Here is a 45517-nt window from a genome sequence, read left to right as displayed (position 1 = left end):
CATCATGCCGATGAGACGCTCGGTCGTCTTGAGATCGGTGACGAAGCTGCGCAGATCGCGGTTGTTGACGCCGATCAGCGTCGAGCGTCCGACCTCGAGCACCATCGCCAGCTCCTGCTCGTCATGCACCTCGACCAGCACATCCATGCCGAGACTGCGAGCCAGCTTGTCGTAGCTCTCCAACTGCTGCGCGGTCAGGATCGCCGCGATCAGCAGGATCGCATCGGCGCCCATCGTCCGCGCCTCGTAGATCTGGCGCTCATCGATGATGAAGTCCTTGCGCAGCAGCGGTACCCGCACCGCCTCACTGACTGCGGTGAGATAATCCGGCGAGCCCTGGAAAAACTCGACATCGGTCAGCACCGAGATACAGTCCGCCCCTGCCGCCTCATAGGTCCGAGCCAGCGCAACCGGCTCGAAGTCTGCCCGGATCAAGCCCTTGGACGGCGAAGCCTTCTTCACCTCGGCGATCAGTCCGAGCGAGCGCTGCCGCCCCGTTGTCAGCGCCCGTTCGAAGCCTCGGCACGGCTCCATCGCCGCGACCCGCCGTTCAACCTCGCTCAGCACGAACTGCTCGCTGAGCGTATCCACTTCACGCCGCTTGGCGGCTACGATCGTATCAAGAAACATGCGCGCACTCTCCTGTCATCTGTATCAATTGCTCCAGCTTAGCGGCTGCGCTGCCGTTGTCCAGCATCCGCATCGCGAGATGAATGCCCTCCTGCAAGGTGCCTGCGACGCCGCCTACATAGATGCAGGCGCCGGCGTTGGCCGCTACGATCGCCCGATAGGCGCCCTGCTCCTGACCGCTCAGCACCTGGCGGATCAAGGCCGCATTGGTCTGCGCGTCGCCGCCGAGCACCTCGCCCAGTGGATAACTGCGCAAGCCCAACTCCTCCGGCGTAATATCGTAGGTGCGCAGCTGTCCATCCTTCAGCTCGGAGATCTGAGTCGGCGCCGAGATACTGATCTCGTCCAGCCCGTCATGGCTGCTGACGACCATCGCACGCTGCAGGCCGAGTCGACCGAGCACGCCGGCTACCGTCTCGGTCCGCGAGCGATCGTAGATGCCGAGCAACTGGCGGTCGGCCCCTGCCGGATTGGTGAGCGGGCCGAGCATATTGAAGATCGTCCGCACCCCCAGCTCCCGGCGCGGCACAGCCGCATGCCGCATCGACGGGTGGAACAGTTGGGCGAACATAAAGCAGATGCCAATCTGCTCCAGACAAGCCCCCGCCTGCTCGGCGGTCAGCGCGATGTTAACGCCCAGCGCCTCCAGCACGTCGGCGCTGCCAGCCTTGCCGGACATCGCGCGGTTGCCGTGCTTGGCGACACGCACGCCCGCAGCCGAAGCGATGATCGCCGAGGCAGTCGAGATATTGAACTTATGGATGCCCGAGCCTCCTGTCCCGCAGGTGTCGAGCAAGCCGGTCTGCTCCGTCTGTACCCGGTTGGAGCGGCTGCGCATCACCTCGGCGAAGCCAGTGATCTCGTCGATCGTCTCGCCCTTCATTCGCAGCGCGGTGACGACCCCGGCGATCTGGGCCGGCGTCGCCTCGCCGCTCATGATGATGTCCATCGTCGCCGCCGCCTCGGTGCGCGTCAGATCCTTGCCTTCGATCAGTCGCGACAGCGCCAGCTGCATCGTCATCGTTTGCGTCGTCATCGCCATTCCCCCTTAAGCTTGAATATAGTAATCGGAATTGACCGCAATCGCGGCTGCGTTGCGCGCGTGAGCCGGGAACATTGCTTCCGCCGCCCGGATCGCCTTCAGCATCGCCTTTGCCTTGTTGACCGTTTCCTCGTATTCCTTCTCAGGTACGGAGTCCCAGACGATGCCGGCTCCCGCCTGGACATAAGCCTTGCCATGCTTGAAGATGATCGTCCGGATCGTGATGCATGTATTGAGACTGCCGCCGAAGCCGAGATAGCCGATCGCCCCGGCGTACGCGCCGCGCGCTTCGTTCTCCAGCTCTGCGATGATTTCCATCGCCCGCAGCTTCGGCGCGCCCGACACGGTGCCCGCCGGCATACAGGAGACGAAGGCGTCGAAGAAATCCTTGTCCTCGCGCAGCTTGCCCGACACATTGGAGACGATATGCATGACATGCGAGTAGCGCTCGATCTCCATGTAGGCGTCGCAGTGGACCGAGCCGAACTCGGCGACGCGGCCGATATCGTTGCGCCCCAGATCGACCAGCATCAGATGCTCGGCACGCTCCTTCTCGTCGGCGAGCAGCTCCCGCTCGAGCGCCTGATCCTCCTCGTCGGTCTTGCCGCGCGGCCGGGTGCCGGCGATCGGGCGCGTCTCGACGCGGCCGCCGTCGACCTTGACCAGCGCCTCGGGCGAGGTGCCGACGATGATCTCTTCGTCCATCTTCAGATAATACATGTACGGCGACGGGTTCATCGTCCGCAGCACGCGATACACATGCAGCGGGTCGACGGCGGTCTCGATGCTGAACCGTTGCGACAGCACGACCTGGAAGATGTCGCCGGCGCGAATATATTCCTTGGCCTGCTCGACGTTGCCGATGAACTGCTCCTTCGTCACATTGGACTGGACCTCGCCGAGATCGGGATCGGAGAGCAGCTCCCCGCCCGCCAGCATCGGCACGGCCAGCGGCTGCTGCAGCCGCGAGATTGCCGCATCGATGCGGGAGAGCGTCGCTTCATACGCTTCGGTAATCTCGGCATCCGTCGCCCCCTCGGGGATATGGACATTGCCAATGACCTGGATCTGCTGCTTGAAGTGGTCGAAGACGACGATCTGGTCGCAGAACATAAATTGCAGATCGTTCATCTGCAAGTCGTCGATCCGATGCGCCGGCAGCTTCTCGTAATATTGCAACAGGTCGTACCCGAAAAATCCGATGGCGCCGCCGGTGAAGGAAGGCAAGCCCGCCATCTGCGGGCTGCGGTAGCCGCGCAGTCGGGCCTTCAGCAGCTCCAGCGGCCGCTCCTTGCTGGACTGCTTGCCGTGTCTGTCCTCGATCGTCATCTCGCCGTTTTTGCCAGAGATCAGCATGAACGGGTCGGTGCCGATGTATGAGTAGCGCGCCCACTTCACGCCGCCCTCCACACTCTCGAGCAGGAATGCATGGCGCTCCTGGCTGAAGTGCTGGAACAGCCGGATCGGCGTCTCCGTGTCGGCCAGCGCATGCCGGGCGATCGGGATCAGATTATATTGTCTGGCCAAAGCGATGACATGCTGCAATTCGGTGGTCATGGGTTATCCCTTCCTTCATCTAAGTGTCCTGATACGCGAGCGGCTTCACCCGACAAGCACATAAAAAAGCTCCTGCGGACGGCAGGAGCTGTGATTGATTAGACCTGAACATCGAATGCAAAAGGAATGCCGGCATACAGGAACAAACCCCCAGGGCGCAACAAACTACGCCTCTCCCTGGCTCTCCCGCGTCTGCATCTCATCGCATACTCTTCTCAACTCAGCTCGTCTCTCACTAGGCTCTGCTCATCTCATGGTACCCTAACTATTCACTCGTCTCTTGCTTTGCTAAACTACTGTTCACTATACAACACCAAGCCGAGTTCGTCAATTCTTCGCTGCCAGATCCGGACGCAGCGCGCGCGCGCCACCAAGGTAAATATGACGGATTTCGTCCTGCCCCTTCTCCGTGTTGACCAGCACCATCAGACGAATGCAACGCTGCAGGCTGCCTTTGACTGGCACCTCCAGGGAACACATCAACGGCACCAGATCCCAACCAGGCAGTCGACGGATCGCTACGGCAGGAAAAGCGGCATCCAGATCTTGTGTAACGGTGACGAAAATGCTTCCCACCTGATCCGGCGTCAGTTGATTCTCCTTGATGATCTCGTCCAGCATTTGCGCCGTGGCATCGAGAATCTGTTGTTCGTCGTTCAGCTCTACGGTAATCGCTCCGCGAATTCCCCGCACATTCATCCTACTCGGCCTCCTTCTTTAACTGCTCCACAATCGCCCGCACGAGACTGGCGTCCACGCTGCGGTTGATCTCAACCTTGCCGATCGCTGTAGGCACGATGAACACCATCCGTCCTCCGGCGAATTTCTTGTCGAACATCATCGCTTCCATGATGGCATCCACATCATAATGCTCCGGCAGCCGCACCGGCAGGCCGCACCGCTGCAGGACGCGTTTGGTAACGGTATATACCTCCTCCGGCGCGCCCAGCTCGACGCCGAGCCTGGCCGAGCCGACCATGCCGATCGCGATCGCTTCGCCATGCAGCAGCTCGCCGTACTGGCCGACCGCCTCCAGCGCATGTCCAATCGTATGGCCGAGATTCAGGATCGCCCGCAGGCTGCTCTCGCGTTCATCCTCGGAGACGACCGATGCCTTGACGCTGCAGCCCTTGTAGAGCGCGTATCCGAGCGCCTCCGCATCGAGCGCCAGCAGCTTGTCCGCATTCGCATCGATCCAGTCGACGAACTCGACGTCCCAGATCAGACCATGCTTGACGACCTCAGACAAGCCCGAGCGCACATCGCGCGGCGGCAGTGACTGCAGCGTGCTCAGATCGTACAGCACCAGCTCCGGCTGGTGGAAAGCGCCGATGACGTTTTTGGCGAGGCGATGGTTGACGGCGACCTTGCCGCCGACACTGCTGTCATGTGCGAGGATCGTCGTCGGCACCTGGACGAAGCGGACGCCCCGCATATAAGCTGCCGCCACATACCCTGCCAGATCGCCGACGACGCCGCCGCCGAGCGCGACGACTGTCGACTTGCGATCGAGTCCGGACTGCAGCGCCTTCGTCATGATCTGCTCGAACATATCCAGCGACTTGGACGATTCGCCGGACGGGACGACGAACGATACGACCTCGTAGCCCGCTTGCGTCAGCTGTGCCGTGAGCGGTTCCAGATAATGCGGCGCAACCTGCGTGTCAGAGACGATGAGCAACGGCGATGACTTGACGATGCCGTGCTTGGCGAACAGCTCGCCCGCCTGCCCCAGCAAGCCTTCGCCGATATAGATCGGGTAGCTGCGGTCGCCTAGATCAACTGTAAGCTCCCTCATCATTAGTAGCTCCTCACTTGAGCGAGGTACGCGTCTACGTTGGCGCGGATCTCCTCGATCGAGTCGCCGCCGAACTTCTCCAGGAAGGCCCGTGCGACCTCCCAGGCGACGACATGCTCCATGACGACGCTGGCGGCCGGTACGGCGCAGCTGTCCGAGCGTTCCACCTGAGCGGTGAATGCTTCCTTGGTGTCGATGTCGACGCTGCGGAGCGGCTTGTAGAGCGTCGGGATCGGCTTCATGACGCCGCGCACGACGATCTGCTCGCCGGTCGTCATGCCGCCCTCGAAGCCGCCTGCGCGGTTAGAGGCGCGATGATAGCCGCGCTCCTCGGTGTAGAGGATCTCGTCATGCACCTTGGAGCCTCGCATCGCTGCCGCCTCGAAGCCGATGCCGATCTCGCAGCCCTTAAACGCATTGATCGAAACGACCGCCTGGGCGATCCGTCCGTCGAGCTTGCGGTCCCATTGGACATGGCTGCCCAGACCGACCGGCACACCCTCGATGATGCATTCGACGATGCCGCCGATCGAGTCGCCCTCGGCCTTCACCTGGTCAATATGCGCCATCATCTTCTCTTCGGTCGCCTTGTCGACGACGCGCACCGGCGACTCCTCCGTCTGGTCGATCAGCTCATCGACCGACAGCTGGTTGGGCGGCGCTTCGATCTCGCCGATCCGGATGACCTGCCCCGCCACCTTGATGCCAAATGCGGCCAGCAGCTGCCGGGCCATCGCGCCTACGGCGACGCGCGCGGCCGTCTCGCGAGCGCTCGAGCGCTCGAGGACGTTGCGCAGGTCCTTCAGATTGTACTTGAGTCCGCCGTTCAGGTCGGCATGACCCGGGCGCGGCCGGTGGACGCGGCGCTTCTCCTCGTCGCCGCCTTCGATCGGCTCGATGTTCATGACCTTAGTCCAGTGCTTCCAATCGTTGTTGGCGACGACGAGCGCGACCGGCGCGCCAGTCGTCCGACCGTGACGCACGCCCCCAACGATCTCCGCCGTATCCTTCTCGATCTGCATGCGACGTCCGCGGCCATGGCCCTTCTGCCGACGCTGCAGCTGATTGTTCAATTCTTCGAAATCAATGGTCAGGTTGCTCGGCAACCCCTCGATAATCGCGGTCAACTGAGGGCCATGGGTCTCCCCCGCTGTCAAATAACGCAAGCTCACTCTCGGTTCCTCCTCGAAGTTACTCGGCATATCAATTTATGATTTGGAAAAAAACGCGCAGCGAAAAGGGCGTTTCCCCGCCCTCTCAACATCTTTGCTAATTATAGTATAGCGCTGCAGGTTTGACAAGAAATAGCGACGATCCACAGACGTTCAGCCGTTCCCCGCAAAATGCGCCAATACCACCCTGCCGAAAACAAATAAAAATCCTCTCCCGGCTTGCAGCAGCAAACCGGAAGAGGATCATTAGTCAATACCGAGCAGGTTCCAGCAAGCCATCGCGCTATCCCGTAATCGAGTGGCGAACGACTCGCAATGTCGGCTCGGCGGCCAGCCGCGGATCGTCGAGGATCCCAAGTAGATGCGGGTTGTCTACGCCGAGGATCTGGGCGCATTCCTGGATCGTCATCATGCCGCACCGATAGGCGGCGACAACTTTGCGCTTGTCCATGTGATTCCCTCCAAGATTGGTCGATGGCTCTAGTATTGGAGAATAAGGGCATCCTTTATTCATGAACGGCGCTTGCGATAAAAAAACGTCTCCACAGTCTCCAGATCATACTGCGACGGCGAGAAAATCTGCTCCGTACTGCCTACGAACAACAGCCCGCCCGGTCGCAAAGCAGCCGAAAACTTGCGATAGAGCAGTTGCTTGGCTTCCTCTGTGAAATAAATCATCACATTGCGGCACACAATCAGGTCGAACGGACCCTCGAAACGGTCATGCAACAAATTGTGCTGTTTGAATTTAACGGCTTTCTTGAGCGAATCCCGCACGGTATACACCCCATCGTTGACGGTGAAGTACGTTTTGAGATAAGCCGGCGGCACATCGCGCACCGAGCGGTCCAAGTAGTTGCCATGATCGGCCTTTTCGAGCACCTTGTGATCCAGATCAGTCGCCAGGATCGAGGATCGGTCCTGCACGCCCAGATGATCCAGGATCATCGCCAGTGTATAAGGCTCCTCGCCTGTGGAGCAGGCCGCGCTCCAGATGCGCATCCGGGGCGAATCCTTCAGCAGCTCTGGCAAAAAACGCTGCTCCAGCGCCTGCCACCGATTGGGGTTGCGCCAAAACTCAGAGACGTTGATCGTCATCCGGTCCAAAAACTCGTTCATCAGCTGTGAATCCTTTTGTAACGCATCCATATACGTCTGGAAGCTGGTAAAGCCGTGCTTGGCGCGGAGTGTCGTCAATCTGCGCTTCATCTGCGCTTCCTTGTATTGCGACAGATCGATCGCTGTTTTGTCCTTGATCCGCTTGATGAACAAAGCGAAGTCCTGATCCTCCACCGTATGCTCCCCCTTGTGTGGCTTTGGATGATGCGCTCTTCGTTAGATCCAGCGCTGAATCGTATGTTCGTAATCGACCAGCTCTTCCGGTGAGAAATAAAGGGCAATTTCGCGAGCCGCACTCTCGACCGAATCGGAGCCGTGGATCAGATTAAAATTGGTATGTACAGCATAGTCGGAGCGGATCGTCCCCGGCGCGGCCTGCAGCGCATCGGTCTTGCCGATCAACGCCCGCGTCAGCGCGATGACGCCGTCGCCCCGCCAGACCATCGCGAATACGGGGCCGGAGGTAATAAAGTCGATGAGCGGATCGTAATACGGTCTGCCCACATGCTCCGCGTAATGCGCCTCGGCCAACCGTCGGTCCAGCTGCATAAACTTGGCTGCCGACAGCTGAAGCCCTTTTTTCTCGAATCTGCCGACGATCTCGCCGATCAGTCCCCGCTGGACCCCGTCCGGTTTAATCATCAGAAAGGTTTGTTCCATTGCATGCGCCTCCTCATAAATAAATCTGATTGCTATTAAAAGTTACGCTTGGCGACAAACCGGGCAATATCCGTCAGATGCTGCTTGGCGCTGATGCCCGGCAGTCCGTCAAGCGCAGCGATCGCCTTGTCGATATACCGGTCGGCCAACTGCTCTGACCGGGTAATGCCGCGGCTGCCGCGAATCAAACGGATCGTCCGTGTAATGTCGGCGGCTGGCCCCAGCTCTCGAATCGTCGCGATCTCCTCGCGAAGCTCGTCGGCAATATCGGGGTCCTGCAGCGCGAGCAGCACCGGCAGCGTAATGTTGCCCTGAGTAATGTCCGAACCCGGCGGTTTGCCGATCTGCTTCTCCGTCCCGCAAATATCGAGCACGTCGTCGCGGATCTGAAAGGCCATGCCGACATTATAGCCAAACCGATACAGTCGCAGCGCGTGCTCGCGGTCGCTGTCTGCCGCGATCGCCCCGAGCTGACAGCTGACGGCGATCAGCAGCGCTGTCTTACGGCGGATCCGCTTCAGATAATGACGCACCGACTGCGATACATTGAAAAAATCGCGAATCTGCTCCATCTCGCCGATCGTCATCTGCAGGACGGCTGCGGAAAGCACGCGATGGATCTCCGGCTGGTTTAGCTCAGTCACCATGACGAGCGCTTTGCCGTAAATATAGTCCCCCGTATACATCGCTATCCGATTGTCCCATTTTGACTTGACCGTGAGCTTGCCGCGCCGCGTCTCGGCATTGTCGATGACATCATCATGGACGAGCGAGGCCATATGGATCAGCTCGAGCGGCACAGCGACCCGCTTCAGCCGATCCAGCCGGTAGTCGCCGAATTTGCCCGACAACAGCACGAACGCCGGACGGAGTCGTTTGCCGCCAGCCTTCAACAGATGCAGCGAGGCGTCGCTCAGCAACCGATGATTGGAACTGACGACAAGCTCCAGCTCGCGTTCGATGACTTGCAGGTCCGTTTTCAGTTTTGCATACAGTTCCAGTAGTTTCATTCGTTCACCCGTGCGACAAAGTTTGGTCGTTCCAGTATTCCATCCGTACATCCCGCTCCAGCAGCCCCAGCTTCCTCGCATAACCGAAGTATAGCGACATTCCCGCCAACTGGCGAGGGCCGAGGTCATAATTCAGCTCTTGGAAATAACGCCGCCAATACGACGGCTCTCCGCCAAGCTCGCGACAAGCCTTGGTCACCAGTTCCTCCGGCTCGCGCAAGCTCAGCCGCTTGCTCTCCAGCAACGCTGCATGGACCTCGTCCAGCAAGTCCGGCTGGCTCAACGCCAGCTCCCGACGGGCGGCGACGACCGCGAAGGTCATACCGTGTCCCGTCCAGCTGCGCCAGAGCGAGCCCAGGTCGATCACCTCGCAGCCGTTCTGTCGCCAGGAAGCCTTGATCGCGGTATCGCCGATCAACAGCGCGGCATCGGCCTGCTCCAGCATGTCGTCCAGGGAGGGCGCCGTCGTCAGGTATCGGGGAGTCGCGCCGTAATACTCCTGCATGAGGATGCGCAGCAGGTTGACCGAGGTGGCCGACGTATCGGTCATTGCGATCGTGCCGCGCAGCACCTCCTCAAGCGGCCGCTTCAAGAATAGCAGGATCGAGTTGACGCGGTCCTCCGCACTTACAGACAGACCCGGCAACAAGATATAGTCTTCGCTATTCTGAGCATAGGCAAACGAGGAGATCGCTGCGACATCCAGCTCGCGCTCGCGCAGCGCAGCGTTAAGGCGCGAGGGAACCTGCGTGGAAAGACGCACCCTGCCGCCGAGACGTTCCTCGCGAAAGTGAAAAAAAATCGGCCAGGCGTTGGCGTAGTCAATCCGTCCGAGGGTTATCTGAGGACTGTCCTTCATGCTGCTCTTCCCCCCATCTTCTGTACAGATTGTGAGCCAGCGGCAAATTGTCCATCACCTTGCCCACGAGGAAATCAATCATCTCCTCCATCGACTGCGGCTTGTAATAAAAAGCCGGCATCGCCGGAATTAACCTCGCGCCCAGCCTCGCCAGCGTCAGCATATTCTCCAGATGAATCGCGTGCAGCGGCGTCTCGCGAGGCACGAGCAGCAGCTTGCGGCCTTCCTTGAGCATGACGTCGGCAGCCCGCGTCAGCAGATTAGTCGAGGCACCATGGGCGATCGCCGACAGCGAGCCCATCGAGCACGGGATGATGACCATCCCTTCGGTACGGAATGATCCGCTGGCGATCGGCGCTCCGATATCGCGATTGTCATGATAATGAAGTCGGTCGCTATATTCGGCGAACCGCCCCGCCAGCGTCTCCCGACGTCTGGCGACATCCCAGTCAAGTTCCTCCTTGAAGACCCGCCATCCCGAATCGGTGATAACCAGATGCAGCTCTACGCCAGTTGCGAGCAGCTCCTCGCACAGCCGCAGGCCGTAGATAGCCCCGCTGGCGCCGGTGATGCCGACGATCCATCGCGGGGCGCGAGCAGTCTGTTGCTCTACCATGTATGCAACACCACCAGATCGAGCAGTGTGAAGAAGAAGACGACCATGCTCAGCGTACCATTCATTGTAAAAAATGCGGTATCCAGCCGGGTCAGATCATCCGGCTTGACCAGACGATGCTGGTAGAACAGGATGAACAGCGCGACCAGCAAGCCGATCAGATAGCTCAGGCCGAGATCCGTCAGCCAGTAGAGCGCGATGAATCCGACGCCGGTGCAGAAGTGGAACACTCTGGCCATGGCAAGCGCCCGAGACAGACCAAAGCGGGCCGGGATCGAGTGCAGCCGTTCTTTGCGATCAAACTCGAAGTCCTGACACGCATAGATGATATCGAAGCCTGCGGTCCATAGCGCGACCGACACATACAGGATCATCGCGGTCCAGTCCACGGCTCCGGTGACGGCGACCCAGCCGCCGAGCGGCGCCAGCGCGATCGTCAGACCAAGCACGACATGGCACAGCCAGGTGAAGCGCTTGGTGTACGAATAGATCACGAGCATGAACACCGCGAGCGGCAGCAGGATGACAGCCAGCGTGTTCAGCTGGAACGACGCGTAAAAGAGCAAGGCAAACGATGCGATGATAAACAGCAGCACCTCGCCAGACTTCAGCAGACCGGCAGGCAGCGCCCGGCCTTCGGTGCGCGGGTTGCGCAGGTCGATCGCCTTGTCGATTAGCCGGTTCAGGCCCATCGCCGCGCTGCGGGCTCCGATCATTGCCAGGACGATCCAGCCAATCTCGGCCCAGGAAGGCAAGCGGTCCTGCATTGAGACCGCGCCGAGGATCGCGCCCACAAAGGCAAACGGCAAGGCGAAAATCGTATGCTCGAACTTGATCATTTCAAGAAAAATACGTGTTTTGCGAATCATTGCTTATCCGATCCCTTCGTGCCGATATGAAGCGCAGCTACGCCACCGACAAAAGGGTAAGCTTGCACATTTTCAAGTCCAACCTCGCGGTAGATCTCAGCCAGCCGCTCCATATCCGGGAAGCTGACCAGCGACTCCGGCAGCCATTTGTACTCCTCGTGTCGCTTGGCTACCAGCTTGCCGATGAGCGGCATGATCTGGCGGAAATAAAAATAATAGACGCCCTTGAACGGCTGTCGACTTGGCTTGGACATCTCCAGGCAGACGACCTTGCCGCCAGGCTTGACGACCCGTCTCATCTCGCTAAGCACCGTCACCAGATCGGGGACGTTGCGCAGGCCAAAGCCGATCGTCGCGTAGTCGAAATGATCGTCCGGGAATGGCAAAGCCATCGCATTGCCCTGGACGAGGGATATCTGGGCAGAGAGCCCCAGCTCGTCCACCTTGCTCTTGCCGACGTCGAGCATCGCCTGGCTGAAGTCGAGTCCGACGATGCCCCCTTTGCCGCTCGTGCGAGCCAGATCAATCGTCCAGTCGCATGTCCCACAGCACAGATCAATGGCGGTGTCGCCAGGCTTCATAGCCATCTTGCGCATCGTAAACTTGCGCCAGGACTTATGCCTGCCGAAGCTGATCAGGTCGTTCATTCTGTCATATTTGGGCGCGATGCGCTCGAATACCGAGTGCACATGCTGCTCTTTGGCGCGCGGGTCCATCTATGTCACCTCGTCTCGTTGAATGCGGGGGCCGGCAGGACAAGCGTCGCCAACAGGAGCTCGCCGATGCGGCGGAGCTCGTCAGCAAGCCTCTCGTCCGGCAGACGGTCGGCCTCGTCGTGCAACAGCGCCACGGCGCGTCTCAGCTCGTCGCACAGTCTCTCATACGCCGAAGCGCGATACGCCGGATGCAGCTCTACAGACTCGCCTCGACCATCGGCGCGCTGCTCCTCCAGCAGCATCCAGTAGCCCAGGCCCCAATGAAAGCCGACCTCGTCATGCAGTCTGTCCAGCTCGGCAGCGAGCAGCTCTGCCCGGCTTACGATCTCGACCAGCTCCTGCCAGCGCGTCGCGGTCTCGCCGCTCACCAGGTCCGCAAACGCCAGCAGCAGCGCCGAACGCTGAGCCACGCCATACCCGATATAACGCTCGCTATCCATCTGCGCTCGCTGCATATCTACGTAGTGATCCATCTTCAGTCGGTTGATCTCGCATACCGCTTCGCTGAGCTTGTGAATCCTCTCACGTTGTCCGGCTTGCGCCAGCAGATGATAAAATCGCCCGCTGAAGTAATCGCCTCCCAGCACCTTCATCTGGCGAGAGCGCATCTCGGCCTCGGAGCCGGCATCGCGGTCCGTATCGATCCAGTCATGCGTGTCCAGCCCCAGCTGCAGCAACCCGACGACGAGCGCATAGAGCTCGCTGTGCTCGGACTCCAGAGCCAGAGCAGCATACAACAATCGCGTGCGCGCCTCTGAGAAGGGGGGGAGACCGGTGTAACGATGTATCATGTCATAGGCTATATATTTGGTGGCAAGCTCAGGTATTCTGTAAGGTATCATCGGTCAAGCCTCCGAACAGCAGTCATCCTCATTAGCGAGGTTGTCAAGCCAATATCTAAATTATTATAGCACATTACAAATTCAGAAGTATATCAAAAGTGTGCCCTCGCGAAGCGAGGCCCACTCTGCGCATCGGCTAATCGACCAATGGACCGAAACGACGCTCCCACTCCGGCGTAACCCGCAGACGAAACAGCTCTCGCCACTGCGGCTGCAGCATATCGCCCTGCGACAGGTTAGCGAGATAACGCGCCAGCTCGCTATCTGTGCGGCGAACGTCAGCGGCGAGCAGCAGCGCCGGGCGCTTGCCATCGGCGCCAGTCTGCACGCTGCCCGAAGCGGTCTCTACGAAACGTACGCGCACGCGCTCGACATTATCGAGCTGTACCATCGCCAGCTTCAACAAGGCCAGCAGGTCGGCGTTCAAATCGTCTGCCGCGGCCTGTCGCGGCACAGCATAGTCTACCGCGAGCTCAGCATGGCTCCAGACGACCCGCTTCAGTCCGTTGCGCCACGACTCCGAGCCGAGCACATCGACCACATTGTCGAAGTCGAGCGACGTTGCTTGGCTAGGCAGGAATACTTGCGCCTCCTGCGGCTGGCTTGATCCTACGGCGTTTGATTCCGGCAAGGAAGCCAGCAGATAGGTCGCCGTTAAAGCGAGAGCAACCGAGAGCAGTAACGTTTTCCATATTCGCATGCCGCGCCTCCTACGGGTCATAATCGCAGGAACCGGCGTTTGGTGCAACGGTCAGGCCCCATACTACATTGTATAACAAAAAAAGCAGGCTATGCCTGCTTAGTTATCGGTATCGACCGAGCCGTACTTGGTCATCACCGTAGCCTTGCCTCTGATCTTGATGGCCGACGTGTGATCCGTAAATTGAGCGATCAGCACCTCGCCGCGATCAAGCTTCTCGGTGTGGTGAAACTTGGTATCCAATCCACGCGTCAGACCGATCACCTGCACGCCTTGCTCCTTAGCCTTCACAACAATGTAATCGCCGTTCGTTGTATCCATCGCTTGACCCTCCCTGTATCGAAAGAAAAACGGCCTTCCCGCCGGAAACCGGTCAGTGAAGGCAGTCCGTAAGTTATGTAACTGGTCGGAGTAACAGGATTTGAACCTGCGACCTCACCCACCCCAAGGGTGCGCGCTACCAGGCTGCGCCATACCCCGATAAAGGTTGTTAAAAAAGTGCGCTTTTGATCACGAAGCAACTCGGAGAAGTGTACTCGACGTCGAATCTTGAATGCATGATGAACTTCCGGTGCTCACGTAGTCTCAACTACGCTCCGCTCCTCATTTCCTCCTGCCTCCAACCTTCTCGGTGCTGAAAACCGCCCTTTTTTAACCCGTATTTAAATAGGTTGTTAAAAAAGTGCGCTTTTGATCACTTCATCGATGCAAAGTCGAGTCTACCGAAAATAAAGGAAAAAGTCAATAGATCGCATGAAGGATTTGTAAATGAGACTGAAGCAAAAACGTCCGAACAGAATCATTCGGACGTCGGTCATCGTCTTAGTTCGAAACGAGATCCTTCAGGGATTTGCCTGGCTTGAACGCTGGCATCTTGCTCGCAGCGATCTCGATCTCTTCGCCGGTCTGTGGGTTGCGGCCTTTGCGGGCGGAACGCTCACGAACCTCGAAGTTGCCAAAGCCTACCAATTGAACCTTGTCTCCGCTTTGCAGCGCATCAGAGATAGCATCAAAAACAGCGTCTACTGCTTTTGTCGCATCTTTCTTGGAAAGTTCAGTTGCTTCAGCCACTTTAGCAATCAAGTCTGTTTTGTTCAATGTATTCACCTCCTCTGAATCTTTCTGTCGCTCCAATATCATTCTGTTTAACCGAATCAATTGTTTTTATACCTTGATTCACAACAAATTTATAGTAATACAGGCGTTTCGGAATTTCAAGTAGATTAAGAAGTTTTCACACAAATACCCCTTGGCGTGGTGCCAGAGGCGTCTTTTTCAACGCAAAAAGCCCATGCTCTCCCGGTTATGGGCAAGCATGGACTTAATGGAACTAGAGGATAATCGCGATCAACCCGCCCGAGCCTTCGTTGATAATCCGTCCGAGCGTCTCCTGCAGCTTGTAGCGCGCATTGTCCGGCATCATCGCGATCTTGCCTTGGATGCCTTCGCGAACAATCGAGTGGAGCGAGCGGCCGAAAATATCGGACTCCCAGATTTTAATCGGGTCGTTCTCGAAATCTTGCATCAAGTAGCGCACCAGCTCTTCGCTCTGCTTTTCGGTGCCGATGATCGGCGCGAACTCCGACTCGACGTCGACGCGGATCATATGGATTGAAGGGGCTGTCGCCTTGAGCCTGACGCCGAAGCGCGAGCCTTGGCGGATCAGCTCCGGATCGTCGAGCGCCATCTCCGCCAGCGTCGGCGCGGCGATGCCGTAGCCCGTCGTCTTGACCATCTCCAGCGCTTCCGCAAAGCGGTCGTACTCGCGCTTGGCGTGAGCGAACTCCTGCATCAGCTGGAGCAGATGATCCTTGCCGCGTATCTCAACGCCGACGACCTCCATGAGGATCTGATCATAGAGCTCATCCGGCGCGTACAGGTCGATCTCGGCGACGCCTTGCCCCATATTCATGCCGCTCAAGCCGGCGTGATCGATAAATTCATATTCCATGAACTGCTCGACGACGCGATCTACATCGCGCAGACGGCGGATATCCTTCACCGTGTCCCGTACAGAGTTTTCGTAGTTGCTGCGCACCCAATGGTTTTCCTGGAGAACCATAACCCAGCTCGGCAGGTTGACGTTAACTTCGTGTACCGGGAACTCATAGAGCACTTCGCGCAGCACGGACATCACTTCGTCCTCGCCCATCGTCGCGACGCTCATCGTCATCACCGGAATATCATATTTGGTCTGGAGCTCGTTGCGGAGCTGCAGCGCTTCTTCGCTGCGAGGCTTGGTCGAGTTGACGATCAGGACGAACGGCTTGCCGACCTCCTTCAGCTCGTTGATGACGCGCTCCTCGGCCTCTACGTAAGAGTTTCTGGCGATCTCTGCGATCGAGCCGTCTGTCGTGATGACGACGCCCAGCGTGGAGTGCTCCTGGATGACCTTGCGCGTGCCGATCTCTGCGGCCTCCTGGAACGGGATCGGCTCTTCGAACCACGGCGTCGAGATCATCCGCGGACCATTCTCATCCTCGTAGCCCTTCGCGCCTTCCACGGCATAGCCGACGCAGTCGACGAGACGGACATTGACCTCGAGTCCCTCTGTGACATGGATCTGGACCGCCTGATTGGGCACAAACTTCGGCTCCGTTGTCATGATGGTTTTGCCGGCTGCGCTTTGCGGCAACTCGTCGACGGCGCGGACGCGATCGGACTCGCTTGTAATATTAGGCAGTACCACCGTTTCCATAAACCGCTTGATGAAGGTCGATTTGCCTGTGCGGACCGCACCGACGACACCGAGGTAAATATCCCCACCAGTTCGCTCGGCAATGTCTTTGAAAATGTCCACTTTCTCCACTGAATATCCCCTCCCAATGAAATTTCCGAGTACAAGGTGCTGCGACTTTGGCTCATGCGCTAGTTGGTGGCGATCATCGCCAGGCTCGCCGCCGGGGTTACTTGCGGTGCATTGGCAAGCAACGTAACTCGTACATCAATTTGGACTAGTAACATCATATGTGCCAGTACGAGTTTTATGCCGATTCGTTTACGAGAATCTTCGGACAAGAACGTGCTCGCACCTTCCAAGATTCGTTATATGAGTCGAGACCATCTCGTATGCCTACCCTGGAGCGTGAACGCCAAAAAACCTTTCTCTCTGCTCGAAAGCAGAAGAAAGGTTAGGAGAGCCAATGGTCCCGCGCAAGCTCGCTCCGCCACAGACGGCCGGGTCAGGCGCCATTAGACGCTCAGGGCGCCGCCACCACTACAGCCTGCACGTCGCCGTCGACGAGATGGTAAACCGGGCCTTTCACCGGCACATAATCGGAGTTAGCCGCAAGCAACGGTCTCAGATCGGCGCCGCTCTCCGGCTCAAGCGCTTTCTCACGGATCAGCCGAGCGAGATCAGCGCCATAATCGGCGTAGACGTTCCCTTGCTCGTCAAGCATCGCTGTAATAAAGCTGCCGGAGAACACGCTGCGAAGCTGCGGCTCCTTGATCGTCAGCTGACTATAGTCGATCCGATAGAAGCCCGGGTAGGCCAGCTCGCCCAGCGGCAGCTCGCCGCCTGTGGTCGTCTTTTCGCGGATCGCCTGCTCGATCTCGTTGATCCGCTGGAACAGAACGAGATCCATCAGCTTCACCGACGGCTCCGTCGTCTCGTTGATGATCATAAAGTAGTAATGGCCGCCCTTCTCGAACGAGATCGACGGAATATCGCCGATATAGCCGAGCTCCTGCAGCTTCTTCATGTCGATCCGGTATTTTTCGTACGTCGGCGTCTGCGCATCGCTGTTCATAATCGGCAACAGACCTGTGCGCGTCTGGTATTCCTCAATGACCCCTTGCATATTGCGCACTGCCTCGCGGACGGAGCCCTGGTTTTGCGCGAGGTTGTCCTTGGGGTAGAGACAGCCACCCAGCAGCGCCGCCATCGCCGTCAGGACGACGACAAGCCCCCACCGTTTCGTCATTTTCATCATATGCCTCCTTGCTACCACAATTCATCCTCCTGCTGCGCCTCTGCCAGCCGACGACGAATCGCCGCCTTGAGAGGGTCTTCGGGCACTTCGACGACCGTCTCGCCGACGACGCGAGCCTGACAGGCGAGCCTGGCCCCCTCTGCCAGCAAGCCGCCCAGCTTGCGACGCTCCGCCTCGGCAGCAGGACTCAGGCCGTCGGCAGACGGGCTGCGATCGGTTACCTTGCACATAAGACACCCCGCCTTCCCGCCACAGCGCGAACGGATCGCGATACCCGCGCGCCGCGCCGCATCCATCACCGTCGTCCCGGGCGCGACGCTGATCGTCTTGTTGTCAGGCAGGAACGTTATCTCCGCCTTCATCGCTGACCGTCCTGACTCTCGCCTGCGACCCAGCGCGTCATCCGCTGCGTCAGCTCGGGGGAGAGCCGGTTGCGGGCGATGATCGTCCGCAGCAATCGCTCGTGTCTCTCGCGGTCCGAAGAGGCAGCGATCGCAGCCGCGATCAGCGCCGTCCGGTCGTCGCGGCCCCGCAGCGCATTGAAGAGCAGTTCATGCACGAGCGGCACGAGGGCGATCCGCCCGCCGTCGACCTGCTCGTACTCGGCCTCAGGCAGCAGCACCTCGCGCGTCTCCGTGTGATAGATGCCCGATGCATGAGTAATGGTAAATCCGCCGACCAATTCAATCTGCAGCGAACCCATCCGATAATGACTGAGCACCGAATCGTACAGCTCGGTCCGACTCTGCTCGGGATGATCAATGGCATAAGGCGCCAGCACCCGATGCAGCCGCGCCGCATCCGGCTCATCGGCATACAGATCGAGGTCGCTGGGAGGACGGGGCAGCGAGAGGCCCCGCAGCATCAGCCCGGCGCTGCCGCCGACCAGCCAAGCCGCCTCAGCGGTTCGGGCCAGTCGGGCGATCACCGCCAGGCTCTCGGTAACGCTTGCTTCTTCCGTACGCATAACGGACACATCCTTACAAGGGGCGCTTCCCCCTTAAAAATACGTTTTATTGACAGCGCGAATCGTACCGGCGCCAGACTTGACGATCGCCTGACAGCCTAGACGATAGCCCTCTTCCATCTCGTCGTCATCCAACCTGTCCCACTCGGCATCGGTAATCTCCTCCAGATGCTCCATCCCCTCGAGGACCAGACATCGACAGCGGGCGCATGTGCCGCGCGTGCACGAAAAGCCCCAATCGACCTTATGCTTGAGCGCCAGGTCGAGCAGCGACAGCCCGGCCTCCGCTTCGACTTTGGCCTCGATGGTGCGTCCCTTTAATTCGATCATATGCGGCCAACCCTCCTCCCAATGTTGTCGATGAACCAACCAGACAAACTATATGATGGAGATAAAACTATATATCATGCCAAGCAGCAAGAGCACAAAGGCGACGATCGACAAAATGAGCCGAACAACTCCCTTGGTCTTGGTCCGCGCAACCGTAATAAGCAGCGCAGCCACTGCCATCAAGCCGATGCCGATAAAAGATACCCACATCTTTGTCATTGGATCCATTGCTTCCATTGCTTCCATTGCGTCACTTCTCCTGCCATCGCTATAATCTCAACTATTATAGCATCAGAACAAAAAAAGGACAAAAGCTGCGGTCGCCGCTTGTCACAAAAAAACGGCTTCCATCGCTTTTGTCCACGCAGTTGTCACTTTTTCAGCATCATTTTAACCAGCGATTCCATATTATTCATGTTGCCGGTTTTTTTGACGACGCCGACGATGTCGTTGATCGTCTCCTCCGACACCGGCACCTTGGCCATCGCCGACACTTGCTTGATCAGCTTGCGCAGCTCGGCTTCGCTCTTCATCGTGTCCGCTGTCACTCCGCTGGCCAGCTTTTTCACCGCTTGCTCGCTGATCGGCTTGCCGGTTTTTTTGCTGACCGCCTGCAAGACGTCCTTGGATATCCCTTTGGGCAGATGTTTAGGCATAATTCCTCCTCATCATGGTTGGGCATCTGACAGGCAAGACGCCCGCATCGGCGCGCGCCTGTATCTGCTTCATACTATGACGGGAGGACGGGATTGGTGTAGGCTCGAGCCGGTTACTTGTCCATCTCCTGCGTGCGGCCGCGCGCCATCAGATGCTCGACGGCCAGACGAGGCGATTTGCCCTCGAACAGTACAGCGTACAGCTGCTCTGTAATCGGCATCTGGACATTATGGCGGGCCGCCAGCGCATGCGCAGCCGAGGTTGTGCGGATCCCTTCGACGACCATACCCATGCGGGCCAACACCTCATCGACGCTCAGACCTTGCGCCAGCAAAGACCCTGCGCGCCAGTTGCGGCTATGCTGGCTCGTACAGGTGACGATCAGGTCGCCGACGCCGGCGAGTCCCGCGAAGGTGAGCATGTTGGCGCCCATCGCTTCGCCGAGCCGGCCGATCTCCGCGAGTCCTCTTGTGATGAGCGCCGCCTTCGCATTGTCGCCGAAGCCGAGACCATCGGACAGTCCCGCGCCGAGCGCGATGATGTTCTTGATCGCACCGGCCACCTCGACGCCGACGACATCCGTGTTCGTATAGACGCGGAAGTATTGGTTAATAAAGTAGTCCTGCGCCTGCTCGGCTGCCGCTTGGTCTGCCGCCGCGACTACCACCGTCGTCGGCTGCTTGCGCACGACCTCCTCGGCATGGCTTGGCCCGGAGAGCACGACGAGTCGCTCGGAGGCGACAGGCAACTCCTCGGCCAGCACGCTCGACATCCGCTTCAGTGTATCGACCTCGAAGCCCTTGATCGCATGAATGACCAGCGTCTGCGAGCTCAGATAAGGAGCCGCAGCTCGCGCAACCTCGCGAAGCGCAGACGAAGGCGCGACGAACAGAACAGCGTCCGCGCCCGTGACAGCGTCGCCGAGCTTGGTCATCGCCTTGATCGTATCTGGAAGCCGCACATCCGGCAGATACCTCGCATTGACATGCGTGCGGTTGATCTCCTCGGCTTGCACGGCATTTCGGGTCCATAGCCGGACTTCGTGTCCGTTATCCGCCAGCACGGCAGCCAGGGCCGTTCCCCAACTCCCGGCTACCAGCACAGCTACCTTATGTTTTGCCATGCGGGACTCCTTTCTTGGCGCCCAGCTTGTTCTCCGTTCCCTGGAGCAGATTGGCCAGGTTTTTGCGATGTCGCAGCACCGCCAGCAGCGCAACCGCCAAGCCAGCCCAGAATGACGGCATCTCGGACTGGAGCACCAGGACGAAGACAGGCGTCAACAACGCAAATACAAGCGACCCCAAAGAAACATAACGCGTCAGAGCAATCGTCAAGATCGCCAAGACGCCAGCGAGCAGGGCCGGCACGAATGCCAATGTCGCCATGACGCCAACCGTCGTAGCGATGCCCTTGCCACCCTTAAAGCGGAACCAGATCGGCCAGTTGTGACCGAGCACTGCTGCGAGACCGCACAGCGCCGCGGTCCACTCAGAGCCTTCGGCGCCCAGCCAACGGCCGATCAGCACGGCTCCGATGCCCTTGGCCGCATCGAGCAGGAGCACCGCCACAGCCGGCCCCTTGCCTAGTACCCGCAGCGTGTTGGTGGCGCCGGCGTTGCCGCTGCCATACTGACGGATATCGATACCCTTGACCCACTTGGCGATGACGATGCTGAATGCAATCGATCCCAACAAATAACTGATTACGATCCCCAATACGGCTTCCAAGATCATTCTCCCCTAATCTTCTTCGGACTTCCGACGGGTAAACATCCGGACCGGTGTCCCTTCAAAATTAAACGCGGCGCGGATTTTGTTCTCCAAGTACCGTTGGTAGGAGAAATGCATCAGCTCCGGATCATTGGCAAAAATAACAATCGTCGGCGGTTTGACCGCAACCTGCGTGACATAGTTGACTTTCAGTCGCTTGCCCTTGTCGCTTGGCGGCGGGTTCATGGCGACGGCGTCAGCGACGACATCGTTGAGCAGATGCGTCTGAATACGCAGCGCGTGCTGCTCAGAGACATAGTTGACGACAGGCAATAGCTTGTGCAAACGCTGTTTTGTTTTGGCGGAGAGAAACACGATTGGCGCATACGCCATGAACAGGAAGTGATCGCGAATGGTCTGGGTGAACTGCTGCATCGTCTTATCGTCCTTCTCGACGGTATCCCACTTGTTCACGACGAAAATACAAGCCTTACCCGCCTCATGCGCATAGCCGGCGATATGCTTGTCCTGGTCGATAATGCCTTCTTCGCCATTTATCAGGATCAGGACGACATCCGTCCGTTCGATCGCCTTGAGCGCACGCATGACACTATACTTCTCGGTCGTCTCGTACACCTTGCCGCGCTTGCGCATGCCCGCCGTATCGATCAGCACATAACGCTGACCGTCGCGCTCGAAAGGCGTATCGATCGCATCACGCGTCGTACCGGCGATGTTGCTCACGATGACGCGCTCTTCGCCGAGCAATGCGTTGACGAGCGAGGACTTGCCAACGTTGGGCCGTCCGATCAGCGCGACGCGGATAATATCCTCATCGTACTCGTCTTCCTGCGGCTCCGGCAGCTTGCCGACGGTCGCCTCGAGCAGATCGCCGATGCCGAGGCCATGCGATCCGGAGACTGCGATCGGATCGCCGAAGCCAAGGCTGTAAAATTCGTAAATATCATCCATGCGATTTAAATTATCCACTTTATTGACAGCTACTACGACAGGCTTGCGGGAACGAAACAGTATCTGCGACACTTCCTCGTCCGCATGGGTCAAACCGGTTTTGGCATCTACCATGAAGATGATCGCGTCGGCTTCCTCGATGGCTAGCTCAGCCTGCATCCGCACCGACTTCATGATCTCGTCTTCGCCATCGATCTCGATTCCGCCTGTATCGATGATGCTAAACGGCTTGCCGCTCCAATCGCTCGTACCGTATAGACGGTCGCGCGTAATACCTGGTTTGTCCTCGACGATGGCCAGCCGGTCGCCTATAATCCGGTTGAAGATCGTCGACTTGCCTACGTTTGGCCGCCCGACAATTGCGATTACGGGTCTTGCCATTCAAGTCCACTCCTTACGAACTGCTAAATTCTCACGTATCCCATCATAGCAAAAAACGGCTGGCTTGGCTAACATTGATTTACCGCTCCACAAGAATATACGTGCCGTTCTTCAGATCGTGGGCGCTCGCATCCAATATTTTCTCCAACAAAAATGCCGTCTGCTGCAGTTGCTCGGCGGTGTCGACGACAAAAACCGGTGCCCCGCCGCCCCGGTGCTCGCTCGCCATCGTCACAACTGCTCGTATCTGGGCCATCCTACCCCGCTCCTTCCCCTGTGTTGACGCTTGCCTCCGTAGGCATCCGGACAGCGGACTCCAGCACCGGCACACCGCGAGCGACCGCGACAGCCTTCTCGGGATCATTCTCCTGCGGCAGCAGGAAGACCGCGAGCCGTCCATCCTCCATATCAAGCTTGGCCAGCGGCACGAGCGCAGGCTCGCCCTCATCGCGAAAAACGCCGAGAATCGTCGACATGTCGTATATAATCGCCTGGCGCTGGCCCAGATTCGCGAGCGTCGCCTTGCTGTTGGCATCCCTCGGATCGAAGAGAACCCCCATTCCGCGACGGCGGATCAGCTCTTGATCAGCGATCAGGCCAACGTTCATGATATAAATATTGTCCACGTACAGGTCTGGCCCCTCCAGCCGGATGTCGGCTACGCGCACGGTAGCGATCCGATCGATCGTCTTGCCGGAACGCAGCTTATGGACGATAATGAGCGTGATCGCTCCCGCCAGCACGCCCCAATACCAGGCGGTCAGGATGGCGAACAGGCTGGTCAGGAAGGCAGTCAGGATCACGAGATAGTTACGCCCCTCGAATACCATCGCGATCCCCTCGATATACGTCGCTCCGCGCGAGACGAGCTCCATCTCGTCGAGCTTGGTCAACGTCTCCCGCTCCATCTTGCGGACATCGCGGAACTGCTGCGCCGCCAGGGTCAGAAAAGTAATCGCTGTATAATCCTTATCCAACAAAGCGGGCACTGCGACAGCGCCAAGCGCCGCTGCGATGACGCCAAGCGAAATATGAATAATCTGGCCATGCGGATACGTCGGATATTGTCGATAATCGGTCCGAAGCAGCAGCAGTCTCGCGAGCAAGCCGAACAAGACGCCAAGCACAATGCCAACGGTCAGTTGATTGGCTGTCAAAAAGGCAATCATGACCCGCTCCCCTCCTGTTCTCTTGAATCCTGGAGCTCCCGGGTCGGCCAACGACGTCTCAGTGCCCATAGTCTCCTGCTGCAGCTGCCCGTCATCCTGGCAAGCGGCACAGTGAGCAGCAGGCGATCCCACCAGCCCCAGCCGCCAACCGTCTCCATCGCAGGCGAGACGCCGCTCCAGGCCAGCACAGCTTGTCCCGCCAGCAGCGACAGAGCGAGGATGAACAGCTGCTCCTCCCAACGCCAGCTGATCACGCCTGCGAACAACCCCGCGAGGAGGATGGCATCCCATGTCGGATGCACGATGACGAACACCGGGTCCATCCGATACATATGCTCGACAGTCGTCCAAGCTGCCGTCAACAACAGACAGCCGCCCAGCAGCACAACCGGTTGTCTGCCTGCCGAAGCGCTGCGGAGCGCGGCCACTGACCAGAAGACCAGCCAGAGCGCCGAGAGATGCAGCTCGAGCTGGTCAGCCAACCGCCAGTGGAAGGGCAGCGTGAGGAACAAGCCGGCCGCCAATGCGGCCAAGCGACTCGTCGACATTCCTCCGAACAGGGAGCGGCGCCACCCGGTGGCGAGTAGGATGATCAGCATCGTCCCGGCCCAGATCGCAATCATTCCTTCATTCATGCACATCCCTCCAATGCCCCTATTATGTGCCGAGCGAACGAATATATGCCTGCCCGCCGCTTCATCCCGCTGCAACGCAAAGAGAGACAGCCCACAGGGGCTGCCTCTCTTTTGAAAAATGCTTATTTGAACTTGCTCAGCTTGTCGCCGAAGCGCTCAGCCAGCGTAAAGCTCATGCCTTCTTTGTTCAGGCTAACGTTCGGGTTGTTGAGATCTTCCTTGGACACGCGAGGTCCGCGGTCAGATCTTTCCGGACGCTCGGAACGCGGCGCTTGCTCAGGCGCTTCTTCCGTTTCTTTGATGCTCAGGCTTACGCGCTTTTCGCCTGGGTTGAAGTCGAGAATTTTTGCTTTGATCTCTTGGCCTTCTTGCAGCACCTCGAAAGGTGTCGCAACATGGCGATGTGCGATCTGGGAAATATGAACCAGACCTTCTACGCCAGGAGCGATTTCGACGAATGCGCCGAAATTGACCAGACGACGAACCGTGCCGGTTACGATATCGCCTGTTTTGAATTGACCAGCTGCCGAGTCCCAAGGACCAGGCTGAGCCGCTTTGATGCTAAGGCTGATTTTGCCGACGGAAGGGTCGACTTTCAGCACTTTTACGCGGACGCTGTCGCCTTCGGCTACGACATCCTTCGGATGCGCAACATGCTGCCAGGACAGCTCGGATACGTGTACGAGTCCGTCCACGCCGCCGATATCAACGAATGCGCCAAATGGCGTCAGACGTTGTACTGTGCCTTCGATTTCTTGACCTACTTCCAGCGATTCCATGACCTTCGTCTTGTTCTCTTCGAACTCGGCGTCGAGCACTTCTTTCGCGGAGAGGATCACTTTGTTGTTTTCACGGTCGATTTCTTTGACTTTGACGCGCAGAGTGCGGCCTCTGTAGTCGCTGAAGTCTTCTACGAAATGACGCTCAACCATCGAAGCCGGGATAAAGCCGCGTACGCCAACGTCGGCTACGAGACCGCCCTTGACCACGTCGGCTACGACGATCTCGAATACAGTGCCGTTGTCGAAGTTTGCTTGCAGTGTGTCCCAAGCGCCTTCGGCATCGATCTGACGCTTCGAGAGGACGAGCTTTTCCTTGTCGTCGTCGATGCTGACGACTTTCAGTTCGATCTCCTGACCGAGCTCAACTACGCCATTAGCGCTGTCCAACTGGACGGAAGACAGTTCCCGAAGCGGAATAACGCCGTCATATTTATATCCAAGGCTGACAGTCACCTGGTTATCTTCAATCTTGACGATAGAGCCTTTGACGGTATCGCCTTTCTTGAGCGTTACCAGATTGTCCATAGCCTCTTGGTTTTCCGCTTCGGCAGCAGCTTCTTCCTGGCTGACCGTTTCTTCAACCGTTGAATCCTGGATTTTTGTTTCTTCTGACATTTGAAATAACCTCCTCAGTTCATACCCCAACTTTATTTAAACCTGCCCGCCGAGTCAAGCATTAAATTAAGACGATCAGGATTTAAAACAAATTTCGTAGCGATTATCCTTCGCGAACCAACGCGCGGATATGAGTCATAATCTGCTCCGTAGCGCGGTCGAGCACATCCGATGACGGATGATCGATAAAGTGCTGCATGTCGATGGGCTCGCCGTACTTGATCTTCATCCTGCGGAATGGCTTGTAAGGTCCGATGATCGCCACCGGGATGACGACGGCGCCGCTGCGCAAAGCCATCATCGCAGCGCCTTTCTTGCCCGCGCTGTCCTCCGAGCTAGCCCGTCTCCCCTCTGGGAAAATCCCCACGACGTGACCCTCCTTAAGGATCTGGATCGACAGTTTGAGCGCCTCCTTGCTGACGCCCCCACGTTTGACGGGAAATGCGCCCAGCGATCGCAGAAACGCATCTGCAGGCTTATTGCTGAACAATTCCGCCTTGGCCATGTAATGCACCTTACGCCGCACTTTGACGCCAACGGTCGTCGGATCGATATTGCTGATGTGATTGGAACAGAGCAATACAGGTCCTGTGGACGGAATGTTGTGCAGCCCCTCGGCCTTGAGCGGAAACAGTGTAGCGAAGATGATGCGGAGCAGAGTCTGGCAAATCCGGTACATCATAGTTTACTTCGCCCCCGCCAGTTTGGTTCGGCCTAATTCGATAATATGTTCGACAACCTGTTCGATCGTCAGATCTGAGCTGTCGACGACCAGCGCATCAGCCGCTCGCGTAAGCGGCGAGACCGCTCGCTCCTGATCCATCTTGTCGCGGGCCGCAATCTCCTGACGCAGCTGCGCTAATGTAATCTGCTGCGAGTTGCCTGACTCCTGATAACGGCGCTCAGCACGGATATCGACGCTCGCGGTGAGGAAAATCTTCAGATCGGCATTGGGCAGCACCTTCGTGCCGATGTCCCGGCCATCCATGACGACACCTCTGACGAGCGCAAGCTGGCGTTGCTTGTCCACTAGCAGCTGGCGAACGGCGGGTATGGCCGAGATCTTGGATACGAGCAAGTTGACCTCGCGCGTACGTATCTCCTCCGTAACTACCTTACCGTCCAGCACGACCTCCTGCTTGCCTCCATCGTTCGTAATGACGATATCGAACGAAGCGGCTGCCTCGGCAACCTTGGCATGATCATCCGCATCCACTCCGGCCCGGCGGATCCCCAGCGTCACAGCACGGTACATAGCCCCGGTATCAATATAAATGTAGCCCAGACGTTCGGCAACCTTCCTGGCAACCGTGCTCTTCCCTGCGCCAGCCGGTCCGTCGATCGCAATGTTGATCCGGTCGTGCCCGTCTTGATGCTGTGTGCTCAACGGTAAATCCCCCCTGCAAAGTGTGAAGCCTCAGGTTCAATAAAAAAGCAGGCTCTGCCTGCGAACGTGAAAATTATACCACACTATGCGCGAAGATGCAAAATAACAACCGCCAGACCAAGCCGTTCTCCTTCGGCTCTGTCGATCCCCGTCAACTGCCGGCGAATGCCTTCGAATTGAAGAACAAACTGGCTCGCCAGCATGAGCAGCAGCAGCAGCAGCGCCGCTTTTACAAGAAAGCTGCCGATCGTATCGAGCCAATCCAGTTCGCGTTCGTCCTTATGATCGCGTCCAGTTGTCGACGAGCCGATCGGACCTGAGACATGTTTTTCCATCGCCATCGCCCCACCCTTGTTGCCGCGATGTTAACGGCAAAGTTTGCCATTAGTATGCGCGGGCGGACAGTGGCTTATGCTAGCTGCGCCCTCGGAGGGTAGCAGAGCGGGTGGGCAGATACGCCCTAGCGTTTGCGCAATTCGAGCTGGCGCTCGAAGCAAAAGCGGATTATTTTCTGGCGCTCGCCATCAGAGATCGCCGAAAACTTGCACATCAGCTGCGTCCGCCCCGATTCCAGCTCCTTGACGCGTACGACCTCCGCCTTGAAATTGGCATGCTCGAGGGAGCCGTTTTTGTATGGAATCAGCAGCCAGCAATCCAACACGTCGCCGAACTTCAATTTCCATTTGCCGTCGCACAGGAAAGAGATGCCGCCGCCGCCGACATCGTCGGTGTGCGCAACGAACTTGATCCCCTCCGCCATCCGCACAGCAATCTCCAGCTCTGCGCCGACGCGCAAAAAGCTCCGGCGCTGAATTTTCGTAATCTGGTCCGGATCGGGCTTATGTATAGCAATCAACCGCACGACATCCTCCCGGAAACCGATGACATGCGAGTTAAAGTAATGCTTGACGCCGCCCTCGGCGACAAAAAAAGCCGACAGCTCGTCGCCCAAGTATAACTTCTTGTAACGGCCTGTCGCTTCATTGAGCGGGATCTCCATCAAAACCTCGCGTTCGCCGATATCCGCAATCCGGGATTTGTACTCGATGCGGGCTTCGGTCTCATCAGGCGAAGCTACTTGCAGGTACAGCACTTGATTCACACTTGGCAACACTCTGGCTCCCCCCTCATATCTGCTAATTATAGCACGTCGGCAGGATGCGAGCCAGCGTTAACCGTGCCGCCGCAAGACGTCAAAAAGACGCCCGTGCCCCTGGGGGCCGTAGCGTCAGCAAGCTGCTGCGATAAGGTTATTGCGCCGACTCCGGCACCTCGCCGTTCATCCCGGGGATCTCTTCGATCGCCTCTTCCTCGCCGCTTGCGGCGTTCACATAGATGCGATACAGCGAACCGTGCACGCGGCCGAGAAACTCGTAACAGAGCACCTCTTCCTTGCGCTCGTTATGAATAAGCGCCCGCTTGGCCTGGCGGACCTCGAAGTCCGGATTCAGCGAGCCTCTTGCCTCTTGCTCGGTCAATTGGGGACGTGGCAGCTTGCGGTCGCGATGCTCATACAGGTAGTCCGTCGCCTGCATCGCCACCGGCTTGCCGTCATCGAGCGCGGTCTGCACCGTGACCCGATCCGGATAGAGGAGGACGCCGTCCTGGGTAGCGACAAAAGTGAAGTTGCCGCTGTTGCCGTAGTCATCATAGCTGACCGCCTCCATGTCCGGATAGCCGTGCCGATCGAGAAACTCGCGGCTGCGCTGCTCCGCCGTGGCAATATCGACCTTCTTTTCCCCGATCTCGCGCGGGTTGTAGAAGGAAAGCAGGTCGCCGCCTCGCTTCGTGTAGTTCAGACGAGCAGGCTCGCCGCTATCGGTCGGCACCATCGCTGTGTAGGTCGCATATTCGGTGCCGGCGCCGTTCTCGATAACCTCTACTCTTGCAGCGTCCGCTAATCCGAGGAAATGCGCGGCCTTCGTGCGGATCTCCTCCGGGTCGGCAGCCTCTGCCGAGAGCGCGCGCAGCGACTGCTTTTGGAAGACGGCTGCTACGGTTGGTCCCCAATCAATCTCGGGATACTCGCCTACCTTGCCCTCAATGGAGCGGAAGCCGTCAATAATGACATTGTTGCCCGACTGCTGCTTGGCAGCCAGCGCAATCTCCACGTCCATCCACCGCAGGCTGTTCGCCATTACTTCCGTCTGCATGTTTTGCAGATCGCCCCGGAGCTCCCCCGATTTCTCGTAGAGCGTCTTCAGCGTTGTGAATTCCTTGTCCGACAGCGGCTCCTTGGCCAAATCGCGGATCGAGGCCCGATATGCGAAGCTGGCGACATGTGAGAGGAAATCCTCCGCCTTGCTGAAGGGCACCATATTGAGCGGCAGCTGATTGACCTCGCTTTGCGCCTGGCTGGTCATCCGCCATACATTAGCCAGCCCTTTCCGGTGATGGTTGCTCGAGGCCGAGTTGACGGCGAGCGTATTGCCTAGCTGCTTGTGAATCTGCTCCATATGGAAGCTGAGATCGTGGAACGCCCGCTGATATTGGTTTTCTGCTTTGATGAGCACGGCGTTTTTGTCCTGATGCTCCTGGTATCCCCAATAGGCAGCGCCTACGAGCAGCAGCGCCACGACGGGAAAAAGCACAGCGCTTAATCGTTTGTACATCGCCAAAAAGCCCCTTTCTCACGGTTGTTCAAAAAACGAACGAACACGTTTGAGTAGCAATACCTGGTGTTAGTTTGGTTTGCTAATAGGGGCTTTATACATATTTAGTCTGCGTCTAATAATGTTCTTCGATTTCGAAGTCGTCGCTGTTGTTGCAGAGACACTGTTTGAATCCGGTGTTGATATGGCCTTTCTCCCAGCGTCCGCGCAGGACGAATTTCTCGCCGCATTGCTTGCAGCGAATCCGCACCTTCACTCTGTCTTGCTCCACGCTATCGCACCTCCTGCGTCTGTAGGCTTACACAGTAGGCAGTGTTGACCGATTGATTAGAATTTAACCTCATCCTCGCGCTTGAGAAGGCGAAACGGGGAGTTGTTGTTGGCGCGCTGAATTTTGCGCAAGCCGCGCATCCACAAAAACACCATCAGCGGAACCACAATAAAAAACCAGTTGGTTTTGATCGTCATCATAATCCAGTCATACAAGCCGTGCCAGAATAACGGCAGCGCTAAGGAGAAAATAATAAACTTCTTGCGCAAATCGGGGCCCCGGCTGAACTTGGCCTTGCCCATATAGTAGCCCATCATAATGCCGAATAACGCATGGCCGGACACCGGCAGGAGCGCTCGCATCAGCAGACTGCCAAAGGAGGCGGGCACAAGGAACGAATACAGCACATTTTCGAAGGTAGCGAAGCCAAGCGAGATCGCGGTCGCATAGACGATGCCGTCGTAAGGCTCGTCGAACTCGGTATGATTAAAAATAATGTGGAAGAGCACAAACCACTTGAGGCCCTCCTCGACGCCCGAGGAGATGAGGAAGGAAAATACCAGCGGCGACTCGCCAAGCCAAAGCAGCAGGCCGCGCTGGATAATCATGATGGGAAATACGACGATGGCGCCAAGGAAAAACAACTTCAGCACCATCGCAATCGGCTCGGAGTGATAACGATCCTTCAAATAAACATACGTGAGCAAGGAGACGCCTGGCGCCACTGCCGCCATCAATATAGAGAACAATAGCACCATCTGCCATCTCCTTTCTATGCTGTCAGTGTTCAAACCCAGCCGCGATAACGGACTGCTTCGGCCATCCGCCGCACGCCGGTCATATAAGCAGCGAGCCGCATATCGACAGATCGGCTAAGATGTAGCTCATGCACTTGCCGGAAGCCGGCGATCATCATCTCGCGCAGCTTATGGTCGACTTCAGCCTCGCTCCAGTAGTAGCCCTGGTTATTCTGAACCCATTCGAAATAAGATACGATTACGCCGCCGCTACTGGCCAGCACATCCGGCACGATCAGCGCGCCTCGTTCCGTCAGGATCCGAGTCGCTTCCAGCGTCGTAGGCCCGTTGGCAGCCTCCACGACGATGCCTGCCTGAATGCGAGAAGCGTTGGCCGCTGTAATCTGGTTTTGCGTCGCAGCGGGCACGAGCACGTCGCACGGCTTCTCCAGCAGCTCGCTATTGGTGATTGCGCTGCTGAACAGATTGGTCACCGCACCAAAGGAATCACGTCGATCAAGCAAATATTCGACATCGAGCCCATCTTCATTATACAACGCGCCGTGCACATCGGATATCCCCAAAACGCGCGCACCCGCTTCATGCATAAATTTGGCAAGATAGCTCCCCGCATTGCCAAAGCCTTGAATGACGACACGCGCTTCATCCAGCGCAATGCCGCGTGTCCGCAGCGCTTCGTCAATCATAATCGCCACGCCTCGTGCGGTTGCTGTCTCGCGGCCCCGCGAGCCGCCAAGCACAATCGGCTTGCCGGTAATAAATCCCGGCGAGTCAAACTCGCGGATCCGGCTGTACTCGTCCAACATCCAGGCCATAATCTGCGAATTGGTCATGACGTCGGGAGCAGGGATATCCTTGGCCGGGCCGACGAGCTGGCTGATCGCCCGCACATAACCACGACTGAGCCGCTCCAACTCGCCAAACGACATGCTCCGCGGATCGCAGATGATGCCTCCCTTGCCCCCGCCGTAGGGCAGATCGGCGATGCCGCACTTGAGACTCATCCATATAGAAAGGGCCTTCACTTCATCCGCATTCACCTCGGGATGGAAGCGAACGCCCCCTTTGGTCGGACCTACCGCATCATTGTGCTGCGCCCGATACCCTGTAAACACGCGTGTTCCGCCATCATCCATCCGGACGGGGATGCGTACGGTCAGCATGCGCATTGGTTCCTTGAGCAGCTCGATCATCTCGTCGCCGTACCCAAGCTTGCGCAGCGCCTGCTCGACGACGAGCTGCGTCGAACCCAATATATCGACGGCTTCTTGTTGTGCAATCACATCTCAACACCACCCTGTTCGCATGTAAGCCCATGTCGGACTACGCTTCTAATATGGGCGGGATGCGACCGATCTATGCGGAACGGCGGGCGGAGCGAATCGCTTCTTACTGCCCGACGAGACAAAAAAAGAGCATCCACAGCAACATGCGCTCTGTCGATGCTCTTTTGCGACGATTTATTTGAAGTGATGACATATCTCGGTCACTGCTCCTGCAGCAATGACTACCTTGCCGTACTCCTCCAGCACAGCGGCTGTCACTGAAGTGGCTTCGCCGTATTCCGCCAGGAGCGCGATAATGGCATGGTACTGCGGCGTCTCCAACCCGCTCGGATCAAATGCGAGGATCCATCGATTGCGGTAAGAGTAGAGCCGTCCGTCGGCAGATAGCGCGGCGGCCTGCAACTGCTTGCATGCAGATATGACATCCTCGAAATCCCGATAGGCGTACATGACGACATCGCTTTGTTCGAGGGTAACTTCCATCTCGTATACTTCTTCGTCGTTGTCGTCGTTATCGTCCTGGTCGGCTCGCTCGTGAATATGAGCCTCAGCCTTGCCGCGGGTGACGATCACGACCATTCCTTGCGCTGGCAGCGCAAAAACTTCGACGGCTAACGGCCCGCTGGCGTCAAAACCCAATTCGCTGTATGCCTGGTCCATCATTTCGCTGAACAGTTCATGCACTTTCGGAATTTCGCGCCACATGTCGTCCTTCTGGATCCCACGCTCCAGCAGGTCGTCGAACGTCAGGAAAATCCTGATCTTGTCCTGACTCAATCGCTCGATCTTCATGACAGGATCCTCCTTTGCAGCATCAAGTTATAACAGATTATGAAGCAACATATATTATGTGAACAAAATCATTATATGTAACTATGTTATCATTTTTGACTAGGGATTGCACTACCGGGCGAAAAAATAAATGATCCGCGCCTCCTTGCTAAAGAGGAGGCGCGGATGCCTCGAAAGCGATGGCTTAGACGTGCTGCAAGCCGTTGTCGGCCAAGATTTTATCCGTCTCGCGACGCGCGACTGGGTCGCTGGCGGCAAGCCCTGCCAGCATCGCCATGTCCGCGGCCTCGGCGCCGGGCGACTTTGGCTCCTCCGTCGCAGTCCGCTGCTGGCGTAACGCTTGGCCGACGCCTGCAGCGGCGATCCGCTCTGCCGCCCGATGTCTGACATTGCGCCACACCGCGCAGGTCGCCTCGCCGAGCAGATGCAATGCGCCAGGCCGGCGTCTGGCGACGACGGCCGCTGCCGCCACACCTACGATCCCGCCGACGATCAATGAACCCCATCTCATGCATATCCCTCCTCCAAGCTTGGATGATTGACAGTCTTTAGCTTGCCCCCGGCTCCCATCAAGCATGCAGTCCGCTACGTCTAGCCATCCGTTATGGTACAATAAGGCATGACCTGATCAAGACGATGGAGGGACAACCATGAAACGAATCACCCCGCGCCTCGCAGGAGCTCTGCTCGTACTCGCCCTGCTAGCCGGCTGCACGGCTGGCAGCGGCCAGGACAATGCGGCCGAGCAGCCTGCGCAGACCGAGCAGCCGTCCGCCCCCACAGTCGAGGAAGGCGCGAACGCGATCAACGAGACGGCGACACCGGAAGAAAGGGCTGCAGACGTCTCGGAGGGTGCGGAGGCGGACCAGGCCCCTGTCGAAGCGCCGCCTGAGCCTGTCGAGACAGCCTCGCGAGAACCGCTTTTCGAGATGAATACAGCCTCTTACCGGTTTGAACCTTTGTCCGACGAGACAGACAACAAAGCGGTGCTGCTCTCCTTCGACGACGGTCCCAAGGACAAGGAGCTGCTCGAGCGGATGCTCGCAACATTGGATAACCACGAGGCCAAGGCGATCTTCTTCGTCAACGGCTACCGAGCCAAGCAGCATCCCGAACTGCTGCAACTGATCGTCGACCATGGCCAGACGATCGGCAATCATGCCTGGGACCATATCGATCTGCGCAAGGCCGAGCCTGAGACGGCTCGTACCCAGATCGAGGATGTGCAGCAGTTCGTGGAAGAAACCGTCGGCGAGGCTCCGCGCTTCTTCCGTCCCCCGTTCGGCTCAGGCGGCGACGCGGTCAAGAAGCTCGCAGCAGATCAAGGCTTGCTGTACATGACCTGGTCCAATGGCTCCAAGGACTGGGAGAGCGCCACTCGCGACAAGCCCGACGAGGTAATACGCAACGTCATGGAGCAACTGCATCCCGGGGCCAACATCCTGATGCACGAGCTGGCATGGACGGCCGATGCCCTGGACGAGCTGCTCCAGCGTCTGCAGGACGAAGGCTACAGCTTCATCGATCCCGACCGGATCAAGCTCCCTGACGGCTTGCACGCCGAAAAATAAACAGCCGCACCTCGGCTGGCGCGAGCAAGCGGAGCGGCAGCTTGGAGGTGCCAAACCCCGTGCTGACATACAGCCGGGCAGCAGCTCCGGCTACGCCGCGTCGCTGGACGTGCCAGCCCCGCAGATACGTCAGGATCTCTGTCGAGCGCAGCAGCGGGCCATACCAGGGCAACGCGATCTGACCGCCATGCGTATGCCCCGACAAGACGAGATCGACCGGAGCTCCATCCAACCTGTCGAGGATGTTGGGGTCGTGCGAGAGCAACAGCGTGAACAGACCCGGCTCATCTCCTTCGCCGCTTCGCAGCGCTTCTGCGAGCCGGGCTCGGCCAGTGATCGGATCGTCGACGCCGCATAGCTTCAGACGACCGCCGTCCGCTCCCTTCACCAGGACGAAGCCGTTGACCAGCGGCTGCACGCCTTCCTCTCGCAGCAACGCATCAAGCGGTCCGATCGGATCGTCATAGTCGTGATTGCCATAGACGGCATAGACCGGGCCGAGCTGTGTCAGGAGGCGAGCATTGTCCTTGGTGCGCTGCCACGGCACGCCGCCTTCCCTCAGATCGCCGCCGATGCAGACCAGATCGACCCCGCCCGCCTGCTCGACACGACGGAGCAGACGGGCCGGGATAGAGCGACGATGGATATCGCTAAGGAAGAGCACCCGCAGCCCATCGAGCGATGCGGGCAATCTGGCGAATGCGACTTCCTCACGGATAAGCCGTACACGATGCGCCTCTGTCACCATCCAGGCAGCTACAGCGATTGCCATGCCTGCGATTGCACCCGCCAGCCACCACATGACGCTACCCCCTTCCTATTCTCCGTCTCCAATAGAACTGATCTCATCCCGTTAACAGCTCCCTTGCGCCTTCGGTTGCCTTACGGCCATACATAAACAAAAAAACGACCAGTGAGACAAACAAAACGACTAAGAACCGATAAAACCATTGGGTAAACCTATATCGGCTCGAGGGATACTTTGCCTTTCTGGGGGGCATAGAGCCCTCCGTTACCTCCTCAGCTTCTGTCAGCGCCCGCGTCGGACGTTTATTGCGCCGCTCCTTGCGGTACTTCTCCACTCTGCTCATGATTCCCTCCGATAGCGAATGATGAGTCCCATCACCAGATCGATGGTAAAATGCGCCACAATCGGCGCCCACAGCGAACCGGTCTGTATGTAAATCCAGCCGAGCCCATAACTGATCGAAAACACAAGTCCCGTCGGAATCCAATGTCTGAGATATCTCACATGAATGGCGGCAAACACAATGCTCGTCCAATACGGACCGATCGCAAACTGAATCGCCCCGCGAAAAAGCAGCTCCTCGCACACGGATACGACCAGGCAGATGACCGCGATATGCCACAACGGCCGCTTGCGAAAAATTTTGTCGTTGACGCCGCCGTCATCCGAAGCTTCCTCCGGAACCCAGCGCGAGATCGTCAAATCGACGAGAATGACAGCCGCCGCCAGTCCCAGACCCCAATACAAAACATTTAGCGTTCCCGGAAGCGTCAGTAATGAAATTATATTCTGACGCTGTAATAATATCCATACCAGACCGATAACTAAAATAAGCCCTTGCGATACATATAGATTTATTAGCAGCATGCGGTCGTCGAGCTGATCCGCAGAGACAGGCCTGATTTTGATTTTGCGCCATTTAAATTTTTTCATGAAGTACCGCCTGCCTGAGTAGTATTGATCCTGAGATAGATGCAGCATACAATAGAGAACCATACCTAGCACATGAAGGAGAATTTCGGATGGAGAAACGATTATCGCGTACAGAAATGCTATTTAGCCTCGGCTTTTTATTTATGCTGGTGCTGGCTGTGGCCGCTTTTTTTTATGGCGTCAAAGTAGGAGCCGAAAAAACCGAAACAAAATATCAGCCTATGAAGCATCTGCAAGGAGATGCCAACCAGGTGACCGCATATCAACAGCAGGATCTCGTATCCTTTTATCATACCGTATTTCTGCCTCAGCGTGAATTCCAGAATGAATGGCACGCTTCCTTGAATCGTCTTCGGACGGGACAAGCGACCAATCCTAAGTCGACGTTCAAGGATCTCGAGAAGCTGGCGTCCGAAAAATATGCCCAAGCAGGCGAAGCCGCCATGCCGGCGCTCTCCCCGCTGCTCGTACAGAGCCAGGTGAACGCCCTGAAGAGTCTGAAGCTATTCGAGCAAGCGGCTGCGCGGATGGCCAGCTCCGCGAACAACAAGCAAGCTCAGCTTCTGTTGAAGGAGCTTGCGGATGACGCCTTTTACCAGCAAGCCATACAGCATGCCGGCCTGGGACAGCAGCAGTATTATGATGCGATGCTCAAATGGAGCGCTTCGATGAATGCCGATATTCCGTCCGACTACGAGATGCCGCAAGTGATGGAGATCGGAGTCTGGAAGCAGCTTCCACTGACTGTAAAAAATAAACTGATGTCCGACCAGTTGGCGGCGCGCAGCGTCCTGCCGAATTATTACCCGCAGGACTTGAGCACACGGGTCGATGAGTTCATCGCCACCGGCGAGGCGGCGCGCATGAAAATTCGCACCGTAACCGCGGTCGTTGACCTGTTGCTCGGGACCAAAGCGGTCCGCAGCGGCGATTTTGCAGCCAGCAAAGCGACGTTATACAGCAAGGAGCTGCTCCCGCAGCTCCCGTTCTTCTTCCCAGAGTCAAACAGCTGACCCGACCGGGGCATCAATCGTACTGAAAGCCCTCCAGCGCCGAGACGGCGGCCATGCCGCCCGCTACGTTGGTCAGGTTGTCGTAGCCTTGGTCGGCCAGATAGCGGCACACCTTCTCGCTGCGCACGCCGTGCGCGCAGACGATATACAGCGGTTGCTCGTCACTCAGCTCGTCCAGTCGGGCTGGGATCGTATTCATCGGGATATGCGTCGATCCTTCGATATGATAGTAGTCCCATTCGGAGGGCTCGCGGACATCGATGATTTGGGCCGCCGCCACTTTGCCGTCCGTTATTTGTTCCTTCAGTGTTGCTGCGTCGATCGTGTTCCAATTGCTCACAGTCTCTCTCTCCTTGCGCCGCAGCGAACTTCTGCCGTTGCCCGGCTTCTGATGGCGTCCGAAGCCGGCCGCTTGCTTGCATCATAACGAAATTCAGCAGATTGTTCAAGTTTTGTCATTGCAATCTACCACCAGCTTGCTATAAAATAGTAGAGGTTATGAATGTTCGTGAATGCAACCCTCGTCCCGCTGCTGCACAACGGTGCCGTGGACCGGGTTTTTTCAATTCCAATTAAACTGATGTGTTTATCCTTAGGAGGTCTAACCCACATGTTCAAAGTGCTAGTATCGGATCCGATCAGCGATCTGGGAATTCAGCAGCTCGTCGAAGCTGCCGACGTGACCGTCGACAAGAAGCCCGGTCTCAGTGAGGATGAACTGATCGCCATCATCGGAGAGTACGATGCGCTGCTCGTCCGCAGCCAGACGCGCGTCACCGAGAAGATCATGGAAGCCGGCAAGCAGCTCAAGGTCGTCGGCCGCGCTGGCGTCGGCGTCGACAATATCGATCTGCAAGCCGCCACGGCGCGCGGCATCATCGTCATCAACGCGCCTGATGGCAACACGATCACAACGTGCGAGCATACCTTCGCCATGATGATGGCGCTGGCGCGTCATATCCCTCAAGCCTACATGAAGACGGTAGGCGGCGTATGGGATCGCAAATCCTTCCTCGGCGTCGAGCTGCGCAACAAGGTGCTCGGCGTCATGGGTATGGGCCGCATTGGCAGCGAGGTTGCCGCGCGCGCCAAAGCATTCGGCATGGAAATTATGGGCTACGATCCGTTCCTGACCGAGGACAGAGCGGCGAAGCTCGGCGTCAAGCTCGCCAGCGTCGACGAGATCGTCCGCCAGGCCGACTTTATCACCGTCCATACGCCTCTGACCCCGGAGACGCGCCATATGATCTCCAAGGCGCAGTTCGAGGTGATGAAGCCAGGCATGCGCATCGTCAACTGCGCGCGCGGCGGCATCATCGACGAGCTGGCGCTGGTCGAAGCGATCGACCAGGGCATCGTCGCCGGCGCAGCCTTTGACGTATTCGAGTCGGAGCCGCCAGCGGACGATCATCCGTTCCTGAAGCATCCGAAGGTCATCGTCACGCCGCATCTGGGCGCATCGACTGTAGAGGCGCAAGAGAACGTCGCGATCGACGTATCCGAGCAAGTGCTGCACATCCTGCGCAATGAGCCGTTCGCCAATGCCGTCAATATGCCGCCGATCCCAAGCGAGCTGCTGAACAAGCTGCAGCCTTACTTCTCGCTCGGCGAGAAGCTCGGAAGCTTTGTCGCTCAGTTATCCCAAGGCGCCGTATCCGAGATCTTGGTCAGCTTCTCCGGTGAACTGGCAGAGGTGGATACCCAGCCGCTGACGCGTCACATTGTCAAAGGCGTGCTTGCCTTCCATCTCGGACTGGAACAAGTCAATATTGTCAACTCGATGCACCTGGCCAAGCTGCGGGGCGTGAACGTCGTCGTCCAGAAGTCTCCTGAAGCCAAGGGCTTCACGAACCTCGTGTCCGTGACGCTCAAGACGAAAGATAAGGAACGTCATGTGGCCGGCACGCTGTTAAACGGCTATGGCTCGCGGATCGTACAAATTGACAAATTCCCGGTGGACGTTACGCCGAGCGGCAATCTGATTCTGATCTCCCACAATGACAAGCCGGGCATTATTGGTCGTGTAGGCTCGCTGCTGGGCGCCAATGATGTGAACATCGCTACGATGCAGGTTGGACGCGAGCTTGTCGGTGGCGCAGCCATCATGGTGCTTACAGTAGACAAGGCTCCAACCAAAGAAGTCATCGATGAGTTGGCCAAATTGTCCGATATCAACAAAGCGAAAGAAATTATCCTGTTTTAAGGATCAATATAATCAATACAATAATCAAAGGCCCGAGTCGTCAGCTGACGACTCGGGCCCTTCTTTTTCCTGTTAGTCTTCCAATCTGCGATAGCGGAAATAATCAAAGTCGGCATGCCCGCCGGACTGGCTCGACGCATAAGCAAATAGCCCGATCCGGTAGCCCATAAAATGATCCAGCGTATACTTCATATGCAGCGTCTCGCCAAGCACCGTCCAGGAAGAGCCGTCGAGCGAATAATGGAAGGTCGCCTCGTCGATACTGTCCGCGAAGTTGAAGACGATACGCAGATGGACAAGCTCGCCTTCCAGCGGCGTCGCCGCCAGCTCTCGATCGCCGCCTGTCCCATCATTCACGCACATTGAGAGCCACCGACGACCGTCCTCGTCCACCCGAACGCCGATCGTACCAAAGTGGCTCTGCAAGGCGATCAGACCCCCACGCTCGCCTGACTGCAAGCCGCTCGTATCGAGAAGGACGGTTGCTTCGCAGGCGGGCCCTTCGGTGCGCAAGGTCAGCGTATTGCGCGCCTGCAGCACGCTCGGCGTCGGATCAGCTGTCCTCAGCCGCAGATGCCCTGACCGTTCGGTAACAGACCAGGAGCTATGGTCGGGATTGTGATTCCATTGCCATTGCAGAGCGAGACGGTCCTCCTCGTACTCGAACTCATCGCTGATGACCAGCGGCTGGCCAGGCTTCTCGGGCAGCGGGACGGTGAACTGCGCCGGCACTTTGCCATCGTATCCGAAGACCGGCCAGTCCGCCTCCCATGTCATCGGCACGAGGATCGGGATGCGACCGACCGCATCATGATCCTGGAACAGCATCGCGTACCAATCGCCGGACGGCGTGTCGAAGATACCGCCTTGCGCAACTCCTTTGTTATGGTAGCCGAGGTCGTCGTCGAGCACAACCCTGCGCTCGTAGGGGCCGAGCAGCTCGCGCGAGCGATAGCAGATCTGACGACGGCGTCTGTTGCCCTCGCGCGGCCACTCGATGAACAACAGATAGTAATAGCCATTAAGCTTGTAGGCATGACAGCCTTCGCAGCGCAAGCCGATGCCCTCGCGCTCCGTCTCGAACAGCAGCTGCTGGATACCGTCCGGCTTCACGCCCGAAAGGTCCGGCAGCAGCTCGGTCAGGTAGATGTCGCCATTGCCATAAAAGACGAATACACGGTCCTCGTCGAACAAGAGAGCGGGGTCGTGACGCAATCCCTCGATGACCGTCCTTGTCCACGGGCCATGCTCGATATCCGCTGTCTGATAGATATAGAAGGCCTTTGTATCGTTGCAGGAAAAACAGACGTAGGCAATGCCGTTGTGATACTTCAGACTCGCAGCCCAGGAGCCTTGGCCGTAAATATGATTGCCGCCATGCAGATTATGGCCGTCATTATCCTCGAGCGTATCGAATACATAGCTGACAATCTCCCAATGCTTGAGATCCTCCGAGCGCATGATCGGGCAACCAGGCATGCTGTGCATGCTGGTGCTGATCATATAATAAACGTTGCCGATCCGAATCGGGTCGACGTCAGGCACGTCCGACCACAGGAGCGGGTTGCTGATGAGCGTATTGGTCATGGATGATTGCCTCCACTCGGTCAATTGTGTGATTCAGGTACGATTACAATTGCGCTGATCGCCTTCCATTGCGGATCGAGATCCCGGTCCACCGTCAGATCCAGTACCGGCTCGCCATCGATGTCGAAGTGAACCCGCCTTATGCCGGTGCATCTCGGCCCTTTGACGCCGTCTCTGGCATGATAGACGTTGAGCAGATTGCCGTCCTCGTCGCGCACATAAGAGTTGTGTCCAGGGCCGTATTGACCCGGCACAGAGCTGGAAGCGAGCAGCGGATAGTTGCCTTTGGCCCAGCTCCCCGGATCGAGCAGATCGGCGCCACGCGCGGCGGAGAGCAGACCGACGCAGTAGGTCGCATTGACCAGCGCACTGGAGAATGTCAAGTGCACCCGGTCCTCCGTGAAGATGGCATACGGTCCCTCATCAACGAACGTATGATTGTTGGCCCAGCTGTACTCCGGCCTTGAGAGTAGTACCGGCTCGCTTACCAGCAGCCATGGCTGCTGCGGGTCGAGACGCGCGATATAGAGCCACGATCCCAGATCCACCGGCGTCAGCTGTCGTTGCGCCCAGACGACGTAATGCTGGCCGTCTGTCTGGAAGTACGTCATATCGAGCGTGATGCCGTTCTCGAACAAATAGCTGCCGTCCTGGCGCTGCACCCGAATTGGCGTCTCCCAATCGTCCGCTCGGAGTGGATCACCCCCTGCCTTCATCCGCATCACATAACAATGAATATCGCCGAACTCGCCGCTGCTGCCGGCAAAAAGCACCGTGAGCCGCCCGTCAATCGTATGCAGCTCCGGCGCCCACCAGAATACGCCGAGCAGGAACGGATAATCGCCATTGCCGACGATGCGATGCTCCTCGGCGTCGAACAGACCGTCGATCGTCTCCGACGATCTGACATAGAAGCCAGGCTCGTACGAGCGATCATCCGTCGTGGCGATGAAGTAATAACGATCATTCCAGCTTGCGATGCACGGATCTGCGCGATCTACCGCCAACGGGAATGGATAGCGGGCTTGCCGCACCCGGCCCGTCACCGCGTATTCCCCCGGCGTGGACCAGTCGATGCCGGAGGGATCCCAATCGACGCGCTTCCAGGCTTCGGAGCCGTCGTTATACAGCGCCAAAGCTTGTACGTCGCGAAGCTCTGCCTCCGTGCTGGCGCGGATGGGGGACGCTACGGCAACAGAGACGTTATGCAGCGGCATCAATTTCCGTTGCAGTCTTGCCCCGATCTCATCACTTAAGGTCAGTACATGACAAGGCTCGGCGCCGCCGATATCGACAACAAGCTTGTCCGCTTCGAAGCTCGACGTCGGTACGGCCTCTGAAACGACTGCATCGCTGTCGACCGAGTCCAGCATGCTCTGATACCAACGCCCCGATGCATCTCTCCACCGAATCTCGTATTGTGCCAGCTCCTCGTTGTATACGCATACAACATCCTCGACGAAATCCTCGCCGCCCAGATCAACCAGGCCACATTCCTCATAATGAATCAGGTCGGCGGTGGCGAACAGCAGCACAGCTCCCTTGCTCTCCTCATCAGGCGCGCCTGTCTCCGACGTACGTATCGCCATCACGCCAAAGCCGCCCTCCGGCCTATGAAACAGACAAGGACGCTTCAATGTTTTGGCCGACAGTCGACCATCCGGTTGCTCCGTGGCTCGCGCATAGAGCACACCGGTGTTGCGATTGAGCGGGACGAACGATCCGTCCTCCTCACGAATCGCCAAATGCATGCTGTAAGCCAGCTTTGGCGAATAGATGTCCTCCTCTTGCGGTTCCCGAGTATAGCTTAAGATATCCATCCTCGATACGCTCCCCTTCCAAGCTTCTGTTTACTTCCATGATAACAGGACTTCCCTCTACTAAATTAACACATTCACTAATCTGTGAAAAGGTTAATTTGGGAAAGTAGAAACAGAGCATTTGAGGTTAGCACAAAAAGGCCAGCGGTCCGCCTCAGCAGTCCACTAGCCTTTGATCATGCAATGTTCCACGTACAACAAGAATAAACGCCATCCTCAGACAAGAGCTAGTGCGCTTCGACAGGAAGCAGCACCGAAAAGGCGGTGCCTTCGCCGAGTTGGCTCTCGACGCGAATCGTGCCGCGATGCGACTCGATGATGCTTTTGACGATCGCCAGACCAAGGCCCGTACCTGAAGAGCTCGCGCGCGTCCTCGCCTTGTCTGCCTTGTAGAAGCGCTCGAAGATAAAGGGCAGATCCTCCGAAGGAATGCCTTGGCCTTCGTCCTTGACGACCAGCTGTAGGAAGGGGCGGTTATCGATCTGCACCACGTCGGCCTGGATGAAGATGCCCTCGTCTTCCGAAGTGTGGCGCAGCGCATTGTCCAACAGATTCGTCAGCACCTGCTCAAGCCGATCCTCATCGGCATGCTGCAGCAGCAAGGGCCGCTCAGGGCATTCATAACGAAGCCGGATGCCTCTCTCCTTGGCATAGACCTGGAACTTGCGGTGGACACGCGTGATCAGCGCCTGCACATCCACCTGCCCCATATTCATCTGCAGATGTCCGGCCTCCATCCGCGCCAGATCGAGCAGATCCTTAACCAGTCGGCTCATCCGCAGCGACTCGTCATGAATGACCTGGACGAGCTCCTGCCGCTCCTCTGGCGAAGCGGCGATATCGTCCATGAGCGCTTCGCTGTAGCCCTGGAGCATCGAGAGCGGCGTACGGATCTCATGCGACACATTGGCGACGAAGTCACGCCGCAGCTTCTCGAGCTTGTACTCCTCCGTCACATTCCGCATGACGGCGACGGCGCCGCGCACATGGTTGTTGGACTTGAGCGGCGCCATGACGACAGACCAGACTCCGCTCATCACATTGATTTTGGCGCTCTGGTCATGTCCCTCACGGACGACCTTGCGATACAGATCGTACAGCGGCGCAGGCACCTCGCCATAGGTGACGAAGGTCCCGGAAGGGTCGGACCACTCCAGCGTACTCCATTGCTCCATCAGTCGCTGGCCTTCCGGGTTGGTGAGGATGACCTTGCCCGCTGCGTCGAAGGTGATGACCGCATCCGCCATACTGCGCAGCACGCTTGAGAGATGGTCCTTCTCGTGGGAGAGGTCCTTGATCAGCATCTCGACCTCTTCGGCCATATGGTTGAACGTATGGGACAGATCGCCGATCTCGTCGGAGGAGCGGATCTGCACCCGCGACCGGTAATCGCCCTGCGCGATCCGGTCGGCCGCCTTCTTCAGCTGCGTCAGCGGCTGCGTGATCTTGGTGATCAGGAAGAAGGCAAAAAACGTCGTCAGCAGAAAGCCAATCACGCCAACGACGACAAACAAAACCTTGATATCATGCGCATAGTCAAAAAACTCAATGTCGACATAGGCGAGCAAAAATACGCCCAAAATGATGAGCACGACAGCCACAAGCAAAATGATCGTGATCCAGAGCTTGCCAACGACACTTTTCCACAGCATCTTACTTCGGCACCTCAAGCTTGTAGCCGACGCCCCATACGGTAGTGATCATCGCCGCAGCATCCGGCGACACTTTGTTCAGCTTCTCGCGAAGCCGCTTGACATGAGTATCGACGGTGCGCAGATCGCCGAAAAACTCATAGTTCCAGACGTCCTTCAGCAGCTCCTCGCGGCTGAACACCTTGTCGGGCGAGACCGCCAAATAATGAAGCAGCTCGTACTCCTTGGGGGTCAGGCTCACCTCCTGGCCGCCTGCGGACACGCGGTGCGCATCATGCTCGATGACCAGATGCGGGAAGACGATATTGTTGCTGGAGTTCGCTTCCTTGGTCAGGTATGCGGTGGCCGACGAGCGACGCAGGATCGCCTTGACCCGATAGATGACCTCGCGCGGGCTGAACGGCTTGACGACATAGTCGTCGGCGCCGACCTCGAAGCCCTGGACGCGATTCATCTCCTCGCCCTTGGCGGTCAGCATGATGACCGGCGTCGACTTGACCTGACGCAGCCTGGAGCAGACCTCGATCCCGTCGATCCCGGGCAGCATAACGTCCAGCAACACCAGGTCAAAATCGGAGGAGGTCGCCATCCGCAGCGCAGACTCTCCATCCTCCGCCTCATCGATGGCGTACCCTTCCTTCTCCAGATACATTTTCAAGAGACGGCGGATCCGCTCTTCATCGTCGACTACCAGTATGCGCTGCATATACTCGGACATAGTGCGCCTCTCCTCTCGCTACAGTAACAGTAAGACTAGTCTAGCTTACACCAGCATAGGAGTGCAAGCCGGAGATGACCAGATTGACGCCGATCAGCGTGAACATGACGATGACGAAGCCAATCACGGCAAGCCAGGCCGAAGGCGCGCCCTGCCAGCCCCGCGACAAGCGCAGATGCAGATAAGCGCTGTAGAACAGCCAGGTGATAAGCGCCCACACTTCTTTGGGATCCCAGCCCCAGAAGCGAGACCAGGCGATATTGGCCCAGATCATCGCGAAGATGAGCGCCCCCAACGTGAAGACCGGGAAGCCGATCGCGATCGCGCGATACGTAATCTCATCCAGATCATCCGGATCGATGCCGTCCATTAGCGGATGAATGACCGCGCCGAGCGGCTTGCGCAGCACGAGCCGCAGCAGGCC

53 protein-coding genes and 1 tRNA gene are annotated in these 45517 nt (G+C 57.8%); 3 read left to right on the top strand and 51 right to left on the bottom strand.

What is annotated here, in order from left to right; all coding sequences use genetic code 11:
- The 43 genes from trpC to PA598K_RS04905 all read right to left on the bottom strand — a co-directional run.
- On the bottom strand, positions 1-630 hold a 630-nt coding region (gene trpC / locus PA598K_RS05100), incomplete at its 3' end, for an indole-3-glycerol phosphate synthase TrpC (protein ID WP_260405270.1).
- Complete coding sequence (gene trpD, locus PA598K_RS05095; RefSeq protein ID WP_128655885.1) at positions 620-1666, bottom strand: anthranilate phosphoribosyltransferase; 1047 nt, start codon at positions 1664-1666, stop codon at positions 620-622. The genes trpD and trpC, both read right to left, overlap by 11 nt.
- 12 nt (positions 1667-1678) lie before the next feature.
- The gene (gene trpE, locus PA598K_RS05090) at positions 1679-3229 is read right to left on the bottom strand and encodes an anthranilate synthase component I (RefSeq protein WP_128655884.1); all 1551 of its coding nucleotides are present in this window, start codon (positions 3227-3229) and stop codon (positions 1679-1681) included.
- A gap of 327 nt (positions 3230-3556) precedes the next feature.
- Positions 3557-3928, bottom strand: coding sequence for a chorismate mutase (gene aroH, locus PA598K_RS05085; protein WP_128655883.1), 372 nt, complete (start codon positions 3926-3928; stop codon positions 3557-3559).
- Between the two features lies 1 nt (position 3929).
- Positions 3930-5027 (bottom strand): 3-dehydroquinate synthase, encoded by a 1098-nt coding sequence (aroB, locus tag PA598K_RS05080; RefSeq protein WP_185601579.1) that lies wholly within the window; start codon positions 5025-5027, stop codon positions 3930-3932.
- 2 nt (positions 5028-5029) lie between these two features.
- Positions 5030-6199 carry a chorismate synthase gene (aroC, locus tag PA598K_RS05075; protein ID WP_128655881.1) on the bottom strand — a complete coding sequence of 390 codons (1170 nt, stop codon included), beginning with the start codon at positions 6197-6199 and terminating at the stop codon, positions 5030-5032.
- Between the two features lie 283 nt (positions 6200-6482).
- Positions 6483-6650: a hypothetical protein gene (locus tag PA598K_RS35945; protein WP_185601577.1), complete on the bottom strand. Its 168-nt coding sequence runs from the start codon at positions 6648-6650 to the stop codon at positions 6483-6485.
- A 59-nt stretch (positions 6651-6709) separates the two neighbouring features.
- Complete coding sequence (locus PA598K_RS05070) at positions 6710-7492, bottom strand: CheR family methyltransferase (protein ID WP_128655880.1); 783 nt, start codon at positions 7490-7492, stop codon at positions 6710-6712.
- A gap of 42 nt (positions 7493-7534) precedes the next feature.
- Positions 7535-7978 carry a nucleoside-diphosphate kinase gene (gene ndk / locus PA598K_RS05065; RefSeq protein WP_128655879.1) on the bottom strand — a complete coding sequence of 148 codons (444 nt, stop codon included), beginning with the start codon at positions 7976-7978 and terminating at the stop codon, positions 7535-7537.
- 35 nt (positions 7979-8013) lie between these two features.
- Positions 8014-8988, bottom strand: coding sequence for a polyprenyl synthetase family protein (locus PA598K_RS05060; protein WP_128655878.1), 975 nt, complete (start codon positions 8986-8988; stop codon positions 8014-8016).
- A 4-nt stretch (positions 8989-8992) separates the two neighbouring features.
- On the bottom strand, positions 8993-9847 hold the full coding sequence (locus PA598K_RS05055; RefSeq protein WP_128655877.1) for a menaquinone biosynthetic enzyme MqnA/MqnD family protein: 855 nt from the start codon (positions 9845-9847) through the stop codon (positions 8993-8995).
- Positions 9810-10463: a UbiX family flavin prenyltransferase gene (locus PA598K_RS05050; protein WP_128655876.1), complete on the bottom strand. Its 654-nt coding sequence runs from the start codon at positions 10461-10463 to the stop codon at positions 9810-9812. Before PA598K_RS05050 ends, PA598K_RS05055 begins: the two co-directional genes overlap by 38 nt.
- Positions 10457-11332: a UbiA-like polyprenyltransferase gene (locus PA598K_RS05045; RefSeq protein WP_128655875.1), complete on the bottom strand. Its 876-nt coding sequence runs from the start codon at positions 11330-11332 to the stop codon at positions 10457-10459. Before PA598K_RS05045 ends, PA598K_RS05050 begins: the two co-directional genes overlap by 7 nt.
- A complete protein-coding gene (locus PA598K_RS05040; RefSeq protein ID WP_128655874.1) occupies positions 11329-12048 on the bottom strand; it encodes a demethylmenaquinone methyltransferase in 720 nt (239 codons plus the stop codon). Before PA598K_RS05040 ends, PA598K_RS05045 begins: the two co-directional genes overlap by 4 nt.
- 5 nt (positions 12049-12053) lie before the next feature.
- Positions 12054-12890 carry a heptaprenyl diphosphate synthase component 1 gene (locus PA598K_RS05035; protein ID WP_128655873.1) on the bottom strand — a complete coding sequence of 279 codons (837 nt, stop codon included), beginning with the start codon at positions 12888-12890 and terminating at the stop codon, positions 12054-12056.
- A 136-nt stretch (positions 12891-13026) separates the two neighbouring features.
- Positions 13027-13590, bottom strand: a complete 564-nt coding sequence (locus tag PA598K_RS05030; RefSeq protein WP_128655872.1) for a hypothetical protein — start codon at positions 13588-13590, stop codon at positions 13027-13029.
- Between the two features lie 99 nt (positions 13591-13689).
- Positions 13690-13911: a trp RNA-binding attenuation protein MtrB gene (gene mtrB, locus PA598K_RS05025; protein ID WP_128655871.1), complete on the bottom strand. Its 222-nt coding sequence runs from the start codon at positions 13909-13911 to the stop codon at positions 13690-13692.
- Between the two features lie 82 nt (positions 13912-13993).
- A tRNA-Pro gene (locus PA598K_RS05020) sits at positions 13994-14070 on the bottom strand.
- 342 nt (positions 14071-14412) lie between these two features.
- Positions 14413-14688 (bottom strand): HU family DNA-binding protein, encoded by a 276-nt coding sequence (locus tag PA598K_RS05015; RefSeq protein ID WP_128655870.1) that lies wholly within the window; start codon positions 14686-14688, stop codon positions 14413-14415.
- Between the two features lie 232 nt (positions 14689-14920).
- Positions 14921-16399, bottom strand: coding sequence for a stage IV sporulation protein A (gene spoIVA / locus PA598K_RS05010; RefSeq protein WP_128655869.1), 1479 nt, complete (start codon positions 16397-16399; stop codon positions 14921-14923).
- Between the two features lie 391 nt (positions 16400-16790).
- Positions 16791-17522: a hypothetical protein gene (locus PA598K_RS05005; protein WP_221414095.1), complete on the bottom strand. Its 732-nt coding sequence runs from the start codon at positions 17520-17522 to the stop codon at positions 16791-16793.
- A gap of 14 nt (positions 17523-17536) precedes the next feature.
- Positions 17537-17887, bottom strand: coding sequence for a 2Fe-2S iron-sulfur cluster-binding protein (locus PA598K_RS05000; protein ID WP_128655867.1), 351 nt, complete (start codon positions 17885-17887; stop codon positions 17537-17539).
- Positions 17884-18492 (bottom strand): hypothetical protein, encoded by a 609-nt coding sequence (locus PA598K_RS04995; protein WP_128655866.1) that lies wholly within the window; start codon positions 18490-18492, stop codon positions 17884-17886. Before PA598K_RS04995 ends, PA598K_RS05000 begins: the two co-directional genes overlap by 4 nt.
- 33 nt (positions 18493-18525) lie before the next feature.
- On the bottom strand, positions 18526-18822 hold the full coding sequence (locus PA598K_RS04990) for a 2Fe-2S iron-sulfur cluster-binding protein (protein WP_128655865.1): 297 nt from the start codon (positions 18820-18822) through the stop codon (positions 18526-18528).
- Between the two features lie 48 nt (positions 18823-18870).
- Positions 18871-19059 (bottom strand): DUF2768 family protein, encoded by a 189-nt coding sequence (locus PA598K_RS04985; RefSeq protein ID WP_376739037.1) that lies wholly within the window; start codon positions 19057-19059, stop codon positions 18871-18873.
- 134 nt (positions 19060-19193) lie between these two features.
- A complete protein-coding gene (locus PA598K_RS04980; protein WP_128655864.1) occupies positions 19194-19478 on the bottom strand; it encodes a stage VI sporulation protein F in 285 nt (94 codons plus the stop codon).
- Positions 19479-19591: 113 nt separating this feature from the next.
- Positions 19592-20602: an NAD(P)H-dependent glycerol-3-phosphate dehydrogenase gene (locus PA598K_RS04975; protein ID WP_128655863.1), complete on the bottom strand. Its 1011-nt coding sequence runs from the start codon at positions 20600-20602 to the stop codon at positions 19592-19594.
- Positions 20589-21212 (bottom strand): glycerol-3-phosphate 1-O-acyltransferase PlsY, encoded by a 624-nt coding sequence (plsY, locus tag PA598K_RS04970; RefSeq protein WP_128655862.1) that lies wholly within the window; start codon positions 21210-21212, stop codon positions 20589-20591. Before plsY ends, PA598K_RS04975 begins: the two co-directional genes overlap by 14 nt.
- A gap of 6 nt (positions 21213-21218) precedes the next feature.
- Positions 21219-22541 (bottom strand): ribosome biogenesis GTPase Der, encoded by a 1323-nt coding sequence (gene der, locus PA598K_RS04965; protein ID WP_128655861.1) that lies wholly within the window; start codon positions 22539-22541, stop codon positions 21219-21221.
- 79 nt (positions 22542-22620) lie between these two features.
- Positions 22621-22797: a capping complex subunit for YIEGIA gene (locus PA598K_RS35940; RefSeq protein WP_185601575.1), complete on the bottom strand. Its 177-nt coding sequence runs from the start codon at positions 22795-22797 to the stop codon at positions 22621-22623.
- Position 22798: 1 nt separating this feature from the next.
- Entirely contained in the window at positions 22799-23710 is a 912-nt protein-coding gene (locus PA598K_RS04960) for a YIEGIA family protein (RefSeq protein WP_128655860.1), read from the bottom strand.
- Positions 23707-24345: a YphA family membrane protein gene (locus PA598K_RS04955; RefSeq protein ID WP_128655859.1), complete on the bottom strand. Its 639-nt coding sequence runs from the start codon at positions 24343-24345 to the stop codon at positions 23707-23709. Before PA598K_RS04955 ends, PA598K_RS04960 begins: the two co-directional genes overlap by 4 nt.
- Positions 24346-24467: 122 nt before the next feature.
- A complete protein-coding gene (gene rpsA, locus PA598K_RS04950; protein ID WP_128655858.1) occupies positions 24468-25742 on the bottom strand; it encodes a 30S ribosomal protein S1 in 1275 nt (424 codons plus the stop codon).
- A gap of 103 nt (positions 25743-25845) precedes the next feature.
- On the bottom strand, positions 25846-26424 hold the full coding sequence (locus PA598K_RS04945; protein ID WP_128655857.1) for a lysophospholipid acyltransferase family protein: 579 nt from the start codon (positions 26422-26424) through the stop codon (positions 25846-25848).
- A gap of 3 nt (positions 26425-26427) precedes the next feature.
- Positions 26428-27129 carry a (d)CMP kinase gene (cmk, locus tag PA598K_RS04940; protein WP_128655856.1) on the bottom strand — a complete coding sequence of 234 codons (702 nt, stop codon included), beginning with the start codon at positions 27127-27129 and terminating at the stop codon, positions 26428-26430.
- An 83-nt stretch (positions 27130-27212) separates the two neighbouring features.
- The gene (locus tag PA598K_RS04935) at positions 27213-27464 is read right to left on the bottom strand and encodes a hypothetical protein (RefSeq protein ID WP_128655855.1); all 252 of its coding nucleotides are present in this window, start codon (positions 27462-27464) and stop codon (positions 27213-27215) included.
- Positions 27465-27589: 125 nt separating this feature from the next.
- Positions 27590-28243, bottom strand: a complete 654-nt coding sequence (locus PA598K_RS04930; protein ID WP_128655854.1) for a flagellar brake protein — start codon at positions 28241-28243, stop codon at positions 27590-27592.
- A gap of 136 nt (positions 28244-28379) precedes the next feature.
- Entirely contained in the window at positions 28380-29741 is a 1362-nt protein-coding gene (ypeB, locus tag PA598K_RS04925; protein ID WP_128655853.1) for a germination protein YpeB, read from the bottom strand.
- 115 nt (positions 29742-29856) lie between these two features.
- The gene (locus PA598K_RS35935) at positions 29857-30012 is read right to left on the bottom strand and encodes a hypothetical protein (protein WP_185601572.1); all 156 of its coding nucleotides are present in this window, start codon (positions 30010-30012) and stop codon (positions 29857-29859) included.
- A gap of 56 nt (positions 30013-30068) precedes the next feature.
- Positions 30069-30767: a glutamic-type intramembrane protease PrsW gene (gene prsW, locus PA598K_RS04920; RefSeq protein WP_128655963.1), complete on the bottom strand. Its 699-nt coding sequence runs from the start codon at positions 30765-30767 to the stop codon at positions 30069-30071.
- Positions 30768-30799: 32 nt separating this feature from the next.
- Positions 30800-32053: a Glu/Leu/Phe/Val family dehydrogenase gene (locus tag PA598K_RS04915; protein ID WP_185601570.1), complete on the bottom strand. Its 1254-nt coding sequence runs from the start codon at positions 32051-32053 to the stop codon at positions 30800-30802.
- A 177-nt stretch (positions 32054-32230) separates the two neighbouring features.
- Complete coding sequence (locus PA598K_RS04910) at positions 32231-32848, bottom strand: genetic competence negative regulator (RefSeq protein ID WP_128655852.1); 618 nt, start codon at positions 32846-32848, stop codon at positions 32231-32233.
- A gap of 184 nt (positions 32849-33032) precedes the next feature.
- The gene (locus PA598K_RS04905; RefSeq protein ID WP_128655851.1) at positions 33033-33359 is read right to left on the bottom strand and encodes a hypothetical protein; all 327 of its coding nucleotides are present in this window, start codon (positions 33357-33359) and stop codon (positions 33033-33035) included.
- Between the two features lie 139 nt (positions 33360-33498).
- On the opposite strand from PA598K_RS04905, the gene PA598K_RS04900 reads away from it, so the two are divergent.
- Positions 33499-34419: a polysaccharide deacetylase family protein gene (locus PA598K_RS04900; protein ID WP_128655850.1), complete on the top strand. Its 921-nt coding sequence runs from the start codon at positions 33499-33501 to the stop codon at positions 34417-34419.
- Here PA598K_RS04900 and PA598K_RS04895 read toward each other — a convergent pair.
- Positions 34385-35221: a metallophosphoesterase gene (locus tag PA598K_RS04895; protein ID WP_128655849.1), complete on the bottom strand. Its 837-nt coding sequence runs from the start codon at positions 35219-35221 to the stop codon at positions 34385-34387. The genes PA598K_RS04900 and PA598K_RS04895 overlap by 35 nt on opposite strands.
- Before the next feature lie 285 nt (positions 35222-35506).
- Positions 35507-36100, bottom strand: a complete 594-nt coding sequence (locus PA598K_RS04890) for a CPBP family intramembrane glutamic endopeptidase (RefSeq protein WP_128655848.1) — start codon at positions 36098-36100, stop codon at positions 35507-35509.
- An 89-nt stretch (positions 36101-36189) separates the two neighbouring features.
- Between PA598K_RS04890 and PA598K_RS04885 the strand changes: the two genes are divergently transcribed.
- Positions 36190-37113 carry a hypothetical protein gene (locus tag PA598K_RS04885; RefSeq protein ID WP_128655847.1) on the top strand — a complete coding sequence of 308 codons (924 nt, stop codon included), beginning with the start codon at positions 36190-36192 and terminating at the stop codon, positions 37111-37113.
- A gap of 13 nt (positions 37114-37126) precedes the next feature.
- Here the strand turns inward: PA598K_RS04885 and PA598K_RS04880 are convergent, their stop codons facing one another.
- Positions 37127-37453 carry a rhodanese-like domain-containing protein gene (locus PA598K_RS04880; RefSeq protein ID WP_128655846.1) on the bottom strand — a complete coding sequence of 109 codons (327 nt, stop codon included), beginning with the start codon at positions 37451-37453 and terminating at the stop codon, positions 37127-37129.
- A gap of 270 nt (positions 37454-37723) precedes the next feature.
- Here PA598K_RS04880 and serA point away from each other — a divergent pair, with 270 nt between their 5' ends.
- The gene (serA, locus tag PA598K_RS04875; protein WP_128655845.1) at positions 37724-39316 is read left to right on the top strand and encodes a phosphoglycerate dehydrogenase; all 1593 of its coding nucleotides are present in this window, start codon (positions 37724-37726) and stop codon (positions 39314-39316) included.
- 72 nt (positions 39317-39388) lie between these two features.
- On the opposite strand, the gene PA598K_RS04870 is transcribed toward serA, so the two are convergent.
- From PA598K_RS04870 to ccsA, 5 genes are all read right to left on the bottom strand, one after another.
- On the bottom strand, positions 39389-40903 hold the full coding sequence (locus PA598K_RS04870; protein WP_128655844.1) for a glycoside hydrolase family 43 protein: 1515 nt from the start codon (positions 40901-40903) through the stop codon (positions 39389-39391).
- A gap of 20 nt (positions 40904-40923) precedes the next feature.
- Complete coding sequence (locus PA598K_RS04865; protein ID WP_128655843.1) at positions 40924-42723, bottom strand: family 43 glycosylhydrolase; 1800 nt, start codon at positions 42721-42723, stop codon at positions 40924-40926.
- Positions 42724-42950: 227 nt separating this feature from the next.
- Positions 42951-44375: a HAMP domain-containing sensor histidine kinase gene (locus PA598K_RS04860; protein ID WP_128655842.1), complete on the bottom strand. Its 1425-nt coding sequence runs from the start codon at positions 44373-44375 to the stop codon at positions 42951-42953.
- A gap of 1 nt (position 44376) precedes the next feature.
- On the bottom strand, positions 44377-45093 hold the full coding sequence (locus PA598K_RS04855) for a response regulator transcription factor (RefSeq protein WP_128655841.1): 717 nt from the start codon (positions 45091-45093) through the stop codon (positions 44377-44379).
- A gap of 40 nt (positions 45094-45133) precedes the next feature.
- Positions 45134-45517, bottom strand: a 384-nt coding sequence (ccsA, locus tag PA598K_RS37720; RefSeq protein WP_260405269.1) for a cytochrome c biogenesis protein CcsA, incomplete at its 5' end; no start/stop codon positions are given.

It is taken from the genome of Paenibacillus sp. 598K (assembly GCF_003851045.1).
GTDB lineage: Bacteria > Bacillota > Bacilli > Paenibacillales > Paenibacillaceae > Paenibacillus_D.
Note: the sequence above shows the minus strand (reverse complement) of the source record. Positions and strands in the feature narration are given on the sequence as shown.

Excerpts from the sequence above, each read along its gene's own strand:
- trpD (WP_128655885.1), bottom strand. The coding sequence starts at position 1,666 with ATGACGACGCAAACGATGACGATGCAGCTGGCGCTGTCGCGACTGATC.
- trpE (WP_128655884.1), bottom strand. The coding sequence starts at position 3,229 with ATGACCACCGAATTGCAGCATGTCATCGCTTTGGCCAGACAATATAAT.
- aroH (WP_128655883.1), bottom strand. The coding sequence starts at position 3,928 with ATGAATGTGCGGGGAATTCGCGGAGCGATTACCGTAGAGCTGAACGAC.
- aroB (WP_185601579.1), bottom strand. The coding sequence starts at position 5,027 with ATGAGGGAGCTTACAGTTGATCTAGGCGACCGCAGCTACCCGATCTAT.
- PA598K_RS35945 (WP_185601577.1), bottom strand. The coding sequence starts at position 6,650 with ATGGACAAGCGCAAAGTTGTCGCCGCCTATCGGTGCGGCATGATGACG.
- ndk (WP_128655879.1), bottom strand. The coding sequence starts at position 7,978 with ATGGAACAAACCTTTCTGATGATTAAACCGGACGGGGTCCAGCGGGGA.
- PA598K_RS05060 (WP_128655878.1), bottom strand. The coding sequence starts at position 8,988 with ATGAAACTACTGGAACTGTATGCAAAACTGAAAACGGACCTGCAAGTC.
- PA598K_RS05055 (WP_128655877.1), bottom strand. The coding sequence starts at position 9,847 with ATGAAGGACAGTCCTCAGATAACCCTCGGACGGATTGACTACGCCAAC.
- PA598K_RS05050 (WP_128655876.1), bottom strand. The coding sequence starts at position 10,463 with ATGGTAGAGCAACAGACTGCTCGCGCCCCGCGATGGATCGTCGGCATC.
- PA598K_RS05045 (WP_128655875.1), bottom strand. The coding sequence starts at position 11,332 with ATGATTCGCAAAACACGTATTTTTCTTGAAATGATCAAGTTCGAGCAT.
- PA598K_RS05040 (WP_128655874.1), bottom strand. The coding sequence starts at position 12,048 with ATGGACCCGCGCGCCAAAGAGCAGCATGTGCACTCGGTATTCGAGCGC.
- PA598K_RS05035 (WP_128655873.1), bottom strand. The coding sequence starts at position 12,890 with ATGATACCTTACAGAATACCTGAGCTTGCCACCAAATATATAGCCTAT.
- PA598K_RS05030 (WP_128655872.1), bottom strand. The coding sequence starts at position 13,590 with ATGCGAATATGGAAAACGTTACTGCTCTCGGTTGCTCTCGCTTTAACG.
- mtrB (WP_128655871.1), bottom strand. The coding sequence starts at position 13,911 with ATGGATACAACGAACGGCGATTACATTGTTGTGAAGGCTAAGGAGCAA.
- PA598K_RS05005 (WP_221414095.1), bottom strand. The coding sequence starts at position 17,522 with ATGAAAATGACGAAACGGTGGGGGCTTGTCGTCGTCCTGACGGCGATG.
- PA598K_RS05000 (WP_128655867.1), bottom strand. The coding sequence starts at position 17,887 with ATGAAGGCGGAGATAACGTTCCTGCCTGACAACAAGACGATCAGCGTC.
- PA598K_RS04995 (WP_128655866.1), bottom strand. The coding sequence starts at position 18,492 with ATGCGTACGGAAGAAGCAAGCGTTACCGAGAGCCTGGCGGTGATCGCC.
- PA598K_RS04990 (WP_128655865.1), bottom strand. The coding sequence starts at position 18,822 with ATGATCGAATTAAAGGGACGCACCATCGAGGCCAAAGTCGAAGCGGAG.
- PA598K_RS04985 (WP_376739037.1), bottom strand. The coding sequence starts at position 19,059 with ATGGAAGCAATGGATCCAATGACAAAGATGTGGGTATCTTTTATCGGC.
- PA598K_RS04980 (WP_128655864.1), bottom strand. The coding sequence starts at position 19,478 with ATGCCTAAACATCTGCCCAAAGGGATATCCAAGGACGTCTTGCAGGCG.
- PA598K_RS04975 (WP_128655863.1), bottom strand. The coding sequence starts at position 20,602 with ATGGCAAAACATAAGGTAGCTGTGCTGGTAGCCGGGAGTTGGGGAACG.
- plsY (WP_128655862.1), bottom strand. The coding sequence starts at position 21,212 with ATGATCTTGGAAGCCGTATTGGGGATCGTAATCAGTTATTTGTTGGGA.
- der (WP_128655861.1), bottom strand. The coding sequence starts at position 22,541 with ATGGCAAGACCCGTAATCGCAATTGTCGGGCGGCCAAACGTAGGCAAG.
- PA598K_RS35940 (WP_185601575.1), bottom strand. The coding sequence starts at position 22,797 with ATGGCCCAGATACGAGCAGTTGTGACGATGGCGAGCGAGCACCGGGGC.
- PA598K_RS04960 (WP_128655860.1), bottom strand. The coding sequence starts at position 23,710 with ATGATTGCCTTTTTGACAGCCAATCAACTGACCGTTGGCATTGTGCTT.
- PA598K_RS04955 (WP_128655859.1), bottom strand. The coding sequence starts at position 24,345 with ATGAATGAAGGAATGATTGCGATCTGGGCCGGGACGATGCTGATCATC.
- rpsA (WP_128655858.1), bottom strand. The coding sequence starts at position 25,742 with ATGTCAGAAGAAACAAAAATCCAGGATTCAACGGTTGAAGAAACGGTC.
- PA598K_RS04945 (WP_128655857.1), bottom strand. The coding sequence starts at position 26,424 with ATGATGTACCGGATTTGCCAGACTCTGCTCCGCATCATCTTCGCTACA.
- PA598K_RS04935 (WP_128655855.1), bottom strand. The coding sequence starts at position 27,464 with ATGGAAAAACATGTCTCAGGTCCGATCGGCTCGTCGACAACTGGACGC.
- ypeB (WP_128655853.1), bottom strand. The coding sequence starts at position 29,741 with ATGTACAAACGATTAAGCGCTGTGCTTTTTCCCGTCGTGGCGCTGCTG.
- PA598K_RS04910 (WP_128655852.1), bottom strand. The coding sequence starts at position 32,848 with ATGAAGATCGAGCGATTGAGTCAGGACAAGATCAGGATTTTCCTGACG.
- PA598K_RS04905 (WP_128655851.1), bottom strand. The coding sequence starts at position 33,359 with ATGAGATGGGGTTCATTGATCGTCGGCGGGATCGTAGGTGTGGCGGCA.
- PA598K_RS04900 (WP_128655850.1), top strand. The coding sequence starts at position 33,499 with ATGAAACGAATCACCCCGCGCCTCGCAGGAGCTCTGCTCGTACTCGCC.
- PA598K_RS04895 (WP_128655849.1), bottom strand. The coding sequence starts at position 35,221 with ATGTGGTGGCTGGCGGGTGCAATCGCAGGCATGGCAATCGCTGTAGCT.
- PA598K_RS04890 (WP_128655848.1), bottom strand. The coding sequence starts at position 36,100 with ATGAAAAAATTTAAATGGCGCAAAATCAAAATCAGGCCTGTCTCTGCG.
- PA598K_RS04885 (WP_128655847.1), top strand. The coding sequence starts at position 36,190 with ATGGAGAAACGATTATCGCGTACAGAAATGCTATTTAGCCTCGGCTTT.
- serA (WP_128655845.1), top strand. The coding sequence starts at position 37,724 with ATGTTCAAAGTGCTAGTATCGGATCCGATCAGCGATCTGGGAATTCAG.
- PA598K_RS04870 (WP_128655844.1), bottom strand. The coding sequence starts at position 40,903 with ATGACCAATACGCTCATCAGCAACCCGCTCCTGTGGTCGGACGTGCCT.
- PA598K_RS04865 (WP_128655843.1), bottom strand. The coding sequence starts at position 42,723 with ATGGATATCTTAAGCTATACTCGGGAACCGCAAGAGGAGGACATCTAT.
- PA598K_RS04860 (WP_128655842.1), bottom strand. The coding sequence starts at position 44,375 with ATGCTGTGGAAAAGTGTCGTTGGCAAGCTCTGGATCACGATCATTTTG.
- PA598K_RS04855 (WP_128655841.1), bottom strand. The coding sequence starts at position 45,093 with ATGTCCGAGTATATGCAGCGCATACTGGTAGTCGACGATGAAGAGCGG.